This is a genomic window from Luteibacter sp. P1_D3, from assembly GCF_056406135.1.
In genome coordinates, this window is record NZ_JBFUAT010000022.1 from 1 (window position 1) to 54680 (window position 54680).

The 54680-nt window shown below is 65.4% G+C and carries 62 protein-coding genes, 2 tRNA genes and 1 other RNA gene (1 of these 65 running past the window's edge); 46 read left to right on the forward strand and 19 right to left on the reverse strand.

Features of this window, described 5'->3' with window-relative positions:
• Nucleotides 1-181 precede the first annotated feature (181 nt).
• On the reverse strand, nucleotides 182-703 hold the full coding sequence (locus AC1DYM_RS14365) for a lipocalin-like domain-containing protein (RefSeq protein WP_477339416.1): 522 nt from the start codon (nucleotides 701-703) through the stop codon (nucleotides 182-184).
• A gap of 143 nt (nucleotides 704-846) precedes the next feature.
• On the opposite strand from AC1DYM_RS14365, the gene AC1DYM_RS14370 reads away from it, so the two are divergent.
• Nucleotides 847-1734 (forward strand): LysR family transcriptional regulator, encoded by an 888-nt coding sequence (locus AC1DYM_RS14370; RefSeq protein WP_477339418.1) that lies wholly within the window; start codon nucleotides 847-849, stop codon nucleotides 1732-1734.
• Here AC1DYM_RS14370 and AC1DYM_RS14375 read toward each other — a convergent pair.
• Genes AC1DYM_RS14375 through AC1DYM_RS14385 form a run of 3 tightly spaced genes read right to left on the reverse strand, consistent with a single transcriptional unit; the run spans nucleotide 1724 to nucleotide 3082 of the window.
• The gene (locus AC1DYM_RS14375) at nucleotides 1724-2176 is read right to left on the reverse strand and encodes a tautomerase family protein (RefSeq protein ID WP_477339420.1); all 453 of its coding nucleotides are present in this window, start codon (nucleotides 2174-2176) and stop codon (nucleotides 1724-1726) included. The genes AC1DYM_RS14370 and AC1DYM_RS14375 overlap by 11 nt on opposite strands.
• Before the next feature lie 38 nt (nucleotides 2177-2214).
• Entirely contained in the window at nucleotides 2215-2595 is a 381-nt protein-coding gene (locus tag AC1DYM_RS14380; RefSeq protein ID WP_477339422.1) for a tautomerase family protein, read from the reverse strand.
• 34 nt (nucleotides 2596-2629) lie between these two features.
• Complete coding sequence (locus AC1DYM_RS14385) at nucleotides 2630-3082, reverse strand: MarR family winged helix-turn-helix transcriptional regulator (RefSeq protein ID WP_477339424.1); 453 nt, start codon at nucleotides 3080-3082, stop codon at nucleotides 2630-2632.
• Nucleotides 3083-3135: 53 nt separating this feature from the next.
• On the opposite strand from AC1DYM_RS14385, the gene AC1DYM_RS14390 reads away from it, so the two are divergent.
• Entirely contained in the window at nucleotides 3136-3996 is an 861-nt protein-coding gene (locus tag AC1DYM_RS14390) for a fumarylacetoacetate hydrolase family protein (protein ID WP_477339426.1), read from the forward strand.
• A 22-nt stretch (nucleotides 3997-4018) separates the two neighbouring features.
• Here AC1DYM_RS14390 and AC1DYM_RS14395 read toward each other — a convergent pair whose 3' ends face one another.
• The 5 genes from AC1DYM_RS14395 to AC1DYM_RS14415 form a co-directional block, all read right to left on the reverse strand.
• Nucleotides 4019-4759 (reverse strand): VirK/YbjX family protein, encoded by a 741-nt coding sequence (locus AC1DYM_RS14395; protein ID WP_477339638.1) that lies wholly within the window; start codon nucleotides 4757-4759, stop codon nucleotides 4019-4021.
• Between the two features lie 12 nt (nucleotides 4760-4771).
• Nucleotides 4772-4948 (reverse strand): hypothetical protein, encoded by a 177-nt coding sequence (locus tag AC1DYM_RS14400; protein WP_477339428.1) that lies wholly within the window; start codon nucleotides 4946-4948, stop codon nucleotides 4772-4774.
• Nucleotides 4949-5047: 99 nt separating this feature from the next.
• Nucleotides 5048-5290, reverse strand: a complete 243-nt coding sequence (locus AC1DYM_RS14405; protein ID WP_046968759.1) for a hypothetical protein — start codon at nucleotides 5288-5290, stop codon at nucleotides 5048-5050.
• Nucleotides 5291-5368: 78 nt separating this feature from the next.
• On the reverse strand, nucleotides 5369-6295 hold the full coding sequence (locus AC1DYM_RS14410; RefSeq protein ID WP_477339431.1) for an alpha/beta hydrolase: 927 nt from the start codon (nucleotides 6293-6295) through the stop codon (nucleotides 5369-5371).
• 35 nt (nucleotides 6296-6330) lie between these two features.
• Nucleotides 6331-6759, reverse strand: coding sequence for a hypothetical protein (locus tag AC1DYM_RS14415; RefSeq protein ID WP_477339433.1), 429 nt, complete (start codon nucleotides 6757-6759; stop codon nucleotides 6331-6333).
• 149 nt (nucleotides 6760-6908) lie between these two features.
• On the opposite strand from AC1DYM_RS14415, the gene AC1DYM_RS14420 reads away from it, so the two are divergent.
• Nucleotides 6909-8192, forward strand: coding sequence for an Nramp family divalent metal transporter (locus AC1DYM_RS14420; RefSeq protein WP_477339435.1), 1284 nt, complete (start codon nucleotides 6909-6911; stop codon nucleotides 8190-8192).
• Between the two features lie 2 nt (nucleotides 8193-8194).
• On the opposite strand, the gene AC1DYM_RS14425 is transcribed toward AC1DYM_RS14420, so the two are convergent.
• Both AC1DYM_RS14425 and AC1DYM_RS14430 read right to left on the reverse strand, forming a co-directional pair.
• Nucleotides 8195-9304 (reverse strand): FAD-dependent oxidoreductase, encoded by a 1110-nt coding sequence (locus AC1DYM_RS14425; protein ID WP_477339436.1) that lies wholly within the window; start codon nucleotides 9302-9304, stop codon nucleotides 8195-8197.
• Between the two features lie 64 nt (nucleotides 9305-9368).
• The gene (locus AC1DYM_RS14430; protein ID WP_477339438.1) at nucleotides 9369-10331 is read right to left on the reverse strand and encodes an NAD-dependent epimerase/dehydratase family protein; all 963 of its coding nucleotides are present in this window, start codon (nucleotides 10329-10331) and stop codon (nucleotides 9369-9371) included.
• A 90-nt stretch (nucleotides 10332-10421) separates the two neighbouring features.
• On the opposite strand from AC1DYM_RS14430, the gene AC1DYM_RS14435 reads away from it, so the two are divergent.
• Nucleotides 10422-11345: a LysR family transcriptional regulator gene (locus AC1DYM_RS14435; protein WP_477339440.1), complete on the forward strand. Its 924-nt coding sequence runs from the start codon at nucleotides 10422-10424 to the stop codon at nucleotides 11343-11345.
• Between the two features lie 17 nt (nucleotides 11346-11362).
• Nucleotides 11363-11767 carry a DUF6165 family protein gene (locus AC1DYM_RS14440; RefSeq protein WP_477339442.1) on the forward strand — a complete coding sequence of 135 codons (405 nt, stop codon included), beginning with the start codon at nucleotides 11363-11365 and terminating at the stop codon, nucleotides 11765-11767.
• Nucleotides 11768-11879: 112 nt separating this feature from the next.
• On the opposite strand, the gene AC1DYM_RS14445 is transcribed toward AC1DYM_RS14440, so the two are convergent.
• A complete protein-coding gene (locus AC1DYM_RS14445; RefSeq protein ID WP_477339444.1) occupies nucleotides 11880-12905 on the reverse strand; it encodes a glycosyltransferase family 9 protein in 1026 nt (341 codons plus the stop codon).
• 96 nt (nucleotides 12906-13001) lie between these two features.
• Here AC1DYM_RS14445 and AC1DYM_RS14450 point away from each other — a divergent pair, with 96 nt between their 5' ends.
• The 8 genes from AC1DYM_RS14450 to AC1DYM_RS14485 all read left to right on the forward strand — a co-directional run bounded on the left by AC1DYM_RS14450 (nucleotide 13002) and on the right by AC1DYM_RS14485 (nucleotide 17900).
• Entirely contained in the window at nucleotides 13002-13730 is a 729-nt protein-coding gene (locus AC1DYM_RS14450) for a 3-deoxy-D-manno-octulosonic acid kinase (protein ID WP_477339446.1), read from the forward strand.
• On the forward strand, nucleotides 13727-14485 hold the full coding sequence (locus AC1DYM_RS14455) for an MBL fold metallo-hydrolase (protein WP_477339448.1): 759 nt from the start codon (nucleotides 13727-13729) through the stop codon (nucleotides 14483-14485). Before AC1DYM_RS14450 ends, AC1DYM_RS14455 begins: the two co-directional genes overlap by 4 nt.
• A 94-nt stretch (nucleotides 14486-14579) precedes the next feature.
• Nucleotides 14580-14670, forward strand: a tRNA-Ser gene (locus tag AC1DYM_RS14460).
• A gap of 25 nt (nucleotides 14671-14695) precedes the next feature.
• Nucleotides 14696-14792: signal recognition particle sRNA small type (gene ffs / locus AC1DYM_RS14465), an RNA gene on the forward strand.
• Nucleotides 14793-14883: 91 nt separating this feature from the next.
• Nucleotides 14884-16596, forward strand: a complete 1713-nt coding sequence (gene dnaX, locus AC1DYM_RS14470) for a DNA polymerase III subunit gamma/tau (protein WP_477339450.1) — start codon at nucleotides 14884-14886, stop codon at nucleotides 16594-16596.
• Entirely contained in the window at nucleotides 16593-16916 is a 324-nt protein-coding gene (locus AC1DYM_RS14475) for a YbaB/EbfC family nucleoid-associated protein (protein ID WP_046968747.1), read from the forward strand. Before dnaX ends, AC1DYM_RS14475 begins: the two co-directional genes overlap by 4 nt.
• Nucleotides 16917-16935: 19 nt before the next feature.
• The gene (recR, locus tag AC1DYM_RS14480; protein WP_477339453.1) at nucleotides 16936-17538 is read left to right on the forward strand and encodes a recombination mediator RecR; all 603 of its coding nucleotides are present in this window, start codon (nucleotides 16936-16938) and stop codon (nucleotides 17536-17538) included.
• Nucleotides 17539-17555: 17 nt separating this feature from the next.
• The gene (locus tag AC1DYM_RS14485) at nucleotides 17556-17900 is read left to right on the forward strand and encodes a histidine triad nucleotide-binding protein (protein WP_477339455.1); all 345 of its coding nucleotides are present in this window, start codon (nucleotides 17556-17558) and stop codon (nucleotides 17898-17900) included.
• Between the two features lie 41 nt (nucleotides 17901-17941).
• Here the strand turns inward: AC1DYM_RS14485 and AC1DYM_RS14490 are convergent, their stop codons facing one another.
• From AC1DYM_RS14490 to AC1DYM_RS14505, 4 genes are read right to left on the reverse strand one after another with little or no spacing between them, the layout of a single operon-like run.
• Nucleotides 17942-18544 carry a Slp family lipoprotein gene (locus AC1DYM_RS14490; RefSeq protein ID WP_477339457.1) on the reverse strand — a complete coding sequence of 201 codons (603 nt, stop codon included), beginning with the start codon at nucleotides 18542-18544 and terminating at the stop codon, nucleotides 17942-17944.
• A gap of 43 nt (nucleotides 18545-18587) precedes the next feature.
• Entirely contained in the window at nucleotides 18588-20588 is a 2001-nt protein-coding gene (locus tag AC1DYM_RS14495) for a transglutaminase TgpA family protein (protein WP_477339459.1), read from the reverse strand.
• Nucleotides 20585-21517, reverse strand: a complete 933-nt coding sequence (locus AC1DYM_RS14500; protein WP_477339461.1) for a DUF58 domain-containing protein — start codon at nucleotides 21515-21517, stop codon at nucleotides 20585-20587. The genes AC1DYM_RS14495 and AC1DYM_RS14500 overlap by 4 nt, the downstream gene beginning before the upstream one ends.
• A 23-nt stretch (nucleotides 21518-21540) precedes the next feature.
• Nucleotides 21541-22482 carry an AAA family ATPase gene (locus tag AC1DYM_RS14505; RefSeq protein ID WP_477339463.1) on the reverse strand — a complete coding sequence of 314 codons (942 nt, stop codon included), beginning with the start codon at nucleotides 22480-22482 and terminating at the stop codon, nucleotides 21541-21543.
• Nucleotides 22483-22565: 83 nt separating this feature from the next.
• Here AC1DYM_RS14505 and AC1DYM_RS14510 point away from each other — a divergent pair, with 83 nt between their 5' ends.
• Nucleotides 22566-24149, forward strand: coding sequence for an ArnT family glycosyltransferase (locus AC1DYM_RS14510; protein WP_477339465.1), 1584 nt, complete (start codon nucleotides 22566-22568; stop codon nucleotides 24147-24149).
• Here the strand turns inward: AC1DYM_RS14510 and AC1DYM_RS14515 are convergent.
• Both AC1DYM_RS14515 and AC1DYM_RS14520 read right to left on the reverse strand, forming a co-directional pair.
• Nucleotides 24117-24701 (reverse strand): Maf family protein, encoded by a 585-nt coding sequence (locus AC1DYM_RS14515; RefSeq protein WP_477339467.1) that lies wholly within the window; start codon nucleotides 24699-24701, stop codon nucleotides 24117-24119. The two genes, AC1DYM_RS14510 and AC1DYM_RS14515, sit on opposite strands and share 33 nt — an antisense overlap.
• Nucleotides 24702-25148, reverse strand: a complete 447-nt coding sequence (locus tag AC1DYM_RS14520; protein WP_477339469.1) for a hypothetical protein — start codon at nucleotides 25146-25148, stop codon at nucleotides 24702-24704.
• A gap of 157 nt (nucleotides 25149-25305) precedes the next feature.
• On the opposite strand from AC1DYM_RS14520, the gene AC1DYM_RS14525 reads away from it, so the two are divergent.
• The 32 genes from AC1DYM_RS14525 (at nucleotide 25306) to AC1DYM_RS14680 (ending at nucleotide 53453) form a co-directional block, all read left to right on the forward strand.
• Entirely contained in the window at nucleotides 25306-25821 is a 516-nt protein-coding gene (locus AC1DYM_RS14525) for a YceD family protein (RefSeq protein WP_477339471.1), read from the forward strand.
• Between the two features lie 17 nt (nucleotides 25822-25838).
• Nucleotides 25839-26033: a 50S ribosomal protein L32 gene (rpmF, locus tag AC1DYM_RS14530; protein ID WP_046968738.1), complete on the forward strand. Its 195-nt coding sequence runs from the start codon at nucleotides 25839-25841 to the stop codon at nucleotides 26031-26033.
• Between the two features lie 137 nt (nucleotides 26034-26170).
• Nucleotides 26171-27139 (forward strand): beta-ketoacyl-ACP synthase III, encoded by a 969-nt coding sequence (locus AC1DYM_RS14535; protein ID WP_477339640.1) that lies wholly within the window; start codon nucleotides 26171-26173, stop codon nucleotides 27137-27139.
• Nucleotides 27140-27330: 191 nt separating this feature from the next.
• On the forward strand, nucleotides 27331-28281 hold the full coding sequence (fabD, locus tag AC1DYM_RS14540; RefSeq protein ID WP_477339473.1) for an ACP S-malonyltransferase: 951 nt from the start codon (nucleotides 27331-27333) through the stop codon (nucleotides 28279-28281).
• Between the two features lie 26 nt (nucleotides 28282-28307).
• Nucleotides 28308-29051 (forward strand): 3-oxoacyl-ACP reductase FabG, encoded by a 744-nt coding sequence (gene fabG, locus AC1DYM_RS14545; protein WP_477339475.1) that lies wholly within the window; start codon nucleotides 28308-28310, stop codon nucleotides 29049-29051.
• 186 nt (nucleotides 29052-29237) lie between these two features.
• Complete coding sequence (gene acpP, locus AC1DYM_RS14550; protein ID WP_046968734.1) at nucleotides 29238-29477, forward strand: acyl carrier protein; 240 nt, start codon at nucleotides 29238-29240, stop codon at nucleotides 29475-29477.
• A gap of 149 nt (nucleotides 29478-29626) precedes the next feature.
• Nucleotides 29627-30943, forward strand: a complete 1317-nt coding sequence (gene fabF / locus AC1DYM_RS14555) for a beta-ketoacyl-ACP synthase II (protein ID WP_477339478.1) — start codon at nucleotides 29627-29629, stop codon at nucleotides 30941-30943.
• Nucleotides 30944-30948: 5 nt separating this feature from the next.
• Complete coding sequence (locus tag AC1DYM_RS14560) at nucleotides 30949-32295, forward strand: aminodeoxychorismate synthase component I (RefSeq protein WP_477339480.1); 1347 nt, start codon at nucleotides 30949-30951, stop codon at nucleotides 32293-32295.
• Nucleotides 32292-33125, forward strand: a complete 834-nt coding sequence (gene pabC / locus AC1DYM_RS14565; protein ID WP_477339482.1) for an aminodeoxychorismate lyase — start codon at nucleotides 32292-32294, stop codon at nucleotides 33123-33125. Before AC1DYM_RS14560 ends, pabC begins: the two co-directional genes overlap by 4 nt.
• Nucleotides 33125-34153 (forward strand): endolytic transglycosylase MltG, encoded by a 1029-nt coding sequence (gene mltG, locus AC1DYM_RS14570; protein WP_477339484.1) that lies wholly within the window; start codon nucleotides 33125-33127, stop codon nucleotides 34151-34153. The genes pabC and mltG overlap by 1 nt, the downstream gene beginning before the upstream one ends.
• Complete coding sequence (tmk, locus tag AC1DYM_RS14575) at nucleotides 34144-34794, forward strand: dTMP kinase (protein ID WP_477339486.1); 651 nt, start codon at nucleotides 34144-34146, stop codon at nucleotides 34792-34794. The genes mltG and tmk overlap by 10 nt, the downstream gene beginning before the upstream one ends.
• Nucleotides 34791-35726, forward strand: coding sequence for a DNA polymerase III subunit delta' (gene holB / locus AC1DYM_RS14580; RefSeq protein ID WP_477339488.1), 936 nt, complete (start codon nucleotides 34791-34793; stop codon nucleotides 35724-35726). Before tmk ends, holB begins: the two co-directional genes overlap by 4 nt.
• 63 nt (nucleotides 35727-35789) lie before the next feature.
• Complete coding sequence (locus AC1DYM_RS14585; protein ID WP_477339490.1) at nucleotides 35790-36752, forward strand: PIG-L deacetylase family protein; 963 nt, start codon at nucleotides 35790-35792, stop codon at nucleotides 36750-36752.
• A gap of 37 nt (nucleotides 36753-36789) precedes the next feature.
• Entirely contained in the window at nucleotides 36790-37149 is a 360-nt protein-coding gene (locus AC1DYM_RS14590) for a PilZ domain-containing protein (protein WP_046968726.1), read from the forward strand.
• A gap of 268 nt (nucleotides 37150-37417) precedes the next feature.
• A complete protein-coding gene (locus AC1DYM_RS14595; RefSeq protein ID WP_046968725.1) occupies nucleotides 37418-37774 on the forward strand; it encodes an NADH-quinone oxidoreductase subunit A in 357 nt (118 codons plus the stop codon).
• Nucleotides 37765-38319 carry a NuoB/complex I 20 kDa subunit family protein gene (locus AC1DYM_RS14600; RefSeq protein WP_046968724.1) on the forward strand — a complete coding sequence of 185 codons (555 nt, stop codon included), beginning with the start codon at nucleotides 37765-37767 and terminating at the stop codon, nucleotides 38317-38319. Before AC1DYM_RS14595 ends, AC1DYM_RS14600 begins: the two co-directional genes overlap by 10 nt.
• A 13-nt stretch (nucleotides 38320-38332) precedes the next feature.
• Nucleotides 38333-39061, forward strand: coding sequence for an NADH-quinone oxidoreductase subunit C (locus tag AC1DYM_RS14605; protein ID WP_477339493.1), 729 nt, complete (start codon nucleotides 38333-38335; stop codon nucleotides 39059-39061).
• A 27-nt stretch (nucleotides 39062-39088) separates the two neighbouring features.
• Nucleotides 39089-40318, forward strand: coding sequence for an NADH-quinone oxidoreductase subunit D (locus AC1DYM_RS14610; protein ID WP_477339642.1), 1230 nt, complete (start codon nucleotides 39089-39091; stop codon nucleotides 40316-40318).
• 21 nt (nucleotides 40319-40339) lie between these two features.
• Entirely contained in the window at nucleotides 40340-40867 is a 528-nt protein-coding gene (gene nuoE / locus AC1DYM_RS14615) for an NADH-quinone oxidoreductase subunit NuoE (RefSeq protein ID WP_046968721.1), read from the forward strand.
• A gap of 10 nt (nucleotides 40868-40877) precedes the next feature.
• Nucleotides 40878-42221, forward strand: coding sequence for an NADH-quinone oxidoreductase subunit NuoF (nuoF, locus tag AC1DYM_RS14620; RefSeq protein ID WP_477339495.1), 1344 nt, complete (start codon nucleotides 40878-40880; stop codon nucleotides 42219-42221).
• Complete coding sequence (nuoG, locus tag AC1DYM_RS14625) at nucleotides 42218-44530, forward strand: NADH-quinone oxidoreductase subunit NuoG (protein WP_477339497.1); 2313 nt, start codon at nucleotides 42218-42220, stop codon at nucleotides 44528-44530. The genes nuoF and nuoG overlap by 4 nt, the downstream gene beginning before the upstream one ends.
• A gap of 2 nt (nucleotides 44531-44532) precedes the next feature.
• A complete protein-coding gene (gene nuoH / locus AC1DYM_RS14630) occupies nucleotides 44533-45555 on the forward strand; it encodes an NADH-quinone oxidoreductase subunit NuoH (RefSeq protein ID WP_477339499.1) in 1023 nt (340 codons plus the stop codon).
• A 5-nt stretch (nucleotides 45556-45560) separates the two neighbouring features.
• Nucleotides 45561-46052 carry an NADH-quinone oxidoreductase subunit NuoI gene (gene nuoI, locus AC1DYM_RS14635; protein WP_046968717.1) on the forward strand — a complete coding sequence of 164 codons (492 nt, stop codon included), beginning with the start codon at nucleotides 45561-45563 and terminating at the stop codon, nucleotides 46050-46052.
• A 19-nt stretch (nucleotides 46053-46071) separates the two neighbouring features.
• Entirely contained in the window at nucleotides 46072-46731 is a 660-nt protein-coding gene (locus AC1DYM_RS14640; protein ID WP_477339501.1) for an NADH-quinone oxidoreductase subunit J, read from the forward strand.
• Nucleotides 46728-47033 (forward strand): NADH-quinone oxidoreductase subunit NuoK, encoded by a 306-nt coding sequence (gene nuoK, locus AC1DYM_RS14645; protein ID WP_036112219.1) that lies wholly within the window; start codon nucleotides 46728-46730, stop codon nucleotides 47031-47033. The genes AC1DYM_RS14640 and nuoK overlap by 4 nt, the downstream gene beginning before the upstream one ends.
• Before the next feature lie 4 nt (nucleotides 47034-47037).
• On the forward strand, nucleotides 47038-49128 hold the full coding sequence (nuoL, locus tag AC1DYM_RS14650) for an NADH-quinone oxidoreductase subunit L (RefSeq protein WP_477339503.1): 2091 nt from the start codon (nucleotides 47038-47040) through the stop codon (nucleotides 49126-49128).
• A 14-nt stretch (nucleotides 49129-49142) separates the two neighbouring features.
• Nucleotides 49143-50654, forward strand: a complete 1512-nt coding sequence (locus tag AC1DYM_RS14655; protein WP_046968714.1) for an NADH-quinone oxidoreductase subunit M — start codon at nucleotides 49143-49145, stop codon at nucleotides 50652-50654.
• Between the two features lie 13 nt (nucleotides 50655-50667).
• The gene (gene nuoN, locus AC1DYM_RS14660; protein ID WP_477339505.1) at nucleotides 50668-52128 is read left to right on the forward strand and encodes an NADH-quinone oxidoreductase subunit NuoN; all 1461 of its coding nucleotides are present in this window, start codon (nucleotides 50668-50670) and stop codon (nucleotides 52126-52128) included.
• A 138-nt stretch (nucleotides 52129-52266) separates the two neighbouring features.
• Nucleotides 52267-52343 (forward strand) — tRNA-Met (locus AC1DYM_RS14665).
• A 107-nt stretch (nucleotides 52344-52450) separates the two neighbouring features.
• Nucleotides 52451-52678, forward strand: coding sequence for a hypothetical protein (locus AC1DYM_RS14670; RefSeq protein ID WP_477339507.1), 228 nt, complete (start codon nucleotides 52451-52453; stop codon nucleotides 52676-52678).
• A gap of 19 nt (nucleotides 52679-52697) precedes the next feature.
• On the forward strand, nucleotides 52698-52946 hold the full coding sequence (locus AC1DYM_RS14675) for a hypothetical protein (protein ID WP_477339509.1): 249 nt from the start codon (nucleotides 52698-52700) through the stop codon (nucleotides 52944-52946).
• A gap of 78 nt (nucleotides 52947-53024) precedes the next feature.
• Nucleotides 53025-53453, forward strand: coding sequence for a hypothetical protein (locus AC1DYM_RS14680; protein WP_477339511.1), 429 nt, complete (start codon nucleotides 53025-53027; stop codon nucleotides 53451-53453).
• 34 nt (nucleotides 53454-53487) lie between these two features.
• Here the strand turns inward: AC1DYM_RS14680 and AC1DYM_RS14685 are convergent, their stop codons facing one another.
• Nucleotides 53488-54680: the 3' portion of a GGDEF domain-containing protein gene (locus AC1DYM_RS14685; RefSeq protein ID WP_477339513.1), read on the reverse strand. 286 nt of this gene lie beyond the right edge of the window; only the last 1193 of its 1479 coding nucleotides appear in the window; its start codon lies beyond the right edge, outside the window; it ends in the stop codon at nucleotides 53488-53490.

Sequence of the window (54680 nt, forward strand, 5' to 3'; positions counted from 1 at the left end):
GGGGCTGATCGTCGGCGCGTCGCTCATGGCGGGGACCTTCTTTGGCAAGTCCATCGTGGGCCGCATTCCTGCCCACCGCTATGCTCACGTGGTCGACGCCCTGATTCTTTGCTCGGGCATCTCGCTGGTGTGGGCGGCCTTTGTCGGTAACGCCTGATCGAAGGCGCGCCGACCTTGGTCGTCACTGACGCACACGGCGCCAGACGACCTCGCCATGCGCGCCTTCCGCTGCGCCACTCGACGGCTTCGCCACGGTGTACGTCAACTCGTCGCCCTTGATGACAAACGTACTGTCGCCGCCTTTTCCGTCCCAGTTGGGAAACGACGCCTGCTTCATATGGCTGTGCATGACCATGCCCTCGACGCTCACCGTGCCGTAGTGCGCGTTGAAGTCGAGCGAGGCGGCGCGGTATTCCTCCGGCGTGCCCTTGGACTTGTCGTTGACGGCGAAGGGCATGCGGTTGGCCCGCACGATATCCATCATGTAATTGCCCTGCGCATCGATCAGCCACAGGCCTTCGGGGTTCGGCCCGTAGAGTTCGACGCGGTGGCCATCCGGATAGACGTTGTCGCAACGGACCAGGGTCCAGGCGCCGGCCAGCACACCTGGGCCGGTCGAGGGAGCCTCCGCGGCAGAGGCGGTGAACGACGAGGCCGCCATGGCGAGGGCAGTGGTCAGGACGAAGAGTGGGGAGAGCTTCATGACGGGAGCACCTTGGGTGAGGGTGGGTGGGGTCATCCTCGCCGCCGGCCTGGGTTTTGATAATTGGCCTGGTTCTTCATTGACCTTCAAATGGTATTTGAAGATGATCCGACCAGGCAGCCCGCCTGACCGGACGCGACGCCATGAACCGTCTGAGCGACATGCAGCTGCTCGTCGACGCCGCCGACCTGGGTAGCCTGTCCGCCGCGGGCCGTCGTGCCGGGCTCTCGCCGGCGGCAGCCAGCGCCTGCGTACAACGCATCGAAGCCGCGGTGGGGGCGAGGTTGTTCGAGCGGACCACGCGCCAGCTTCGCCTCACCGACGAAGGTCGCACCTATCTCGGTTATTGCCGCATCGCCATCGATGCGATGAAGGAAGGCGAGCGAGCCGTGCGTAGTGGCACCGATATGGTGAGCGGCACCTTGCGCGTTTCTGCGCCGTCGGATCTCGGACGCAACCTGCTGCTCGACATCCTTGATGGGTTCATGGCCATCCATCCCGATGTGCGGATCGTTCTTTCGCTTGCTGATTCGATTTCTCGATTCGTTCCCGATGACGTGGATGTCGCCATCCGTGTCGGTCCGCTCGAGGACAGTGCGTTGGTGGCGCGTCATCTGATCGACAGTCGCCGTGTGGTCTGCGCGTCGCCCTCGTGCATCCAGACGCACGGCACGCCGTCGCGACCGGAGGATCTTGTCGAGCTACCCACCTTGGTGCTTACAACGAACGCGGGCCCACGCGATGAATGGCGCCTTGGCGACACAACGGTGCGCGTGCGCCGCTATCACGAGTGCACCGACAGCGAGGTCATTCGTAAGTGGGCGATACGCGGTCATGGATTTGCGTATCGCCAGCAATGGGCTGTGGCGGACGACGTGCGGGAGGGGCGCCTCGCACTGGTCAACGCTCCCGCGTGGTCGGCCCCGTCGCCGATTCACGCGATGTATCACGCGAATACCTACCAGCCGCCGCGCGTGAGGCGTTTCATCGACTTTCTGCAGGCGGCGATGGTCGAGAGGCTTACGGCTTAGCGCGCTCCGCAATCGCTGCGAGCCTGCGGCGATCGTCTTCAGGCAAGGCATCGAACCACGCCGGTTCTTCACCCGGCTCCGGAAGCACGTGACCAAACTCGGCCATGAGGCTGGGGCGGATTTCGCTGAGGTAGATCCAGATCGCTCGCGTTGGCAGGCCTGACGCTTCGGCGACATCGCGGACCAGACGTTCGACCAGCGTTCGCTTCTGGTCGTCGGTACGGCCGCTGCGAACATGGCCGTGAACGAAGAGGGTGTCGCCTTCAGCGGGCACGCCGCCGATAAACCAGTCGTCGCCCGGGGCGTGGTCGAAGACGACCTGGGCGAAGAAGGTGTTGGCGCCGGTGATGTCGGCGTGGGCGGTTGTGATCGCCTGGGCGATGCGTTGTTTGGTGGGGGCGGCGAGTGAGGCCAGGGTGCTGCGGACGATGTAGGTTGGCATGGCTGGTTCCATGAGAGTCGGCGCCGGGCCATCTTTGCTCAGGGAGCGTATTGCGCTTCGCCGTTGCCGAAGGACCAGTTTTCTTTCTTGATTTCGACCAGGCTGATGAAGACGTCCTGCGGACGCATGCCGACCGAATCGCCCATGTTTTTGACGATGGCCTTGTAGAGGGCCTTCTTCTGCTCGAGCGTGCGGCCTTCGTTGAAGGTGATCTGTATCGCGACGAAGTTGTCGCCGCGATCGATGCCCAGGTAGGTGCGATCGAAGATGAGGCCATCGGGATCGTGTTCGGCGATGACCTGGAAGCGGTCGTTCTCGGGTGCGCCGATACTGCTCAGCGCGTCGTAAACGGCTTGGCCAAGCTTGCTGCGATAGGACGTGTCTTTGCCACGAAGCAGGTCGATGCGGACGAAGGGCATGGGAGTCTCCGGATGGAATGGCGTCGGGGATGGATCAGGCGTTGAGCCCGACACTGAGTCGGGTCAGTTCGGCAATCGCGCTTTCGAGCACTTGCCAGCGCTCGGCGCCGTAGGTGCCGACCACGCGGTTCTGCGCGTCGTCCCAGAGCTGGCGCGCTTGCACAAGCAGGGATTCTCCCTCCGCGGTGAGGGTGGCCGTCTTGGCCCGGCCCTTCGTCGGCGAAGCGATGGCAATCCAGCCGGCCGACGTCATCGGGGTGAGCATCCGGTAGAGCGAGGTGCGGTCCATCACCATCTCATCCGCCAGGCGACTTAACGCCAGCCCCGGCTCTCGCCAGATGGCCTTGAGGATGCCGAACTGGGCGACGGTCACGCCGAGGGGCGCCAGCGTGTCGTCGTAGAGGCGGCTGAGGGCGCGGGTGGCCTTGCGCATCGTGGTGCAGGCGCAGGGCAGGTCGGTGGCGGGTATGGACTGATGCATATACATAGTGTAAATACATCATCGACGAAGTCAATGCCCCGCGGGAGGCTCGAAAACCCATGAAGTACGCCACGTATCGCCATGAGGGCGAAGTCCGTGTGGGGCAGGTCTCGCCCGATGGCCTGTCGGTCACGCCAGTGCGGGTCGCAGGCCGACCGGTGTCCGACCTGCACGACGTCTTCGCGGGAACCGCCGAAGCGAGCGGCGCCTCCGTGGCCGTCGCGAGCGTCGAACTCCTCGCCCCGATCCCCCGTCCGCGACGCAACCTCTTCTGTGTCGGCAAGAACTACGCGGCCCACGCGAAGGAGTTCGCCGGCAGCGGATTCGATGCAGGGCACACGGGGGCGCCGGAAGACCTGCCGACGGCTCCCATCGTGTTTACCAAGGCGCCCGAGTGCGTCATCGGCCACGGCTCGGCCATCTGGGCGGCCGAGGGCGTGACCGACTTCCTCGACTACGAGGCCGAGCTGGCCGTCATTATTGGCATCGGCGGTCGGGGCATCACGCGCGCCGAGGCCATGCGTCACGTCTGGGGCTACACCATCATCAACGACGTGACCGCCCGCGACTGGCAGAAGCGACACAAGCAGTGGTTCATGGGCAAATCGTTCGACACGTTTGCGCCGATGGGACCGTTCGCCGTGACCGCCGACGCTATCGACGGCGCGTCGCTCGACCTGTCGTGTTGGGTGAATGGCGGGCTTCGCCAGCGCGCGAACACGCGCGACCTCATCTTCGACATCCCGACGCTGGTCGAAACGATCTCCGCCGGTATCACCCTGCTGCCGGGCGACATCATCGCAACGGGCACGCCGGAAGGCGTGGGGATCGGACGCAAGCCACCGACCGCCTTGCGTCGCGGCGACGTCATCGAGATCGAGATCACGGGCATCGGTCGACTCATCAACCGCGTGGGCTGAACCACTCACGCTGTCGCCAGGATCAGGCGGCGCGCAGGTTCTCTTGGTGCATGGCGTCCAGCGCTTCAATCGTCGGCAGGCTCAGGGCGAACAGCGTGCCGGCGACGAGTTCGCGGCGCAGCGCCTCGCGCTGGCGGAACGCCGAACGATGCTTGCTGGCGACCTCCAGCTCACTGCGTTCCGGCTCGGTCGGCGGCAGGTCGAAGAAGCCGTCACCGGCGAGGACGCGAGCGGACTCGATCCAGAACGTGTCGTAGCTGGCCTTGATCCGCCCCGAGCGCGCATGGCCGTCGTTGCTGATCCCGCGCAGGCGCGGCAGCCCGTGCTGCGCGGCGAAGCCATATAGCAGGGAAAGGAGCAGGTTCTTCGGGCGCAGGCCGTGGCACTGGCGGGTGACCAGGCGCACGCGCTCCTGGCCATCCTCGGTGTTGGGGCCTTGCAGGCAACCGACCAGCAGCTCGCCCGTGGATGGCAGGACGGTGAGGGTGACGGAGAAGAGCAGGGTGTCGTCGACCGTCGCCAGCGCGAGGTTCAGTTCGCCTTCGCAGCCTTTGCGTGTCGGCGGCATGAGCAGCACGCGCAGCGGTTCGCCGTTTTTCATCGCGGCCTCGGCGAGCACCACCTGGCCGTCGGCGTACATCTTCTCGAGCAAGCCCTCGGGCAAGGACGAGACGACGAAGCCGTAGTGGTCCGTGAGGGCATCGAGACGCTTACGCGCGCCGAAGCGCCGGCTGATGAAGCGGTGCTGCCAACGCTCGACCAGACGGCCATCACGTTACGCAGCTTCGCGCAGGGCGGGGTGGCTCTGGAGCAGGCCGAGCCAGCGCAGGTGACGGAGCGGTGCAACGAGGCATCGCGCCGCGTAGGCGGCCGCGTAGACACGCGACGAGCGACGCGACTGCCAGTCGTTACGCTGGCGGAAGCTCTTAGCAATCCGTTGCAGGGCGATCATGTGGGGGGGGAGCTTCGCGGGGACGAGCGCGGAGTCTCTTCGTAAAATCTTTCGGCTACCTTTCAGTTTTCGAAAGGATGTGCGACAGGCCTCCTGGCCTCACACCTCCAGCGGATCGTCCTCGTGCAGTTCGTCCATCCAGCCCTTTCTTCGGTGCAGGGCCCACTCCACATGCTGGGAGAACAACACGTCGATGGGGCCGCCCTGGGCCATGGCAGCGAGGCGACCTTCCGTGACATTGCCCAGATGCTCGGCCTGATCGGCGTAGCCGACGATGCCCTCGGCTTCGAGCTGGGACAGGACCAATTGCAGGTTGACGTGGCGGGCGTGCTGGACAGGCATGGCGTCTCGGCTCCAGGGTCTTCCTTAAGAAAGATCGGCGAGGGTCGCCCGGCCTTTAGCGCGGGTGTGTGAAGAACGTCACAGGAAACCGTTGCGTCGTGCCCAGGTAGCGAACAGCCCTGGCCACGCGGCCACCTCCGAGCCGGGCGTGCCCATGCCCCAGCCGTGGCCGCCGGTGTCGAACACATGCAGCTCGGCGGGGACACCGTTCTGCTTCAGGGCCTCGTACATGATCTGGCTGTTGCCGATGTTCGCGATGGGATCGTCCTTGGTCTGGGCGAGGAAGGTCGGCGGCGCGTTGTGGGTCACGTGCAACTGCACGGAGTACGCCTGCGCCGCATCGGCCTGGGTCGATAATTCGCGGCCGGAGCGGGTGGTGTCGTAGGGCTGCTCAAGCGATATGACCGGATAGAGCAGCGCCGCGAAATCGGGTCGCGCCGATAACTGGTCGGCCGCGTCGACGGGACGGTAGAAGTTGGCGGCGGAGCGTGTCTCGGCGATGCCAGCGAGGTTGCCACCGGCGGAAAAACCGAGGACGCCGACACGCGCCGGATTGATCCCCAGTTGCTGGGCGTGCGCGCGTAGGACGCGTATGGCACGTTGCGCATCCTGGAAGGGCGCGACCGCCGGCCAGTGGTCGGCGGGTAGTCGGTAGTAGAGCACCACGGCGGTGACGCCCTGGGTTTCGAGCCACGCCGCCGTCGGCATCACTTCGTGCCCCATGCCGATGCGTGCGTAACCGCCACCGCCGATGACGATGATCGCCGTGCCGTTGGGATGGGCCGGAGTGTAGATCTCGATGCGCGGCACGCTCACGTTGGAGACGGCGCCGCTGGTAGAAATGCGTTCGGGTCCGCGCGGGCCAGGGCCCTCGCCGGGCGGCATCGATGGCCACAGATCGATGCTCACGTGGCCCGCGGGTTCGGCCGCGCCTCGCGTGGAAGCGTGGCCGGTGCAGGCCACAAAGAAGGACGCGGCCAACAGCGCGATCCGGACACGATGCATGGATAAGCCTTGAAGTCAGTGCGGACCCGACCGTATCAGCCCGTCGCTTTCCCCTGGCTTGCGGGCGCTCCCTGTTCGGCCCACTCGGGCAATGCGGCGTTCACCTGGTTGAGCAGGTCGTCGAGATCGTGCGACTTACGCGCGAGGGCGTCGGCGCGCTCGACTTCAAGGCGTTGTTGTTCGTCAAAGTCGGCGCTGGCACCCGTGGCGGCTTCAACAATCAGGCGGGCGTACTCGCCGACCAGATCGGGGGAGGGAACACGAAACCAGATCTTGTTTTCCACCCAGCGAATGTCCGGCGAGGTGTGCCGGGAAAACACGGCCTCGCAGCGGGTGGCGAACAGGCGTAGCCAGGGATCGGTCGGCGGGCTGCTCAGGTCGGCGAGCACGCAGTAGCCGACGTCGTCTTGCCTCGCGGCGGAAAACCCGCTGACGCGGGGACCGGGTTGGATGATCGTGGTCATGGCGCCTCCGGGAATCCCCACGAGATATAGGCTGCGCCTTGTGGAGGAGCCGCGAAGTGCCCGCGCACGGGTTTCACACATTAACGTCCTGTGTACGCGATGCTGGTCTTAATCCGGCTACGGGCGCCTTCCGCCCATCGGACGCTGTGGTGAGAGACGAAGTCAGGCGTGCACGCGACACCCAAGTCATGCAGGACGTCCTGCAAGGCCGACGGACGGGGCTTGCCGGGCTGGCACCGTTCGCCGGGCCGGCGATCGTCGTGTCGGTGGCCTATATCGACCCGGGCAACTTCGCGACCAATATCCAGGCGGGTGCGCGGTACGGCTACGGGCTGCTCTGGGTGGTGGTCCTGGCCAACCTCGTCGCCATGCTGTTTCAGAGTCTGTCGGCACGCCTGGGCATCGTAACCGGTCGCGACCTGGCCCAGCTGTGTCGCGAGCGTCTGCCCAAGCCGCTCGTCTACGTGATGTGGGTGGTCAGCGAACTGGCGGCGATGGCGACAGACCTCGCCGAGTTCCTGGGTGGCGCGATCGGTCTGAGCCTGCTGTTCCACCTTCCGCTTCTGGTCGGCATGGCCATCACCGGCGTCGTCACGTACGCCTTGCTGCTGCTCGAAGGCATGGGTTATCGCCGGCTCGAACTGGCCATCGGTGCGCTGGTCGGCGTGGTCGGTCTTTCCTATCTCGTCGAGCTGTTCGTGGCGCCGGTGGGCTGGGCGTCGCTGGGACAGCAGATTTTCGTGCCGAACCTGCCCGACAGTGCCGCCGTGGCGATCGCCGTCGGCATCATCGGTGCGACGGTGATGCCGCATGCCTTGTTCCTGCACTCGGGGCTGACCGAGCGGCGCGCGCGGCCGAAGACCGACATGGAGCGACGACGGATCATCCGGCTCTCCAACCTCGAAGTGGTACTGGCGCTGACCGTGGCCGGCCTGATCAATCTGGCGATGGTGGTCATGGCGGCTGGTGCGTTCCACGGCAGCCATCCGGACGTGGCGAAGATCGAGACGGCCTACCAGACATTGGTGCCGCTGCTCGGTGGCGCGGCGGCGACGATCTTCCTGATCTCCCTGGTCGCCTCCGGCTTCTCGAGTTCCGTGGTGGGCACGATGGCGGGGCAGATGATCATGCAGGGCTTCGTCGCCTTCCGTATTCCGCTGTGGTTGCGGCGATCCATCACCATGGTGCCCAGCTTCATCGTCGTGATCGCCGGTGTGGATGCGACCCGCGCGCTGGTGTTGAGCCAGGTGGCGCTGAGTATCGCCTTGCCGTTTCCGATGATCGCGCTGGTGTGGTTCACCAGCCGCCGCGACACCATGGGTGTGTTCCAAAACCGCTGGCCGGTCGTGGTGCTTGCCAGTCTGGGTGCCTTGGTTGTGCTCAGTCTCAACGTGGTGTTGTTGCTGGACGCGGCGGGCGCGATTTCGCTCTGAGCTCAGGGTGTCGGCGCCGGATGGTCGAGCCCCGCGACGGTGCGCAACACGCGCTCGCTGAGGGCCGGCATGCGCGACATCCACGGCAGGGCGGTGTGGCGAAAGCTCGCGACGAGGCGATTGCTGCTACGTGCCATCGCCGTCACGGCGTGCACGCGTCGTACCACGCCCTTGTGTACAGCGTGACGTTCCCGGTGGTAACGCTCGAGCGCATCCATCGGCGTCGCTCCCGGTGCGGTGAAGTACATGGCGAAGGCGGCGGCATCTTCGATGCCCAGGTTCATGCCGCGCGCGCCGACGGGTGAATGCACGTGGGCGGCATCGCCCCCAAGTGCGATGCGATCGATGGCGCAGCGATCGGCGACGCGGTGTGCCACATGGAACGACGATTCCCAGATCGGTTCACTGGAAACCGTTCCCGTCGGTAGCCGGGCGAGGGGATTGGGTAGATTGGAAATGACACGCCATATCTCATCGTTCAGCGCGAGAAGGAAGATCATTCCCTCGGGATGAAACAGGATATGCGCGTGATCGAGGTCGAGCGTCGTCTCAAGCGGTACGTCGTAGAGTGGCCAGGATTCCGGATGGGACGAGCCAGAGAAGCCGATCTCGAGTGTCTCGCGGAAGTCGCTGCGCGAGCCGTCTGCAGCGAATACAGCAGCGTACCCGCGCTCTCCATCGCTGGCGCCGTTCAATGCCACCCGTACTTCGTTGTCGTCCTGACCCACGCATCCGGCGCGCAGGCCGCGTTCGATGGAAATGTTTCGCGCGAGCAACGCCTCGGTGAGGAGCGCTTCGCTTCGTTCCTGCGACAGGACAGTGAGGCCGTAACGCGGATGCATCGATTCGGCTTCGACCGTCGCCAGTACCTTGCCGTTCTCATGAAAACGCACGCCGCGAACGCGTCGGCCCTCGGCAAGCATGCGTTCGGTCACGCCCGTCCCGGCGAGAAGATCCAGCGTCCGCGGATTGACCACCAGGGCACGCGAATGGGCGGCTGGCTGCAGCGCGGCATCCACGATCCGCGCCTTTACGCCGTGGACGTCGAGAAACAGGGCGGCGGCCAGTCCGGTGGGGCCGGCTCCGACGATCAGGACAGGCGGCTGGCTCATGCATGCACTCCGCGATGGCGTTGCGCCGATCATAGCGGTGCGACGTCGACCTGGCGTCAGTGCGTCAGACGCCGGTGTCGAGCACCCCCAGCGATGACAGGGTCGCGTGCAACCCGGTGTCGATAGGCGTGGAGGGGACGGCACCGAGGAACGCGTGCAGTCGCGTACCGTCCAGTTGCAGCGGCGCGCGCCAGAGATAGCGCATCTTGCGTACCTCGCGCATCGTCGTGGAGAAAGGCGACGCCAGGGTGACCACGATCCAGGGGAAGGTGCGGAGTGGCAGGGCAGGCTTGCCTGACGCGCGACGCGCAGCGGCGTGGAGGGCGTTGCCGGTGACGTAGTGACCGCCGAAATGAAAGCGCGCGAACGTGTCGAGGTGATCCTCCCGAGCGAGAAGCGCGGCGGTCGTCGCAGCGACGTCAGGCAGATACGCCCATGCGTGGCCCAGATCACGCGGCCCAGGATAGTGCATGACGCGCAGGGGCTTGCCCGGCTTGACCAGGCCCTGCGCGAACCAGCTGCTTCCCGCGTTCGGTCCGTAGAAGTCACCGCAACGAAGGTTCAGCGAACGCACGCCATCGCGAGCGGCCGCTTCCAGGCGCCGCTCGAGCTCGACGCGGATCTCGCCCTTTCGCGTCGGCGCGTGCTGCGGACTGTCTTCACGCAGCAGGGGAAACGTATCCGGGCCGTAGTTGTAGACACTGCCGAAGATGACGATGCGTGCGTCGACGGCACGTGCGGCGGCGATCGTGTTGTCGATCATCGGTAGGACCTCCGTCTCCCAGTTCCGGTAACCGGGAGGATTGACGGCATGCACGATGGCTTGGACGCCTGCCGCTGCTGCGAGGACGTCGGCGGCGTTCATGGCGTCGCCCTTGACCCACTGGATGGGGCCGTCGGCGGGCATGCTGCGGCGCGTGAGGGCTTTGACTTTCCAGCCCTTGTCGAGGAGGGCCTGGGCGGTCGCACCACCGACGCCGCCGGTAGCGCCCAGGACTAGTGCGGTTCGGTGCTTGGTCGTCTGCATGGCGTTGGCTCCGTTGGGATGAGCGAAGTCTGGCCGCACCGCGGTCATACGGGAATTGCCTAAAAGCGTTGATGTGATATACGTTTTTGTATGGCTATGACCGACCCGACGTGGGATCTCTTCCGCTCTTTCCTCGCCGTACTTCGCGAGGGCAGCCTTTCCGGTGCCGCACGCAGGCTTGGCATGACCCAGCCGAGCCTGGGCCGGCACATTCGCGAACTCGAGGCATCGCTCGGTGTGCCGTTGTTCTCTCGCGCGTCGCACGGGCTGATTCCGACGGATGCCGCTCTGGAACTCCGGCCGCACGCGGAGGCGATGGCGTCGGCCGCCGCTTCGGCGCTGCGCGCCGCCTCGGGCGCGAAGGACGAGCTGCGCGGCGTCGTGCGTATCACGGCGAGTGAGGTCAATGGCGTGGAAGTCTTGCCGCCGATACTGGCGGCCATGCGGCATCGTTCCCCGGGGCTGGTCTTCGAGCTGTCGACGACCAACCGCACCGAAAACCTGCTGCGTCGCGATGCCGATATCGCCGTGCGCAGTTCGCCGCCGGATCAGGATGCGCTGGTCGCCCGCAAGGTCTGCGTCATTCCCATCGGCCTTTTCGCGCACGCGGACTATCTTGCCGCCGCCGGCCGACCGAAGACGCTCGCAGACCTGACCAGCCACGCCTTGATCGGTTACGACGAAGAGACACCCTATATCCGCGCCACCCGTCCGGCGGACATGCCGTACCGACGCGAGTTCTTCGGTTTGCGTACGGACAACGACCTCGCGGGGCTGGCTGCGATCCGGGCAGGCTTCGGCATCGGTGCCTGCCAGGTGCCGCTGGGAAGGCGCGCCGGGCTGGTGCGACTGTTTCCGAAGAGCGTGGATATCCCGTTGCCGATATGGGTGGTCATGCACGAGGACCAGCGCAGCAGCCTTCGCGTTCGCGCAGTATTCGACCATCTGGTGGAGGGCCTGGCGGCCTATGGCGGCAGTCGGGCCGGCGCAAAACTGCTAACCTCCGGCGCCTGACCGACCGGAGATTTGCCATGAGCCTGATCCAGACCCCCGTTTCTTACGGCGAGCTGATCGACAAGATGACGATCCTTCAGATCAAGCTGCAGGAAATCAAGGACGACGCCAAACTCACCAACGTGCGCAACGAGCTCGAACTGCTCGATGCGACGTGGAAGAACGACAAGGCCTCGGAGACCGATATCGCGGACGAGACCGCGCGTTTGCTCGCGGTCAACCAGCGTCTGTGGAAGATCGAAGACGACATCCGCATGAAGGAGCGTGCCCAGGCCTTCGATCAGGCGTTCATCCAGCTGGCGCGCTCGGTGTACATCGAGAACGACGAGCGCGCGGCGATCAAGCGCGAGATCAACATGAAGCTGGGCTCGACCCTCGTCGAAGAAAAGTCCTATCAGGATTACCGCGCCCCGCAAGCCTGATAACGCACTCTCGCCGCTCAGGTAGGAGCCGATTCATCGGCGATAGGGTGCTTGCCCTAACCTGGCCCGCTGCCGCGGGATCGCCGATGAATCGGCTCCTACCGGGGTGCGGTTATCTTGCGAGGGCGATTCCCAGATGGTCGGCGCAGGCTTCGAAGCGCGCGACCATGTCGTCGACGTCGACCAAATCCATGACGCCCGGCTTTTCGATCTTCGTGCCCCACGGAATTTCTGAGGCCGGCTTGCCGAAGAACTTGCGCGAGGCGGCATCGTATTTATCGACGCACCAGCGGCGATCCGAATACGGTCCGGAGCGCTCCGGGTTGCTCGCCGCATGCAGGCCGAGCACTTTCACGCCGGCCGCGTTGGCCATGTGCATCGGGCCCGAATCCGGGGTGAGGATCATCGCGCTGCGCGAGAGCAGGGCCATGAAACGCTTCAAGGTGTCCTTGCCCGTGAGGTCCATCGGCGCCTGCTTCACCGCGGCGAGGATGCTGTCCGCCAGTGCACGCTCCGGCTCGGACGGACCACCGACGAGCGCCACACGCAGGCCACGAGCCATCGCGTGATCGATCAGCGCCGCATAGCGTTCCACCCGCCAGTTGCGCACCGTATGGCTCGACATCGGGCTGACCAGCAGCGTCGGTGCATCGCCGGGCAGCTGTTCGGCCGCCCAGGCATGGGCTTCGTCAGGCACCGGGATATCCCAGCGCACCGCGGTCTGCTTCAGGCCGAGCGGCTCGATGAAGCTGGCCATGGCATCCAGGACATGCTCGCCGGTACGAGCGGGGATGCGTTCGTTGACGAACAGGCCGTGCAGGTCCTTGGACCGGGCGTGGTCGTAGCCGATGCGGCGATCCGCTTTTACGGAAAGACTCAAGAGGTTCGAGCGCAGGGCCACCTGCATGTGGAGCAGGGCATCGAAGCGGCGTCCGGCGAGGGCCTCGCGCACCGCGCGTACGCCAGCGCGGCCCTGGCCCTTGTCGAACGTGATGAACTCCACCCCCGGCAGGTCGCCTACCAGGCGGCGCTCGAGCTTGCCGATGATCCAGGTGAGCCGCGTCTGCGGCGCCTTTTCCTGCAGCGTGCGTATCAGTGGCGTTACGTGCGTCACGTCACCGATGGCGGAGGTCCGCATGACGCAGAGGCTGGAGTCTCCCGGCGGGAGGGGACGGCTTGTTAGACTGGGCAAGATCGATCACCGGATAGGAGGCCGCTCCACGGCGGCCCGAAAATGACAGAAGAACGCGTAGCGGAGGCGGCGGGCGGCACGATTCTGTTCGACGCCACCCGTACATCTCAAGTCGACAGTCTCTGGTTCTCGCCCACCCACTGGGGTGAGCGCGACGCCCTGCGCTCGCAGGCCGGCGGTCGCGGCGGCGTATCGGTGATCGAAACGCCGGCCGGTGAGGCCGTGCTTCGCCATTATCGGCGCGGTGGCATGGTGGCCCGAATCTTCGGCGACCGCTACCTGTTCACGGGCCGGGGTCGCACCCGCAGCGTACGCGAATTCCGGCTGCTGGCCGAACTGGAGCGCCGGGGCCTGCCGGTGTCGCCGCCGTTGGCCACACGCTACGTGCGCTACTGGCTGCGTTATTCGGCGGACCTGATCACCCTGCGGATTCCCGACGCGGCCACCCTGGCCGAGCGTCTGAACGACGGCGCCTTCAACGTCGCGCTGGCGGGAAAGGTGGGGGAGTTGATCGCCCGCTTTCATCGTGAGGGTGCCTGGCATGCGGATCTCAATGCGCACAACATCCTGGTCAATCCGCAAGGCCTGTACCTCATCGACTTCGATCGCGGCCGCCTTCGCCGGCCGTCGCTGCACTGGCGGCTGGCGAACCTGGCCCGCCTGAAGCGATCACTGATCAAGGTCGGCGCCCGCGATGCCGGCGGCGACACCTTCGACGCCGAGCTTTGGCCGGCCCTGATCGAGCACTACGAGCGGAGCCTGAAAGAGTGAGCTGGAACCTGCACTTCCTTGGCACGGGCGCGGCGCACGCCGTGGAACTCGGATCGTCCGCCGTCGTCGTCGAGCGCGACGGCCAGCCCCTGCTCCTGGTTGACTGTGGCCCGGACACGCTGGACCGCTACGTGGCCGCCTACGGCGCCCCGCCGCCGGCGCTTTACGTGACGCACGTCCACATGGATCACGTCGCCGGCATGGAGCGGTTGTTCTTTCGTCTCTGGTTCGACGAAGCCCTGCGCGGTCGCACGCGGGTCTACCTGCATGCTGGGCTCCTCCCGTGGCTGCAGGGCAGGGTCGCCGACTATCCCGGCGCTCTGGCCGAGGGCGGGGTGAACTACTGGGAAGCCTTCCACCTCATCCCCTGCACGCGCGGTTTCTGGCACGAGGGCGAGTGGTTCGACGTCTTCCCGACCCGCCACCACGTGCAAGGCACCTCGTACGGCCTCGCCCTGCGTGGCAGCTTCGTCTACACCGGCGATACGCGGCCGGTGCCCGAGGCGCTGGCCCTGCATGGCGCCCACGGCGAACTCATCGCCCACGACTGCGGCGTCGTCGGCAACCCGTCCCACACCGGGGTGGACGATCTGGAACGCGAGTATCCGGATGAGGTCCGCGCGCGCATGGCGCTGTACCACTACGGCAGCGTCGACGACGGCGAAACGCTGGTCTCACGCGGCTACCGGATCGCCCGTCCGGGCGAACGATTGCCGCTTCCGGCGCCCGAATCACCCCGACCGACCGCGGGTTGAGACGGTTTCGTCGTTCCGCCCTTGTCTCGCCGCACCGCTGAAGTTATCCTTCCGCTTCTTTGCCGGACAGGAAGCCGGGGAAGAGGATGTAAGTGGAGAGGTGTCCGAGTGGTTGAAGGAGCACGCCTGGAAAGTGTGTATACGCTAATAACGTATCGAGGGTTCGAATCCCTCTCTCTCCGCCAGTTTCAAACGTCTTTATGGTGACCCTGTCGGTCCCCCCGCGACGATAGTCCGTAAACTCCGCCAGGTCCGGAAGGAAGCAACGGTAGCGGACGACTCGGGTGCCGGGGTGTGGCTGGCAGGGTCATCGCCTTTTGAGGGCCGCGCTTTTCGGGCCGCGCTTTCACCCGTCCCGGGTCCTTGGCACAATCCACCGTCGTCCCAAGGTAATACGCATGTCCTATCAGGTCCTCGCACGCAAGTGGCGCCCGCGCAAGTTCGCCGAACTGGTGGGCCAGGAGCACGTGGTCCGCGCGCTCACGAACGCGCTCGACTCCGGGCGCATGCATCACGCCTATCTCTTCACCGGCACCCGCGGCGTCGGCAAGACCACGATCGCGCGCATCTTCGCCAAGTCGCTCAATTGCGAGCGCGGTGAATCGGCCGATCCCTGTGGCGAGTGCTCGGTCTGCACGGCCGTGGACGCCGGTCGCTTCGTCGATCTCCTCGAGATCGATGCGGCCAGCAACACCGGCGTTGACGATGTCCGCGAGGTGATCGAAAACGCCCAGTACGCGCCGTCGCGCGGGCGCTTCAAGGTCTACCTGGTCGATGAGGTACACATGCTCTCCAAGCCGGCGTTCAACGCGCTGCTGAAGACCCTGGAAGAGCCGCCGCCGCACGTGAAGTTCCTGCTCGCCACGACCGACCCGCAGAAATTGCCGGTGACGGTGCTGTCGCGCTGCCTGAAGTTCAACCTCAAGCGCCTGCTGCCGGAGCAGATCTCCGGCCAGATGCGCCATATCCTTGCCGCCGAAGGCATCGAGTACGAAGACGAGGCCATCGGCGAGCTCGCGCATGGCGCGGACGGTTCGTTGCGCGACGGCCTGTCGCTTCTGGACCAGGCCATCGCCTACGGCGGCGGTGCCCTGCGTGCGGCCGACGTGCGCGCCATGCTCGGTAGTGTCGAACGYGGACAGGTGCTGGGCGTGATCGAGGCGCTTGCTGCCGGCGACGGCGCGGCGCTGATGGGCGAGGCCGACCGCATCGCCTCGTACTCGCCCGACTTCGCCGGCGTGCTCGACGATCTTGCCACCGTGCTCCATCGCATCCAGCTGATCCAGCTGGTGCCGGGGTATCGCGAGGAAGAGGGTGACGCTGGCCTGACCGAGATCGCCAATCGCCTCGCACCTGAAGACGTCCAGCTCTACTACCAGATCGCTACCACCAGCCGCCGGGAACTCCCGTTGGCGCCGGATGCGCGGATCGGCTTCGAGATGGCGCTGTTGCGCATGTTCGCCTTCCGTCCGGCGGAAGCCGGGCAGGGTGCCGCGCCGTCCGCGCCTCGGGCTGCCGTGCCCGCGCCGGCCCGTGCCGCGATGCCCGCGCCGTCGCCTGTCGCCCCGTCGCGCTTTCCTACCCCGGCAGTGCCTGTCGCGAGCGCCCCGGCGCCTGCACCGGCTCCGTCGCGCCCGGCGCCCGCCGCACCGCCGGTCGCCGCGCCTGTCGCTGCGCCGGCACCGGTGGCAGCGCAGGGCCCACTGGTCCTCGATGCCAACGGCCTGCCCGACTGGCACGAAGTGATCGAGCGCGCGAATCTGCGCGGTCCGATCGGCCAGCTGGCGCAGAATTCCTCGCTGCGTGAACTCGACGGCGAAGGCATGGTGCTGGCCTTGCAGCCCTCGCACATGCATCTGGCCGTCGAACCACTGACCAGCCAGATGGAAGAAAAGGTGTCCCAGGCGCTCGGTCGTCGCATTCGCATCCGCTTCATTGCCGATCACGGCAATCTGGGCACGCCGGCGGAGCGCCGGGCCCAGGCGCAGGTCGACGCGCAAGCCAATGCGGTCGCCTCGATGGAAACCGACCCCTTTGTACAGACGCTCAAGCGCGAATTCGACGCGCGCGTCATTCCGCAATCGATCAAACCCGTGGAGCCAGGAACGTGAAAGGTCAAATTGGTCAGCTGATGCAGCAAGCCCAGCGCATGCAGGAAGACATGAAGCGTGCGCAGGATGAACTCGCCAAGACGGAAGTCACCGGGTCCGCCGGTGGCGGTCTGGTCTCCGTGACGATGTCGGGCGGCCACGAAGTGCGCGCGGTGCACATCGATCGCCAGGCCTTCGCCGACGATCCGGAAATGGCCGAGGATCTGGTCGCCGCCGCGGTGAACGACGCGGTGAACAAGATCGCCGAAATCAGCCGTTCGCGGCTGGGTGGCGTCACCGCCGGGCTGAACCTGCCCGCCGGCTTCAAGATGCCGTTCTGACAGGGCGTTACGTCACACGATGACTAACGGCTCCCGCCTTCTCGGCGAACTAATCGATGCCCTGCGTTGCCTGCCGGGCGTCGGCGCGAAGAGTGCCCAGCGCATGGCCTTCCAGCTGCTCGAACGCGAGCGGCAGGGTGGCCTTCGCCTGGCGGCGGCGCTCGAGTCGGCGATGCGCGACGTGGGTAACTGCACGCGCTGTCGCAACTTCAGCGAAACGCCGGTGTGTTCGCTGTGTTCGAGTCCGAGTCGTGATGCCCAGGTGCTCTGTATCGTGGAATCGCCTTCGGACCTCGCGGCCATCGAAGGCGCGACCGGTTACCGCGGCCAGTACTTCGTGCTGCTCGGTCGTCTCTCGCCGCTGGACGGCCTGGGGCCGGATGAGCTCGGCTTGCCCCTGCTGGTCGAACGGTTGGGCGAGGGCGATGTCGCCGAGATGATCATCGCGACCAATCCCACGGTGGAAGGTGAAGCGACGGCGCATTACATCGGCCAGCTGGCGAAGGCCGCCGGCATTCGCGCCACCCGTCTCGCCCACGGCGTGCCCCTGGGCGGCGAACTCGAGTTCGTCGACCGCGGCACGCTCGCCCATGCTTTCGGCAGCCGGCAGTCGGTCGGCTGACCTTCCCAGGAGTCTTCATGACCGACACGATCTTCGCGAAGATCGTTCGCCGCGAGATCCCCGCCGACATCGTCTACGAGGACGATGACGTGCTCGCCTTCCGTGACCTGAATCCGCAGGCGCCGGTGCACGTACTGTTCATTCCCAAGCGCGCGATCGCCACGCTGGACGACGCCGTCCCCGGCGATGCCGAGGTGCTAGGCAAGCTGCTCCTCGCCGCCGCGGCGTTCGCGCGGGCCCAGGGGCTGGCGAAGGACGGCTACCGCACGGTGATCAACACCAACGGGCACGGCGGCCAGACGGTCTTCCACATCCACGTGCACCTGCTCGCCGGCCGCCAGATGACCTGGCCCCCGGGCTGAGCGAAAAAAAAGCCGGCTTGCGCCGGCTTTTTCTTTGTCCATCAATGACCGCGTGGCGCCGGAGGCGGACGCACGATGATCGTGCGCGGGCGGTACCAGTAGGGATCGCCCCAGGGACCGTAGCCACCGTAACCGTAGCCACCCCAACCCGGACCAAAGCCCGGACCCCAGAACGGGTCGTAGAAGCCCGGCCCATAACGCTGGATCGGTACGCGCTTGGGCCACAGGTAGACGACATCGGCCTCGACGCGCGGGTAGGCGTAATCGAAGTCGCCGACCTTCTGCGAGACGGCGCCGTGCAGCGTACCCGTCACCGTGATCTCGCGACCGCGGGTGAAGACTTCCGGATCGTAGAAGCCGTCGCGGCAGGCCACGAAACGGCCCTGGCTGTCGGACTTGCTCGCCGTCGGTCGGGCTTCGTCGTCGAGCGGTTCGGACAGGACGAAGAAGCAGGTCTGCTGAGGACCCGGCTCCGTCTTGATGATCTCGCCGCCCCAGCGAACCTTCGCGCCCGGGGCACCGCCCTGTTGCGCGCCGGACGTCGAGACGTCGTTGAACTGGCCCTGCAGCGGCTGCGGCACCGTGGCGCATGCGCCAAGGGCCAGCGTCGCGGCGGCAATCACCAGCGATTTGTACATGGACATGTCACATCTCCCAGAGGCACCGGACACGGCCGATGCCATGTCCTTATTTGACCACGCGGCGCACCTTTAATTCCTTCACCCGCTGCCGGAATTCACTGAGTGATTCAGGCGGCGGTTCGTCAAAGGCATAACGCGACCACAAGTAGAGCTGGCTCAACCTTTCCAAGCCATTTCGTTCGGCAGGCAACGAGCGGGCAGCGCGTGCGAAGAAGTGTCGCGGACCTTCACCGGTCCGTCGAGTCACCCCGGCGCGCGCGAGCTTTCGTTCCAGACGTCTCATGCACGCGTCCAAGGCATCGCCTTCACGTCGTTGGAACATCGCCCAGCCAAGGGCAATACCGACGAGTAGCGCACAGCCCACCGCCAGGATGATCGCAAGATCACCGACCTCCGTCCGGCGGATGCCGAACGGTTGCAGCATGCCTTCCTGACGAAGCGCATCGAAGCCGTTAACGGCCTGGTTCCACCATTGGTTGACCACATCCCAGCGATCGCGTGCATTGTGCAGCCAGGCGATGTCGAAGAGGCCGCCGTCGCTGCTGTTGCCGGCGGCCGCGGCGGCTGCGGCGCCCAGGCTGACGCGTTCCGGACGCACGGCGCCGGTGGGATCGAAGCGTACCCATCCACGGCCTTCCAGCCAGACTTCCGACCAGGCATGTGCGTCGGCGCGACGGACGAGAAGGTACGAGCCGAGTTTGTTCCAGTAGCCGCCCTGGTAGCCGGTGACCACTCGCGCCGGAAGGCCAGCGGCGCGCATCAGGAAGGTGAAGGTGGAGGAAAAGTGTTCGCAGTAGCCTTCGCGTGTCTGGAACAGGAAGTCGTCGATGCGATCGCGGCCGAGCGGTGCCGGCGCGAGGGTGTACCGGAAGCCGCCATCATGGAACATGGCAAGTGCGGCCCGCGCGATGGCGAGGTGATCGTTGCCGTAATGGCTGGCCCAGCTCGTGGCCAGCTCATGAGCTCGCGGGCCGATGCCGTTAGGAAGCTGGAGCGCCTGCCGGCGCTGTCGGGGGTCCAGGGTCGTATCGAGCCGGTAGTCGACGGTCGCCGAGGCCTGATAGCGATAGACCTCGTCGACCCGGCGATCCGCCACGGCAGTACGGTCACTGCGCAGCCTCGCATCGGCCGGCGCGGCCATGGGCATGTCCATCAACGGCAGCACGCGCTGGCGCGTCGGTTCGAGCGTGATCTCGTAGGTAAAGCGCGGCTTGCCTTCGATCAGGCTTGGCTGGCGTGTGTTGATGTCGTAGTCCGGACTCCAGCTCTGCCCGTCGAAGTTCGTCATGGTGTATGCGCGGAAGTAGCGGCTTGCGTTCATCGGCGGGGTGCCGTCGAACGTCACGCGCATGGCGGGCGTGTCGTCGGTCAATACATCGGCCATCTCGCCGGGCGCCATGCGATCGGACAGGCCGGTAACCGACTTGTCGGCGGTGGGTGCGCCCCAAAGGGGCGAATTCAGGCGCGGCACGAAGACAAAGGCGAAAGCCGCCAGCGGGACGGCGGCGAGCAAGGTCACTAACACCGGCAGCAGTTCGCGTCGCAGGGGCAGTGCCGCCGGATCGACCGTCTCGAGCGAGCGCAGCGTCGCGACGGCCGGCACCAGGCCCAGGGCGACGATGACGGTGGCAGCAAGGCCCTGGTTGAAGAGCAGGGCACTCATCAGGCCGAAACAGGCAAAAGCCATCGCCACCCGCGCGTCGCGACGGTGCTCGCTCTCGAGCATCTTCAGTACAAGCAGGCCGACGGCAAACGCACTGCCGGGTTCGCGGCCGAACAGCGTGCCGTAATACGCGATGACGACGGCGAGCAGGAGAACGATCAGGGGCAGCTTGATCCAGAACGGCGCCTGGCGTCCGCCGGTGCTGCGTTGGCGCCAGCGCGCCGCGAGCACGACCGCGAGCGTGAGGGTTAGCCACCACGGCAGGTGCAATGCGTGGACGACGAGCACGCTGGCCATGGTCAGGCAGAGCAGGTCGAACGGGCGCGGCGCGAGCAGGGGCTCGTCGACCGGCGCGCGGGTGAGCGACAGGCGAAAGCGCGTCATGGCCGCAGCGCCAGCGCGGTCATGCAGCGGTGGTAGTGCTCGTCGCCCTGGGCGATATCGAAATAGCCGTCCGGCAGGCGCAGGCTCCAGCGTCGTCCAGAGTCCTTGGCTTCGTCGACCCAGCGGGCGAGGCGGGAGATGCGCGACTCGTCATCCAGGCCGTGCATGCTGTCCCAGTCCAGGCGCCAGTCTTCCTTCGGCGCAGGCTGTTCCAGGTCCTTCACCAGCAGGCCGTGGTGACGTGCGCTGAGCTTCCAGGCGATCTGCCGGCGCGGGTCGCCGGGGCGATAGTCGCGCAGGGCGGCCAGTTCGTCGCCAGCGCGGGGACGGCCACGGTCGGCGTCGCCCTCCGGTTCGAAGGGCGTCGGGCCGAGCGGTTCCGGGCGGGGATAGACGAGCACCGGGTTGTCCGGGTTGAGCCAGCTCCACGCGCGGAACATGCCGAGCGGCCAACGCGTATGTATCCGCATGCGTGGAAGAGACAGCCAGCCACGGAAATCGGTGGGCAGCGCAAACTCGATGGCGGTCGGTGCGCCAGGGGCCACCACGACGACGTGTTCGCCGTCGGCGACATCGAGCCGGATCGCCATGCGCTCGCGCTGGCTCGCGGCGATATCGAGGGAGACGCGAATCGCTTCGCCTGCGCGAGCCGTGCCCGCACGCAAGCCGCCGACGGAGACGCCGTTGAGAGTGCGGAAAGCGACCAGCATGCTTCCCGCCGTGGCCGCGCCGAGCAGGCAGGTGAGCATGAGCGCGGCGTTGTTCGCGTAGTTCAGCGCGCCAATCAGCATCACGGCCAGCAGCACGGCAAAGCCGAGGCCGAAGGCCGTCGGCACGATGTAGATGCGCCGTCGATGCAGCAGGATCGGCAAGGGCTCGCGTTTGCGCATCCGCGTCAGCGACGGCAGCTTGCGCTCTGCCCACGCCACGATCCGTTCCCCCGCTGGCGGCATCAGGGCACCGCGGTCTCGGCAAGAATCGCCCTCGCGATCGCCTCCCGGTGACTGCCCCGACCCGGCACCAGGCGATGCGCCGCCGTTGGCACGAAAACCGTCTGGACATCTTCGGGTATGACGTAGTCGCGCCCGCTGATCATCGCCCAGGCACGCGAGGCGGCCAGCAGGGCGAGCCCGGCGCGAGGGGAAAGGCCGACGCGAACTTCGTTGTGCTTGCGGCTAGCCGTGAGCAGGGCCTGGAGATAGTCGAGCAGGGTGCTGCTGACCTTCACCGCCTGCGCGGCGGTATGCAGCTGGCCGATCGCCGCGACGTCGAGACGCGGTTTCAGGGAGGCCATCAGCTCGCGGCGGTCTTCGCCTATCAGCAACGCACGCTCGGCGGCGGGATCGGGATAGTCCAGGCTCAGACGCAACATGAAACGATCCAGCTGCGAATCCGGCAGCGGAAAGGTGCCAGCCAGATCGAGCGGGTTCTGCGTGGCGACGACGAAGAACGGCCGGGGCAATGCGTGGGTCACGCCATCGACGGTCGTCTGCCCCTCGGCCATGGCCTCGAGCAAGGCGCTCTGCGATTTCGGTGTCGCGCGGTTGATCTCGTCGGCGAGCAACAGGCTGGTGAAAATGGGGCCCGGGTGGAAGCGGAACTGACCCGTCTCGCGCTCGTAGACGCTGACCCCGATAATGTCGGATGGCAGGAGGTCGCTGGTGAACTGGATACGCTGGAATTCGAGATCGAACGTGGCGGCGAGCGCGTGCGCCAGGGTGGTCTTGCCTACGCCGGGCACGTCTTCGAGAAGGAGATGGCCGCCGGCGATGAGGCAGGTGAAGGCCAGCTTGACCTGGCGCGGCTTGCCGAGCAGCACGCCATTCACCTGGGCCAGTGCGCCGTCCAGGCGGTGCCGGAGCATTTCATCGTTGAGCGGAGTGGTCGCTGACATGATCGATGCGTGTGCCCCCAGGCCTGGCAATGTCGATGTTTGAGCGTTCCAGTGTAGCGGCGGCGACGCGATCGTGGCGAGGCATGTTCCTCATCATCTTCGTCGTGGCTTTGCTGCTGAAAGTCGTCATAGCGGCCACCTTGTCGCCCTTCGGTGACGAGGCCTTCTACTGGCAGGAGAGCCTCGCTCCCGCCTGGGGTTACAGCGACCTGCCGCCGCTGACAGCCTGGTTGATCGGTGTGTCCGAGGGCATCTTCGGCCACGCGCTTCTGTCCATGCGCTTGCCGTTCCTGCTTATCGGCAGCGTGTTGCCCTGGCAGGTCGGCGCGATCGCGCGGCGCTTCGGTGGCGAGGCGGCGCGATGGCAGGCGGCGACGTTCGCCTTGCTCCTGCCGCTGGTCGGCAGCATGGGCGTGCTGGCCCTGCCCGATGTGCCGCTGACCTTCGCCATCGTCCTCGCCACACAGGGATTGTTGGCGGCATTGGCGACGAACCGCCGCCGCGACTGGGCCCTGCTCGGCACGGGACTGGCCCTCGCCTGGATGACGCACTATCGCGCCGCGATGCCGATGCTGGCGGGTTTGCTGTTCCTGCTGGCGACCCCGCGAGGCCGCCTGCAGTGGAAGCGGCCCGGCCTGTGGCTGGCCATGGCGGTGGCGGCGCTCGGGTTGGTCCCCCTGGTGATCTACAACCTTGCCGCGCGGGGCGCGGGTCTGGCGTTCCAGTTGGTCGAGCGCAATCCCTGGCGCTTCCATGCGGATGCACTGGTCCAGCCGCTGGAGCAGGCCGGTGCGTGCACGCCGCTGGCCTGGGTCGTGCTCATGTGGGCCTTGTGGCAGGCCTGGCGCCGTCGTGACCAGGCGCCGTTCGACGTGATAGCGACCGTCGCCGGCAGTTTCGTCGTGCTGTACTTCGTGCTCGGTCTGTTCGCCGACGACGTCCGTTTTCGTGTGCACTGGCCGCTGCCGGGATGGGTGCTCCTCTGCGCGGTCGTGCCTTCCTTGCTGGCGAGCGCCGGGCGTGGCTGGCGCCGGTTTGTGCTCGCGGGGTTCGTGGTCGCCGGCGTGGGCCTGCTCGCGGGCCTGGGGTATCTCGGCCTGGCCGCATCGCCGAACGGTGCCCGGGTGCTCGCGGGCGCGAAGGCCTTTCCTTCCAATTTCACCGGCTGGCGTGAAAGCAGTGAGGCCGTGCGCGCGGCGCTGGCAAGGGAGCCCTCGGCCCTCGTCGTCGCCGACAATTTCATGTTGGCGGCGGAGCTGCGTTTTGCCCTCGGTGCTGACCGCGTGGTGTATTCGCTCGATAGCCCACTGAATACCAAGCATGGCCGCGCACCGCAGCTGGCTGCGTGGGGCATCGACGAATCGGGTCTGGCGAGGCGCGCGGGCCAGCGTGTGTTGCTGGTGATCGACGAAACCTCGTTGCGCGAACGCGAAAAGCGCGACTGGCTTGCCTCGGTGTGCTCGCGGATCGACGTCGGCGAGTCGCGGTTGCGTCTCGATCTGTTCGATGGGCGCCGTCGCTTCGCGCTGTACGACGCCACGGCACGAGCTGTCCCGAGCCCGCGTGTCGCCCCCGATGATTGCGTCGTCTGGCGTGAGGCTTACCAGGCCTCGATCACGCCTGTATCCGGTTCGTCAGGGCAGGGGGATGCCGGCGTCGCGAAGTAAGCGGCAGGTGGCGATGAGCGGCAAGCCGATCAGGGCGGTCGGGTCTTCATTGACGATCCGTTCGAACAAGGCGATGCCCAGTCCTTCGCACTTGAAGCTTCCGGCGCAGTCCAGCGGGCGCTCGCGTTCGACGTAACGCTCGATGTCCTGCGTCGACAGCGGTCGGAAATGTACCCGCGTTTCGTCGACATGGAGGGCGGCCGTGCCCTGTGTATCGATGACGCAGACGGCGGTATGGAAGACGACCTCGCGTCCGGCACTGGCGGCGAGCTGCTTGTGCGCCGCGTGCACGGTGCCCGGCTTGTCGAGCACGGTGCCGTCGAGATCAGCGACCTGGTCCGAGCCGATCACCACGCAGCCTGCATGCGTCGCGGCAACCGCGCGAGCCTTGGCTTCGGCCAGTCGGGCCGCGCGTGCGGCAGGCGCTTCACCGGGCAGCGGATCTTCATCGGTCCCCGGCGACGCCTGTTCGAACCGGTCCAGCAGACGGCGGAGGAGGCTGGCGCGGTAGGCGGACGTGGAAGCGAGGATGACGACGGGCTGTGCGGCCACTCAGAATTCCTTGTGGATGTGCTCACGCACTGCCGTATCGAGCGCGGTCTGCGCATCGTCGAGGGCGCGCAGGCGCGGCTCGAGCTGATGCCGTGCCCTCACGAGGCCGTCGACCGCCTCGTCGAGCTCGCGCTGACTGGCTTCGGGCGCCCGGTCGCGGATCCACAGGCGTTGCTGGAGCAGGGCACGCAGGCCCGAGTCCACGGCCTGCTGAGCCTCGACTTCACCTGCGGCGGGCACGTCGGGACTGACCGACATTACTGAGTGAGCGCGCTGAAGACGGTCTCGGCAATCCTTGAGATCGGCTTCTAGGCGGTCGGCATTATCGAGCAGGTCCTTCATCGCGCCATGGCGTCGCCGCGTCCGCTGCTGGGCCACGGCCCAGGCACAAAGGCCGATAGCGGCCACAATGATGGCCGCAAGTGCATAATAAGCAAAAGAAAACACGCTAGCTCTTCCCCCTGTTGGGTGTGCTGCGGCAAACTACATCCTGGCCTGCGAGTCTGCACGAAAGCGCCCGGGCTGCGCAAAACCGCGCGCCGCTACGCTTTGCACTCGCTAACCGGTTGACTTCAGGTGGGTTGATGCCTACCATTTCCCGATTATGTCCGTGACCTTGCCATCGTCCGTGGACGCTTGGCGCGAAGTTCGTGCGCGGCGTTCGTTCCAGGGCTCGCTTCCCGTGTCGGCTTTTGCCCGCCTCGGTGAAGTCATTGCGTCGCCCGAAGGCGACGTAACCTACGAGCTGGACTTCGGTCGCGACGAGTTCAATATCGCCTATGTGGCCGTCCGTGCGAAAGCGCCGTTGACCGTGATCTGTCAGCGTTCGCTCGAACCGTTCGTGCTCCTGGTCGAGATCGATACACGTCTCGGACTGATCGTCGAAGAAACGGAGGAAGCCGCGTTGCCCCCGGGCTACGAGGCATTGCTCATCGAACAGGATGGAAAGCTCAGCCTGGTCGCGACGATCGAAGATGAATTGCTGTTGGCGCTGCCCCTGGTCCCGGTCAATCCGGACTACGAGTTGCCTGACGACATCGTTGGTGCCGACGAGGAAGAAGAACCCTCGCCGGATCCGTCTGAAAACCCGTTCGCGGCGCTCCGCGGACTCATAAAGTAAATCGCTGGAGATTTGTCATGGCAGTTGCCAAGAGCCGCAAGACCCCGTCCACCCGTGGCATGCGTCGTTCGCACGATGCGCTGACGACCGTTCAGCTGTCGACCGATCCGACCAGCGGCGAAGTGCACCTGCGTCACCACGTGACCAAGGATGGCTTCTACCGTGGTAAGAAGGTCATCGAAACCCGCGGTGCGGTTGAAATCGAAGACTGATCTCCCTTCGTAAGGGATGATCACGACGCAGGCGGCGCGGTAACGCGCCGTTTTGCGTTTGTGGCTTAGGGCCACGCGCACCTCCGGCCCCGGGCCATCGCCGCCCGGGCGAGTCCGCCCTGACGAGGGGAACGGTTCTGAAATACGCCCGCATCATCGGTACCGGCAGCGCACTTCCCGACAAGGTCGTGACCAATGCCGACCTCGAAAAAATCGTCGAGACCACCGACGAATGGATCCGCACGCGCACCGGCATCTCCGAGCGCCATTACGCGGCCGACGGCGAGACCACCGGCGACCTTGCCTTCCTTGCTGCCCAGCGCGCCCTCGAGGCCGCCGGCGTCAAGGCATCCGAGATCGACCTGATCATCATCGGCACGACGACGCCCGATCTCATCTTCCCCTCCACGGCCTGCCTCGTGCAGCACCGCCTGGGTGCGAATGGCTGTGCCGCCTTCGACGTCAACGCCGCCTGCTCGGGCTTCGTCTATGCCCTGGGCATCGCCAACGCGTTCGTGCGCAGCGGCCAGTCGAAAAAAGCCCTGGTGATCGGCGCTGAAACCCTCACGCGCATGGTCGACTGGACGGAGCGCGAAACCTGCGTGCTGTTCGGTGACGGCGCGGGTGCGGTCGTGCTGGAAGCCTCCGACGAGCCGGGCATCTTCACCACGCGCATGCGCGCCGACGGTGGTTTCAAGCATCTGCTGTTCAATCCGGTCGGTGTGTCCGCCGGTTTCACCGATGCGCCGAACCACGGTGTGAAGATCAACATGCTGGGTCGCGAAGTGTTCAAGGTCGCGGTCAAGACGCTCGATTCGCTGGTCGGCGAGACCCTGGCGGATGCCGGCATGAAGGAAGACGAGATCGACTGGCTGATTCCGCACCAGGCGAACCTGCGCATCATCGAAGCGACGGCCAAGCGCCTGAACATGTCGATGGACCGGGTCATCGTCACGGTGGACAAGCACGCCAACACCTCGTCGGGCTCGGTGCCGCTGGCGCTCGACTACGCCGTGCGTTCGGGCAAGGTCAAGCGGGGCCAGAACCTGCTGCTCGAGGCCTTCGGCGGCGGGTTTACCTGGGCCTCGGCGTTGCTTCGATATTGACCCCTGCTGGGGTAGGAGCCGATTTATCGGCGATCCCGCGAAGCGGGCCCGGGTGCCCGCAAGCACCCATCGCCGATGAATCGGCTCCTACCCAGAGCGAGGTTGGCCAGCAGACCACACGCCTGCGAATGGTGCATTCGCCCCCAAGTTGCTGGCACCATTCGCGGTTTGACGTTCCGGAAACCTCTCGCATGACCGCATCCAGCGCCTCGCTCGCCGTTGTTTTCCCGGGTCAGGGCTCACAGTCCGTCGGCATGCTCGCCGAACTCGCGGCAGCCCATCCCGAGGTCCGTGCGGCCTTTGACGAAGCCTCCGAAGGTGCCGGCATCGATCTCTGGGAGCTGAGCCAGAACGGTCCCGAGGAGCGCCTCAACAGCACCGAGAACACCCAGCCAGCGCTGCTGGCCGCCAGCGTCGCCGTATGGCGCGTTTGGGTGAAGCAGGGTGGTGCGCGTCCGGCCTACCTGTCCGGGCATAGCCTCGGCGAGTACAGCGCCCTGGTCGCCGCTGGCGCGATTTCCCTGAAAGACGCCGCTGGCCTCGTCGCCGAGCGTGGTCGCCTGATGCAGGCGGCTGTCCCGGCCGGTGTGGGTGCCATGGCCGCCATCCTCGGTGGTGACGATGCCCAGATTGCCCAGGTCTGCGAGGAAGTCGCCCAGGGCCAGGTCGTCGCGCCCGCCAATTTCAATTCCCCCGGTCAGCTGGTCATCGCCGGCCATGCCGAGGCCGTCGACCGCGCCCTGGCCCGTCTGGCCGAGCTCGGCGTGAAGAAGGCCGTGAAGCTGGCTGTGTCGGTACCCTCGCATTGCATGCTGATGCGCGATGCCGCGGACAAGCTCGGTGAGCGGATGGCAGCCATTGCCTGGTCGATGCCGTCGATCCCGGTCATCCAGAACGCCGATGCCCAGATCCATGCCTCCGTCGAGGACATCCGCGGCGCGCTGATGCGCCAGCTCTACCTGCCGGTCCGCTGGACCGAGTGCGTGCAGGCACTGGCGGCGAACGGCATCACGCAGGCGCTGGAGTGCGGTCCGGGCAAGGTCCTCTCCGGCCTGATCAAGCGCATCGACAAGTCGGTCGAGGCCAAGCCGATCGGCACGCCCGCCGAGCTCGACGCCGCGCTCGCGCTCGCCAGCGCCTGACTTTCCCCGTTATGACAGGAATCCCCATGACCCAGACCCTCAAGGGCGAGATCGCGCTCGTCACCGGTGCCAGCCGCGGCATTGGCGCGGCGATCGCCGACCGGCTCGCCGCACTCGGTGCGACGGTGTTCGGCACCGCGACCACCGAGTCCGGCGCACAGGCCATTGGTGAGCGCCTTGCCGCCCATGGTGGCCACGGACGCGTGCTCAACGTGACCGACCCGGCAGCCATTGAAGCCCTGATCGACGGCATCGCCAAGGAGACCGGTGCGGTTTCCCTCCTGGTCAACAATGCCGGTATCACCCGCGACCAGCTCCTGATGCGCATGAAGGAAGAGGACTGGAGCGCCATCATAGAGACGAACCTGACCTCGGTGTTCCGCACGTCCAAGGCGGTGATGCGGGGCATGATGAAGGCGCGCAAGGGCCGCATCATCAGCATCGCCTCCGTGGTCGGCGTCACCGGCAATCCCGGCCAGGCCAACTACGCGGCGGCCAAGGCCGGCATCATCGCGTTCTCCAAATCGCTGGCCCGTGAGATTGGCTCGCGCGGCATCACGGTGAACGTGGTCGCGCCGGGCTTCATCGATACCGACATGACCCGTTCGCTGCCGGAAGAGCAGCGTACGGCGCTCCTGTCCGGCATTGCCCTGGGTCATCTGGGCGAAGCCAACGACATCGCCGAAGCGGTGGCCTTCCTGGCCTCGCCCGCGGCGAAGTACATCACCGGCGAGACGCTCCATGTCAACGGCGGTATGTACATGCCCTGACGGGCAAGGCCTTCATCGGCCAGGGTCGACGGCAGTCGCCAGCGGCCCGTTTTTGAGAGACAATCATCGTTTCGCGCCCGGCCTAAGAAAAACCGGGCGTCATCCACGTGACGGCAGTGTGTTGGCGGGCCAAGTCCTTAGCCACTACAATGCCGCCGGAATTTTCCCTCGGGAGGTAAAGGCAACATGAGCACCATCGAAGAACGCGTTAAGAAGATCGTCGTCGAGCAGCTGGGCGTCAAGGAAGATGAAGTCACCACCAACGCGTCGTTCGTGGACGATCTGGGCGCCGATTCGCTGGATACCGTTGAGCTCGTGATGGCTCTCGAAGAAGAGTTCGAGTGCGAGATCCCGGACGAAGAAGCTGAGAAGATCACGACGGTTCAGCAGGCGGTCGATTACATCAAGGCCCACGTCAAGGCCTGATCGAGCGACTGGTTGTCGATCGGAGGCTTGCCTCCCGTCGATCTCCGAGCGACACGGAAGCTGCGCCTATAGGCGCAGTTTTCGTTTCCGCTTTTCGTAACCTGCGCTCGCGTATGGTTGCGTGCATAAAGTGCTAAGGAAACAAACGCATGAGTAAACGACGTGTGGTAATTACCGGCATGGGGATTCTCTCGCCGGTCGGTAACGATGTCGCCACCGCCTGGAAGAATGTCGTCGAAGGTAACAGCGGCATCGGCCCTGTCACCGATTTCGATACCAGCGCCTACAACACCCGCATCGCGGGCGAAGTCCGCAATTTCGTTGCGGCCGACGCCTTCTTCGACGGCGTTCCGACGCCGACCGACGAGGCGGGCATCAAGGCGCTGGAAGACGAACGTCGCTCCATTGCGAAAGACTTCAAGCGGATGGACCCGTTCATCCACTACGGCATCGTTGCTGGCGCCCATGCGTTCCGCCAGTCGGGTCTGGTCGTGACCGAAGAAAACGCCGGTCGTATCGGCGTCGCTGCGGGCGCCGGCATCGGTGGCCTGCACACGATCGAAGCCACCGCGATCGAGCTGAACGAGAAGGGGCCGCGCAAGGTCTCGCCGTTCTACGTGCCCAGCTCCATCATCAACATGGTGGCCGGCAACCTGTCGATCTATTTCGGCCTGAAGGGCCCGAATATCGCGTTGGTCTCGGCATGCACGACGGCCGCGCACAACATCGGCATGGCCATGCGCCTGATCCAGTACGGCGACGCCGACGCGATGCTCGCCGGTGGTTCCGAGCATGCGACGACGACGACGGCGATGGCGGGCTTCTGCTCGGCCAAGGCGATGTCCACGCGCAACGACGATCCGACGCACGCCAGCCGTCCGTGGGACATCGGTCGCGACGGCTTCCTGCTGTCGAATGGCGCCGGCATGCTCATGCTCGAAGAGTACGAATTTGCCAAGGCGCGTGGCGCCAACATCCTGGCTGAGCTGGTCGGCTTCGGCATGAGCGGCGATGCGTATCACATCACCTCGCCCAGCGGTGATGGCGCGGAGCTTGCCATGCGCAATGCCCTGCACGATGCACACATCATGCCGGAAGAGGTGCAGTACGTGAACGCGCACGGCACCTCCACGCCGGTGGGTGATCTTGGCGAAGCCAAGGCCATCCGCAACGTGTTCGGCGACCATGCCACGGCGAAGGGCAAGTTCGCGGTCAGCTCGACCAAGTCGGTCACCGGTCACCTCCTCGGCGCTGCCGGCGGTGTCGAGGCGATCTTCTCGGTCATGGCTATCCGCGACGGCATCATGCCGCCGACGATGAACCTCGTCGACGTGGATCCGGAAGTCGCGGCGCTCGGCATGGACCTCGTCCCGAACAAGGCGGAGAAGGCGGACCTCAACATCGTCGTGTCGAACTCGTTCGGCTTTGGCGGTACCAACGGTACGCTCGTCTTCCGTCGCGTCTGATCGGCGTGGCTTTCGTCACGCGAACCCTGGCCGGCCGGCGCGATCTCCTCGCGCCGGCCGCGTCGTATCCGGCGCGCTATCCCGCGCTGCTGGCCAGCGCGGTCACCGGCACACCACAGTCGCGCTTCGACATGCTCTTCGTTGCCGGCGATGCGTCGCTGACGCTCGGCGCGGACATGCTCGTTCGCGATGCGGCGGGCGAGATCGTTCCCGGCACGTTTCTCGATGCACTCGATGCCGCCTGGGCAACGCGACACCATCCACGTGTCGAGGACGGCCTGCCGTTCCACGGTGGCTGGATCGTTTACCTCGCCTACGAACTGGTCGGCCAGATCGAGCCAAGCCTGAAGCTGCCGTCGTCGAACGGCGCGGCGCCCGTCGCCTTCGCCCTGCGTACGCCAGCGGCGGTCGTCGTCGATCATGTCGAGCAGCGCACGATCCTCATCGCGGAGGAGGGTGCGGATCACTGGCTGGATGTCATGGCCGCCGATCTCGATGTGCCTCTTCCCGAGTTCGCCTTGCCACTGCCCGAAGTCGTCGACGAGGACGAGCCCTCGCGATTCCTCGACGGTGTGCTGCGTATCCACGAGCACCTGCGCGCGGGCGATGTGTTCCAGGTCAATCTTTCGCGGCGCTGGACGGCGCGGTTCGCCGAGCCGCCGTCGCCATCGACGCTGATGGCCGCGTTGCGTAAGGCCAACCCGGCGCCGTTCGCCGGTATGTTGCAGCAACCGGCCTGGGCGATCGTGAGCTCGTCGCCGGAGCGTCTTGTCGAGTCACGCGATGGCGTGCTGCAGACGCGTCCGATCGCCGGTACGCGTCCGCGCGTGCCCGGTGACGACGACGCGGCGCGCATCCGTGAACTCACGACGCACCCGAAAGAGCGTGCGGAGCACGTCATGCTGATCGACCTGGAGCGCAACGACCTCGGTCGGGTGTGCGTGCCGGGCAGCGTGAAAGTCGACGAACTGATGGTCGTGGAGAGTTACGCCCACGTGCATCACATCGTGTCCAATGTGCGCGGCCGGGCGCGCGAAGGCGTGACGCCCGGGCAGGTGATCGCGGCGACGTTTCCGGGCGGCACCATCACCGGCTGCCCGAAGGTCCGCTGCATGGAAATCATTGGCGACATCGAGCAGGAGCCGCGCGGTGCCTATACCGGCGCGATCGGCTATCTCGACGACAATGGCGACATGGACCTCAACATTCTCATCCGCACGCTGATGGTCGAGGGCTCGCAGGTCAGTTTGCGCGCGGGGGCGGGGATCGTGACCGACTCGGTGCCTGACAAGGAACTCGACGAGACGCGTGCGAAGGCGCGCGGCCTGTTGCGTATCTTCGGCGTGGCATGAGCGTGCGCACGTCGGTCGACTTCATTGGTACCGACCGGCTGGAGGCGGCAGATCGTGGTCTCTCCTACGGCGATGGTCTGTTTGAAACGCTGCGTGTCGTCGGCGACGTCGTGCCGCTCTGGTCGCGTCACGCCGAGCGTCTGAGCGCATCGGCCGCGCGCCTGCGCCTTCCCGTGCCGGATACCGATGCCATGCTGGCCGAAGTGCGGCGCCTGGCCGATGGCCTGGATGACGCGGTGGCGCGCATCACCTTCACCGCGGGCCTCGGTCCGCGCGGGTACGCCCGCCCCGGCCTCGTCAGCCCGACGACGGTGATCGGGGTGGGTCCCTTGTCCCTTGCCGCCGACGGGTACCGCGACGGCATCGCGCTGCGCCTGTGCGACACCCGTCTGGGCGACCAGCCCCTGCTGGCGGGGATGAAGCACCTCAACCGCCTCGAGCAGGTGCTCGCCCGTTCCGAGTGGGACGATGCGCGCTGGCAGGAGGGCCTGATGGCCGATCTGCAGGGTGGCCTTGTCTGTGCGACGGCCGCCAATCTGTTCGCCGTGCGGGACGGGCGCCTTGTCACGCCGCCGGTGGATCGCTGCGGCGTCGCGGGCGTGGCGCGCGCGGAAATCCTCGCCACGGGCGATGTGGGGATCGCGCCAGTGTCGATGCAAATGCTGCTCGAGGCCGACGAGGTCTTCCTCACGTCGGCGGTTCGGGGCATCCTTCCCGTTCGGGCTTTCGCAGGCCGAACCTGGCAGCCCGGCCCGGTCACCCGCCATTGGCAGGCGCACTGGTGCGGGATCGGCCTGCCGCTACCGTTCCGTTCGAAGGATTCCGATTGATGAAAGTGCGCGGCATCGCCCTCTGGCGGGTCATCTTGCTGGTGGTGCTGGTCGCGGCGATCGCCGTGGGTAGCTGGCTTGTTTTCGACTGGTCGCGCTTTGCGCGCACGCCGCTGAGCGTGCCCGTGGCCGGGCAGTGTATCGACGTGGCGCGCGGTGCTTCGTTCAAGGACATCGTGCGCGACCTGCGCGCTCGCGGTGCCAGCCGGGCCTCGCCGCTCTATTGGCGCGTGCTGGCCATCGAGATGCGCGCGTCGGGCCGCCTGCACGCGGGCGAATACCTGCTGCGCGCCGGCATGACGCCGCGCGACCTGATTGGCGACATGGCCAACGGCAAGGTGATGCAGCGCAATTTCACCATCGTCGATGGCTGGAACGTCGGCGACCTGCGCCGCGCGCTGGCCGCGACGGACACGCTGTCTCACGACACGGCGGATATCGATAACGAGGTCTTGATGAAACGCCTCGGCAACGAAGGCGAACATCCCGAGGGACGCTTCCTTCCGGAGACCTACGCCTACGTCAAGGGCGATACCGACTCCAGCATCCTCAAGCGTGCGCATGCGGCGATGGTCAAGACCCTCGACGCCGCCTGGGCGTCGCGTGCGCCTGACCTGCCGCTGGCCACGTCGTACGAGGCGCTGATCCTCGCCTCGATCGTCGAAAAAGAGACGGGCAGGGCGGACGAGCGCCCGCGCATCGCTGGCGTCTTCATCCGGCGGCTGCAACTGCACATGCTGCTGCAGACCGACCCCTCGGTGATCTACGGCATGGGTGAGAGCTACGCGGGCAACATCCACAAGAGCGACCTCACGACCGACACCCCCTACAATACGTACACGAGGGTCGGCTTGCCGCCGACGCCCATCGCCCTGCCGGGGCGCGCAGCCATCCAGGCGGCGCTGCATCCGGTCGAAGGCAAGGACCTGTACTTCGTCGCCAAGGGCGACGGCAGCCATGTCTTCTCGGCGAATCTCGACGATCACAACCGGGCCGTTGCCTGCTACCAATTGAAACGATGCCAGTGACGACACTCCAGCGCGGCCGACTGATCACCCTCGAAGGCGGCGAAGGCGCCGGCAAGAGCACGCTGCTGCGTGGGCTCGAGGCGCACCTGCGTGCGCAGGGTGTGGATCTGGTCGTCACCCGCGAACCCGGCGGTACGACCGTGGGCGAGGCGGTGCGCGGCGTGGTGCTGGATGCAGCCAACAACGAGCTTTGCGCGGAAGCCGAACTGCTGCTCATGTTCGCCTCGCGAGCCCAGTTGGTGCGCCAGGTGATCGAGCCGGCGCTGGCCGCCGGCCGTTGGGTGCTCTGCGACCGTTTTACCGACGCCAGCTTTGCCTATCAGGGTGGTGGGCGGGGGCAGCCCGTCGAACGCATCGAGGCCCTCGAGGCCTGGGCGGCGCTGGCGCTCAAGCCGGATATCACGCTGCTGCTCGACTTGCCCGTGAGCACCGGTCGTGCGCGTGCCGCCGGTCGCGGGGAAGCCGATCGCATCGAGGTCGAGGGTGATTCCTTCTTCGAACGTGTTCGTGGCGCCTATCGTGACCGGGCCGCCGCGGAGCCCGCGCGCTTCCGTCTTCTCGATGCAGCGGCGACGCCGGAGGCAGTCCTCGGACAAGCCATCCAGGGCGTGTCCGGCCTGCTCGCCGGAGCGGGATCGTGAGCCTGCGCCCCTGGCATGCCGAGGCCTGGGCACGTCTGCAGGCCCGTCGCGAACGCGATGCGTTGCCCCATGCCTTGTTGCTCGCGGGGCCTGCCGGCCTGGGCAAGCGCGATTTCCTGGCCACCTTCGTCAAGGGGCTGCTCTGCCAGCAGACCCACGACGGCACGCCTTGCGGGGCCTGCCGCAGTTGCCACCTGGTCGCCGCCGGCACGCACCCCGATGTCGCAGCGCTATCGTTCGGCCTGCGCAAGGACGGCGTGACGCGTAGCGAGATCGTCGTCGACCAGATTCGCGACCTTTCCGCACGGCTGGCCATGTCCAGTCAGTTCGGTGGCTGGCAGGTCGCTACCGTGGATCCGGCGGATGCCATGAACGCGGCGGCGGCCAATGCCCTGCTCAAGACGCTCGAAGAGCCGACCCAGGCGACCCTGCTGGTGCTTGTCGCCGATGAGCCGGCACGCTTGCCGGCGACCATTCGCAGTCGCTGTCAGCGCGTCGATTTCCTCGTGCCCACGCGTGATATTTCGATGGCATGGCTTGCCGGCGAAGGCGTGAAGGATGCCGAGGCGGCCCTCGATGCCGCGGGCGGCAATCCCGGCATGGCGCGGACCTGGGCGGCGGACGGCGCGCTGAAACAGCGCGGCGAGGTGCGTCACGATCTCAAGGCCTTGGCCGCTGGCCGTGGCGATGCCATGGAAGTGGTGAAGCGCTGGCAGGCCGCCGAGCCGGCGCGCTACCTCTGGTTCGCTGCACAGGCCGCGACGGACGAACTCCGCGCCCGGGCCGCTGGCAAGGCCACGCCGCTAGAGAGTCAGATGGACGACGAGTCGCTCGACGCCTGGTACGGCAAGGCCAATCGCGCCAGGGACGCCCTCCGTGGGCCGCTGCGGGTCGATCTGCTGTTGCTCGAGCTGCTTGCCGCTTGGCGTTGACGCCGTCTTATCGGGCGTTCGGACCTAATTGGCGTACCGTCCGCGATCCCTAGGAACCTGCCTTTGTCCCGCGACCCCGTCATCGACGGCAGTACCCGCGTTCTTGTCGTTGCGCCCCATCCCGACGACGAGTCGCTGGCCGCCGGCATGCTGATCCAGCGCACGCTCGCCGCCGGCGGCCGTGCCGATGTGCTGCTTCTCACCGACGGCGACAACAATCCCTGGCCGCAGCGCTGGATGGAGCGTCGCCTTGTGATCGATGCCGCTGGCCGGGCTCGCTGGGGTGCGCGACGCCGACTCGAGGTGGCGGCGGCCCTGGGCCGGCTCGGCGTTGGTCCGGAGCATCTGCATGCGCTCGGGTGGCACGACATGCAGGTGACGGATGAGCTGCGGCTGCGGACCTCGGCGGCGGTGGGCGCGGTCCGTCGCATCGTCGAGCGGGTACGGCCCAATCTCGTTGTCATCCCCGACCTGGGCGACAGCCATCCCGACCACGGCTCGGCGCACGTGCTTGCCCGGCTGGCGCTGTCGGCCGCGGGGTCGATGGCCAAGGTACTCACCTATATGGTCCACGGCACGGAACGTTCCGCGCCGGAAGACCTGATCGTCCCTGACGCCGATCCCGAGCGGCTGGCGACCAAGATCGATGCCGTGCTCGAGCATGCGACGCAGATGGCCCTGAGTCGCAAACGCATGCTCGGCGTGGCGTCGCGCCCCGAACGCTTCGACCGGGCGCCTGCTGCGCCAGGCACCGGTGCGCTGCGCCTGCCATGGCGTCCGGGCCCTTTGGCGCGCACCCGGCTGCGCCTGGTTCTTGCCGATGGGTTCGGGGTGCAGGTCTGGCCTTGGCGTCATGCGCCGATCGAGCGGGCAGGGGGGCAATGGGTGCTACCCCTGCGCGGCGCCCCGGGTCCCGCCTTCGCCAAGCTCACCGCCGACCTCTCCACACCCTGGATCTACGACCGTTACGGCTGGGCCGGAGAGGATCCCGAACCGGTCGGGCTTGTGGCCCGGGCCGCCGGGTAGCTAGGATGACGTCCAAACCAGGGGATTCCACGTGTCCATGAACGCCACCAGCTCCTCGCCGCGACAGGGCATCCTCTCGCTGAAGATCAAGGACGTGAACTCCCTGTACATCTCGTACATGCCGTTCCTGAAGACCGGTGGCCTGTTCGCGCCCACGGCCCAGCGCTACAGCCTGGGCGACGAAGTGGCCTTGCTGGTCACCCTCATCGACGAAAACGAGCGCCTGTCCGTGGCCGGCCGCGTGGTCTGGATCACGCCGGTGGGCGCACAGGGCAACCGGACGGCCGGTGTCGGCATCCAGTTCAACGAATCCCCCGAGAGCGAAGGTGCCCGTCAGCGCATCGAAGCCCTGCTCGTCGGTACCCTCGCCTCCGAGCGTCCGACCCAGACCATGTGACATATCGGCGCGTTTCGGCGCCGAATGTCGGTGTCAGACAAGTTTTCCCCTTATTAATACTTGTCGTGATACCTGCACGCACTGGTACAATAGATCGGTTCCCCAACGTGAGATTGTGGATATCCGGAGTTGTTGGTACGCAACGCGTCCCGACACGGATCGATCCATTTGGATCGATTCGATAAAAGCTCTGGCGACCCTAGCCGGACCGCTCGTCCCCGCCGACGGTCACTGATGCGCCCAGTGAGGCGCGGAGGTACGCAGCATCGTGCTTGCCCAATACTGGCCCGTCCTGTTGTTCATTGCCGTGGCCGTAGGCCTAGGTGTGGTCCTGATGGCGATCGGCATGCTTGCCGGTCCCAGCCGTCCCGACTCTGAAAAGCTCTCGCCTTATGAGTGCGGCTTCGAGGCCTTCGAGGACGCGCGCATGAAGTTCGACGTGCGCTACTACCTCATCGCCATCCTCTTCATCATCTTCGATCTCGAAATCGCCTTCCTGTTTCCCTGGGCGGTGGTGTTCGACAAGATCGGCGCGATCGCGCTGATCGAGATGGCGCTGTTCCTCGCGCTGCTCGTGGTCGGTTTCGCTTACGTCTGGAAGAAGGGAGCGCTCGAATGGGAGTGATGACCACCATCGATCGGGTGATGCACAACCCGACGCCGCTCAACCTCGTCGACGACATCCTTCGTCCCAACGGCGACGCCCCGGTCGTGAACCGCGGCTTCGGCGTGACCAGCATCGACGCCCTGATGAACTGGGCGCGTACCGGTTCGATGTGGCCGATGACCTTCGGCCTGGCCTGCTGTGCGGTCGAAATGATGCACGCCGGTGCCGCGCGCCTGGATCTCGATCGCTTCGGCGTCGTCTTCCGTCCCAGCCCGCGCCAGTCCGACGTGATGATCGTCGCCGGCACCCTGGTCAACAAGATGGCCCCGGCGCTGCGCAAGGTCTATGACCAGATGCCCGAGCCGAAGTGGGTCATCTCCATGGGTTCCTGCGCCAACGGCGGCGGTTACTACCACTATTCCTACTCGGTCGTTCGCGGCTGCGATCGCATCGTTCCGGTCGATATCTATGTGCCGGGTTGCCCGCCGACGGCCGAAGCGCTGATCCACGGCATCCTGCAGTTGCAGAAGAAGATCCGTCGCACCCACACGATCGCGCGTTAACAGGGCATCGCACATGAGCGTTATTAACGAGACCTCGCTGGTCGAACGGCTCGCCGCGCGCTTCGGCGACATGCTGACGGTGAAGGTCGACCGCAATGAAGTCACCGCCGAGGTGGCTCCGCGTGACCTGATCGCCGTCGCCACCGCATTGCGTGACGAAGCCGGCTTCCGCTTCACCATTCCCATCGATGTCTGCGGCGTCGACTACCTCAGCTACGGCCAGACCGAGTGGGACACCGACACCGCGCAGGGCGACAGCTTCTCGCGTGGCGTGGAAGGTGAGGCCATGGGTCGCTTCACGTGGGCCGACCGCCCGCGCAAGGTCGAGCAGCCGCGTCGTTATGCGGCGGTGTTCCACCTGCTGTCGATCGAACTCAACCAGCGCATCCGCGTTCGTGTCTTCTGCGAAGACGACGCCTTCCCGATCGTCCCGTCGGTGACTCCGGTGTGGCCGGGTACGGACTGGTTCGAGCGCGAGACCTTCGACCTGTACGGCATCATCTTCGACGGGCACCCGGATCTTCGTCGCATCCTTACCGACTACGGTTTCGTGGGCCATCCCTTCCGCAAGGATTTCCCGCTGATCGGCAACGTCGAAGTGCGCTACGACCCCGAACAGAAGCGTGTGATTTACGAACCCGTCTCGATCGAACCGCGCGTGCTCGTGCCGCGCACGATCCGTAACGACGCCGATCTCGATCAGGCCAGGGCGGAATCCGCCGATCATTGGCGGGAGAATTAAGCCGTGGAAGAAATTCGCAATTACACGATGAACTTCGGCCCGCAGCATCCTGCTGCGCATGGCGTGTTGCGCCTGGTGCTGGAGATGGACGGCGAGACGATCGTTCGCGCTGATCCGCATATCGGCCTGCTGCACCGTGGCACCGAGAAGCTCGCCGAGTCCAAGCCGTTCAACCAGTCCATCGGTTACATGGATCGCCTCGACTACGTCTCGATGATGTGCAACGAGCACGCGTACGTGCTGGCCATCGAGAACCTGCTCGGCATCCAGGCACCGATCCGTGCGCAGTACATCCGCACGATGTTCGACGAGATCACCCGCATCCTGAACCACCTGATGTGGGTGGGTTCGAACGCGCTCGATCTTGGCGCCATGGCCGTCTTCCTCTACGCGTTCCGTGAGCGCGAAGAACTGATGGACGTCTACGAGGCGGTCTCCGGCGCGCGCATGCACGCGACGTACTACCGTCCGGGCGGCGTCTACCGCGACCTGCCGGACCAGATGTCGAAGTACCGCGAGTCGCCGTGGCACAAGGGCGCCGACCTCAAGCGCCGCAATGCGTGGCGCGAAGGTTCGATGCTGGACTACCTCACGGAGTTCACCAACGATTTCCCGGCGCGCGTCGACGAATACGAATCGCTGCTGACCAACAACCGTATCTGGAAGCAGCGTACGGTCGGCATCGGCGTCATTCCGCCCGAGAAGGCCCAGGCCTGGGGCATGACCGGCGCCATGCTGCGCGGCTCGGGTATCGCCTGGGATCTGCGCAAGAAGCAGCCGTATGCCGCCTACGCGAACATGGACTTCGACATTCCGGTCGGCGTCAACGGCGACTGCTACGACCGTTACCTGGTCCGCGTCGAAGAGATGCGCCAGTCGAACAACATCATCAAGCAGTGCGTGGCGTGGCTGAAGGCCAACCCGGGCCCGGTGATGGTGCAGAACTACAAGGTCGCGCCGCCCAGCCGCGAAGAAATGAAGAGCGACATGGAAGCGCTGATCCACCACTTCAAACTCTTCACGGAAGGCTACGGCGTACCCGCCGGTGAAACCTATACCGCCGTCGAAGCGCCCAAGGGCGAGTTCGGCTGCTATCTCGTGTCCGACGGTGCCAACAAGCCTTTCCGCGTGCATCTGCGCGCGCCCGGCTTCGCCCACCTGTCTTCCATGGACGCGATCGTGAGAGGCCACATGCTCGCCGACGTTGTCGCGATGATTGGCACCTACGATCTCGTCTTTGGCGAAGTCGACCGCTAAGTCGACGGAGTGAACTGAATCATGAAAGCCACCGGACATTTTGAGCAGGTCAAGGACGTCGATCCCCTTGTCGTGCTCAACGATCACACCCGCAGCCACATCGATCACTGGGTCTCCAAGTTCCCGCCGGATCGCAAGCGCTCCGCGCTGATCCAGTCGCTCATGGCGGCGCAGGAACAGAACGTCGGTTACCTCACCGACGAACTGATCACCGCAGTCGCCAAGTACCTCGAACTGCCGGCGATCTGGGCTTACGAGGTCGCGAGCTTCTACTCGATGTTCGAGACCACGCCTGTCGGTCGCAACAACGTCGCCATCTGCACCAACATTTCCTGCTGGTTGAACGGGGCCGAAGGCCTGGTTCGCCATTGTGAGAAGAAACTCGGCATCAAGACGGGCGAGAGCACCGCCGATGGCCGCATCTATCTCAAGCAGGAAGAGGAATGCCTCGCCGCTTGCGCGGGCGCGCCGATGATGGTCGTCAACGGTCACTACCACGAGAAGCTGACGACCGATTCGGTCGACGCGATCCTCGACGGTCTTAAGTGAGGTAAGGGCAATGGCTAGCACCACTGGTCCGGTCGGACCCGCACCACAGGAACACCAGGTCGTCTACACGACCCTGCATTTCGAGAAGCCCTGGGCGCTCGAGAGCTATGAAAAGGTGGACGGTTACAAGGCATGGCGCAAGATCCTGGCGGAAAAGCCGGATCCGGCCGCCCTGATCGAAGAGATCAAGAAGAGCTCGCTGCGCGGTCGCGGCGGCGCCGGCTTCCCCACGGGCCTGAAGTGGAGCTTCATGCCCCGCACGGCACCGGGCCAGAAGTACATCCTGTGCAACTCCGACGAGTCCGAGCCGGGTACCTGCAAGGACCGTGACATCCTGCGCTTCAACCCGCATTCGGTCATCGAAGGCCTGGCGATCGCGTGCTACTGCACGGGCTCGACCGTCGCCTACAACTACCTGCGTGGCGAGTTCCACCACGAGCCGTTCGAGCACATCGAAGAAGCCCTGAAGGAAGCCTACGCGGCTGGCCTGCTCGGCAAGGACATCGATGGCTCCGGTATCGACGTGGACATCTACAACGCCCTCGGCGCCGGCGCGTACATCTGCGGCGAAGAAACCGCGTTGATGGAATCGCTGGAAGGCAAGAAGGGCCAGCCGCGCTTCAAGCCGCCGTTCCCGGCCGGTTTCGGCCTGTACGGCCGTCCGACCACGATCAACAACACCGAGACCTATGCCTCGGTGCCGGCGATCCTGCGCAACGGCGCGGAGTGGTTCCTCAACCTCGGCAAGCCGAACAACGGCGGCCCGAAGATCTTCTCGGTCTCCGGCCACGTGGCCAACCCGGGCAATTTCGAAATCCGTCTGGGTACGCCGTTCTCCGAGCTGCTGCAGATGGCCGGCGGTATCCGCGGCGGCAAGAAGCTCAAGGCCTGCATCCCTGGCGGTTCGTCGATGAAGGTGCTCACGGCCGAGAAGATCATGGAATGCACGATGGACTACGACTCGCTGCAGAAGGCGGGTTCGGGTCTGGGTTCGGGTGCCGTGATCGTGATGGACGAGACCACCTGCATGGTCCGCGCCTGCCACCGCATCTCGCGTTTCTACATGGCGGAGTCGTGCGGCCAGTGCACCCCGTGCCGCGAAGGCACCGGCTGGATGCACCGCGTGCTCTCGCGCATCGTGGAAGGCAAGGGCACGCAGGAAGACCTGCATCGCCTGAAGGCCGTCGCCGGCCAGATCGAAGGCCACACCATCTGCGCGTTCGGCGAAGCCGCCGCGTGGCCGGTGCAGGGCTTCCTGGCCAACTTCTGGCACGAATTCGAATACTACGTGGAGCACGGCCGTTCGATCGTTGACGGTCCGGCGGACACGGTCACCACTGGAGTCGCTGCATGAGTGCGCAGCCCGTAGCCAATGCCGCGCCGGACCTCGTCAATATCGAAATCGACGGCGTCCCGGTGCAGATCGCCAAGGGTCGGATGATCATCGAGGCGGCAGACGCCGTCGGGATTCCCATCCCGCGCTTCTGCTACCACCGCAAGCTTCCGATCGCCGCCAACTGCCGCATGTGCCTGGTGGAAATCGAGAAGATGCCGAAGCCGGCACCGGCATGCGCCACGCCGGTGGGCGAGGGCATGAAGGTGTTCACGCGTTCGGACAAGGCGCTGAAGTCACAGCGCAACGTGATGGAATTCCTGCTGATCAACCATCCGCTGGATTGCCCCATCTGCGATCAGGGCGGCGAATGCGAACTGCAGGACGTCTCGCTCGGCTACGGCCGTTCGGTGTCGCGCTATAACGAGCGCAAGCGCACTGTTTCCGACGAGAACCTCGGGCCGCTGATCGCGACCGAGATGACCCGCTGCATCCAGTGCACGCGCTGCGTCCGCTTCACCAGCGAGATCGCCGGTACGTACGAACTCGGCGGCATGAGCCGTGGCGAGAACCTGGAGATCGGCACCTACATCGGCAAGACGATCGAGAGCGAACTGTCGGGCAACATCATCGACGTCTGCCCGGTCGGCGCGCTGACCAACAAGCCGTTCCAGTTCCAGGCCCGCGCCTGGGAGCTGGTCGCGCGCCCGTCCGTCGGTTACCATGACGCGCTGGGTTCCAACCTTTGGATGCATACGCGCCGCGGTGAAGTGCTGCGCAACGTGCCGCGTGACAACGAGACGATCAACGAATGCTGGTTGTCCGACCGTGACCGCTACAGCCACCAGGGCCTGTACGCCGCGGATCGCGTGAAGTCGCCGATGGTCAAGCGTAACGGCCAGTGGTCGGCAACGACCTGGGACGACGCGCTCGCGGTCGCCGCCGAAGCGTTGAAGAGCGTTCCGGGTTCGGACCTCGGCCTGCTGGTGAATCCGGCGACGTCGAACGAGGAGGGCGAACTGCTCATCCGTCTCGCTCGCGGCCTGGGCAGCGCCCACATCGACCACCGCCTGCGTCAGCTCGACTTCGCCGACAACGCCTTCGCGAAGGCGTTCGCCTCGCCGATCGCGTCGTTCGACAAGGTCAAGGCCGCGCTGCTGGTCGGCTCGGACCTGCGTAACGAAGTGCCGCTGCTCAACCATCGCGTCCGTCAGGCGGTGAAGAAGGGCGCCAAGGTTTACGCGGTCAATCCGGCCCACTTCAATTTCAACTACCCGCTGGCCGGCGAGTCCGTCGCTGCGCCGCATGCGCTGGTCGCCGAACTGCTGGTCCTGGCCAAGGCCGCCAGCGAGAACGGCGCCACGGTGCCGGAGTCGATTGCATCCGCTCTCAACGGGGTGGAAACGACCGACGCTCACCGCGCGGCGTTCAAGGCGCTCGGTGAGAACGCGGTGGTCATCCTCGGCCACGCCGCGGTGACCCACCCGGAAGCTTCGTGGTTGCGCGCCATCGCTCGCTTCATCGCACAGGCTGCCGGTGCCTCGTTCAACGAGATCCCGGTCGGCGCCAATGCGCTCGGCCTCGCGTCGGTCGGCGTCCTGCCGACCGCCGGCGGTCTCGATGCACGCGGCATGCTTGCCCAGGCGCGCAAGGGTTACGTGCTCTACAACGTCGAGCCGCCGCACGATTTCGCCGATGGCACGCTTGCCCTGCAGGCGATGCATTCGGCGCAGACCGTGGTTGCGTTCGCTGGCTTCGCCAGCGATGCGCTGAAGGATTCGGCGGATGTGATCCTGCCGATCGGCCTGACGCCGGAAATCGACGCGACCCTGGTCAACGTCGAAGGTACCGCGCAGACCGTGCTGCCGGGTGCCAAGGCACCGGGTGAGGCACGTCCGGGCTGGAAGGTACTGCGCGCGCTGGGCGGCATGCTCAACGTGGCCGGCTTCGAGTTCGACGATCTCGTCGGCCTGCGTGCGGGTCTGACCGAGCGTGCGTCGGAGGTTCGTCCCTCGCTCGCCACCCGCGCCTCGGGCGTGTCGTTCTCGCGCCTGGCCACCACGCCGATCTACCGCGTCGATGCGGTGGTCCGTCGTGCCGGCGCGCTGGCTTCGCATCCGCTGAACCGCGCCGCCGCCATCCGCGTCAACGCGGACGACGCCGGCAAGCTCGGCCTCATCGATGGCGCCAATGCGCGCATCGGCGATGTCGTCCTTCCGGTGGCCATCGATGCCTCGGTGCCTGACGGTGCCGCCTGGATCGAAGCCGCGCACTCCGAAACCGCCATGCTGCCTCCGTACGGCGCGGCCATCACCGTGAGCAAGGCGTAACCATGGGCGCTCAACTCTTCGATCACGTCTTGATGCCGGTGATCTACATCCTGGCGATCGTGTTGCCGCTGGTCATCGGCGTCGCACTGTACGTCTGGTGGGAACGTAAGGTGCTCGGCTGGATGCACGTCCGCATGGGGCCGAACAAGGTCGGTCCTGCCGGTCTGCTCCAGGCCTTTGCCGACGTCGTCAAACTGCTTCTCAAGGAAGTGGTACTGCCGACCAACGCGAACCGCGCGCTGTACTTCCTCGCACCGATGCTGGCCCTGGTGCCCGCGCTCGCCGCGTGGGCCGTGGTGCCGTTCGGTCCGGAAGTCGTGCTCGCCAACGTCAACGCCGGCGTGCTCTACCTGCTCGCGATGACCTCCATGGGCGTGTACGGCATCATCCTCGCCGGCTGGTCCTCGAACTCGCGCTACGCGATGCTCGGTGCGATGCGCGCCGCGGCGCAGGTGATCTCGTACGAACTGTCGATGGGCATGTCCATCGTCTGCGTGCTGGTGCTGACCGGTAGCCTGAACCTCTCGGYGATCGTCAACGCGCAGTCGGGCAACTTCTTCACCTGGWACTGGCTGCCGCTGCTGCCGGTGTTCGTCATCTACTTCGTCTCGGGCGTGGCGGAAACCAACCGCGCCCCGTTCGACGTGGCCGAAGGCGAATCCGAAATCGTCGCGGGCTTCCACGTCGAATACTCCGGCTCGCCGTTCGCGCTGTTCTTCCTGGCCGAATACGCCAACATGATCCTGGTCAGCTTCCTGACCTCGATCTTCTTCATGGGCGGCTGGCTGTCACCGTTCCCGGAAAGCTGGGGCCTGATCGGCCACGGTGGTTTCCATTGGCTCTTCATCAAGGCCTTCTTCTTCGCCTTCCTGTTCCTGTGGTTCCGCGCGAGCTTCCCGCGCTACCGCTATGACCAGATCATGCGTCTCGGCTGGAAGGTCTTCATCCCCATCACGATCGTCTGGGTCCTCGTCGCCGGCTGCATGAAGTATTTCGGCCTGGTCCACGTTGGCACGGGAGCCTGAACGCCATGACCCGCGTAACCCACTATTTCAAGAGTCTGTTGCTCATCGAGCTGTTCAAGGGCATGGGCCTGACCATGCGCTACATGTTCAGCCCGAAGTACACGATCCGTTATCCGTTCGAGCACATCCCGAAGTCGAACCGCTTCCGCGGCCTGCACGCCTTGCGCCGTTACGCCAACGGTGAAGAGCGTTGCATCGCCTGCAAGCTGTGCGAGGCGGTGTGCCCGGCGCTGGCGATCACGATCGACTCCGCCCCGCGTCCGGAAGATGGCCAGCGCCGTACCACGCGCTACGACATCGACCTGTTCAAGTGCATTTTCTGCGGCTTCTGCGAGGAGAGCTGCCCGGTGGATTCCATCGTCGAGACGCACGTGCACGAGTACCACTTCGAACATCGCGGCGAGAACGTAGTGACCAAGGCCCAGCTGCTGGCCATCGGTGACCGCTTCGAGCAGGACATCGCTGCCGCCCGCGCGCAAGACGCGGCTTACCGCTGAGCGCCCGGAGAATCACGCGATGAATACCGATCTGCTTCAACTCATCTGTTTCTACCTCTTCGCCGCGGTGGCCGTCATCGGTGCGCTGATGGTGATCACCGTGAAGAACTCGGTCCACGCCGTGCTCTCGCTGGTGTTGACCTTCTTCAGCATGGCCTGCGTCTGGCTGCTGGCCGAGGCGGAGTTCCTGGCCGTCGCCCTGGTCGTCGTCTACGTCGGCGCGGTGATGGTGCTGTTCCTGTTCGTGGTCATGATGCTCGACATCAAGCAGGAGGTCGTCCGCGAGGGCTTCATCCGCTACCTGCCGGTCGGCATCGTCGTCGCGGTGGTCATGCTGGTCGAAATGCTGGCGATGATCGGCGTGAAGGCCATGCACGCCCACACGCTCGGTCCCAACCCGGCCGGTAACTCGAACGTCGCGTGGCTGGGCCAGGCCCTGTACACCGACTTCCTGCTGCCGTTCGAAATCGCCGCCCTGATCCTTACCGTGGGTATCGTCGCCGCCGTGGCCCTGACCCTGCGTCAGCGTACCGGCGTCCGTCACCAGTCCGCGGCGCAGCAGGTCGAGGTCCAGGCTACCGACCGCGTTCGCGTGATCAAGGTCGCCAGCGAACAGATGGCTTCCGTCAGCCCGGCTCCGGCCCCGGTTGTCGACCCGACGCAGGAGAACGCCAAGTGATCACGCTTTCCCATTACATCGTCCTCGGCGCGATCCTCTTCTGTATCGCGGTCGCCGGACTCTTCATCAACCGCAAGAACGTGATCGTGCTGCTCATGGCGATCGAGCTGATGCTCCTGGCGGTGAACACCAACTTCGTGGCCTTCTCGCGCTTCTTCGGCGATGTCGGCGGCCAGGTCTTCGTGTTCTTCATCCTTACCGTGGCCGCAGCGGAATCCGCTATCGGCCTGGCGATCCTGGTCCTGCTGTTCCGTAATCGCAGCACGATCAATGTCGCCGAAATCGACAGCATGAAGGGTTGATCCGATGAGTCTCTCGCTTTCAATCCTGCTGACGATCGCACTGGCCCCCCTGGTCGGCGCGATCCTGGCCGGCCTCTTCGGCAAGCTGATCGGCCGGGCAGGGGCGCACACCGCGACCATCCTGGGCGTGGCGATCGCCTGTGGCCTGTCCTTCTACGTCCTCTACCAGCTGGTCTGGGGTGGCGCGCAGAACTTCAACCAGGACGTCTACACCTGGTTCGAGATCGGCCGCTTCCACGCCTCGGTCGGCTTCATGATCGACCGCCTCACCGCCATGATGATGGTGGTGGTGACCTTCGTGTCGCTGCTGGTGCATCTGTACACCATCGGCTACATGGCGGAAGACCCGAGCTACCAGCGCTTCTTCAGCTACATCTCCCTGTTCACCTTCTCGATGTTGATGCTCGTCATGAGCAACAACTTCATGCAGCTGTTCTTCGGCTGGGAAGCGGTGGGTCTGGTGTCGTACCTGCTGATCGGCTTCTGGTACAAGCGCCCGACGGCGATCTTCGCCAACCTCAAGGCCTTCCTGGTCAACCGCGTGGGCGACTTCGGTTTCCTCCTCGGCATCTCGGCGATCCTGTATTTCCTGGGTACGCTGGATTACCAGACGGCCTTCGACCACGCTCCCGAGCTGGTCGGCAAGACGCTGCAGATCACCCAGAACCATGCCTGGGACGCCGCGACCGTGATCGGCATCCTGCTGTTCATCGGTGCGATGGGCAAGTCCGCCCAGGTCCCGCTGCACGTGTGGCTGCCGGACTCGATGGAAGGCCCGACCCCCATCTCCGCGCTGATCCATGCGGCGACGATGGTCACCGCCGGTATCTTCATGGTCGCGCGCATGTCGCCGATCTTCGAGCTGACCGAGGGTGCGCTGTCCTTCATCCTGGTGATCGGTTCGACCACGGCGCTGTTCACCGGCCTGATCGGCATCGTCCAGAACGACATCAAGCGCGTCATCGCGTACTCGACGCTCTCGCAGCTCGGCTACATGACGGTCGCGCTCGGCGTGTCCGCTTACAGCGGCGCCGTGTTCCACCTGATGACCCATGCCTTCTTCAAGGCGCTGCTGTTCCTCGGCGCCGGCTCGGTCATCATGGGCATGCACCACGAGCAGGACATGCGCTACATGGGCGGCCTCGGCAAGCACATGAAGATCACCTGCATCACCATGTGGATCGGTTCGCTGGCACTGGCCGGTACGCCGTTCTTTGCAGGCTTCTACTCGAAGGACGCGATCATCGAAGCCGTCGGCGAGTCGCATCGCTGGGGTGCGGGTTACGCCTACTTCTGCGTCATGGCGGGCGTGTTCGTCACCTCGTTGTACAGCTTCCGCCTGCTCTACATGACCTTCCACGGCAAGGAGCGTTTCCGGGTCGAGGCAAAGGCGCATGGCCACGGGCATGATGCCCACGCCGTTCACAACGATGCTCATCACGACGATGCGCACGGCGCGCACGATGTGGCGCACGACGACGATGACCACCACGGCACGCCGGGCGTGCTCGAGCATGCCCCGCACGAGTCGCCGTGGGTCGTCACCGTTCCGCTCGTCCTGCTCGCGATCCCGTCGATCATCATCGGTGGTCTCACGGTCGGTCCGATGCTGTTCGGCGACTGGTTCGGCAAGGCCATCCACGTCAATGAAGCGAACGACGTGCTCGCCGAACTCGGCCACGAGTTCCACGGTGCGATCGCCGCAGGTCTGCATGGCTTCATGCAGGCGCCGTTCTGGCTCGCCTTCGCCGGCTTCGCCGTTGCCACCTACATCTACCTCTTCAATGTCGCGCTTGCCGGAAAGATCAAGAACGCGCTGAAGCCGGTATACAACCTGCTCGACCACAAGTACTGGATCGATGAACTCTACTTCGCGGTGTTTGCGAAGGGTGGCGTGAAGCTGGGCGAAGGCCTGTCGAAGGTGGGCGATACCGCCATCATCGACGGTGCGATCGTCAACGGCTCGGCCAACCTTGTGCAGCGCATCGCCGGTGGCGTCCGCCGCCTGCAATCCGGATTCCTCTTCCACTACGTGTTCGCCATGATCCTCGGCCTTATCCTGCTCTTGGGCGGATACTGGCTGATCGGGCAATAAGGGAAACGAGCTCTATGTCGAATCACTTGCTCAGCCTGCTGATCTGGCTCCCGGTCGTCGGCGCCATCCCGGTGCTGCTCGCCGGGACCGGTCGCCCCGGCCTTGCCCGCTGGATCTCGCTGCTGGTCGCGGTTGCTACCTTCGCCGCCAGCCTGGCCCTCATCCCTGCCTATGACGCCACCACGGGTACGATGCAGCTCAACGAATCGTTGAGCTGGATTCCGTCCCTGGGCATCAACTACTCGCTGGCCGTCGACGGTATCTCGGTCGCGCTGATCATCCTCACGACCTTCACCCAGATCCTCGTGATCGTGGGTGCGTGGGAGATCATCCAGAACAAGCCGCATCAGTACATGGCGGCGATGCTGCTGCTCGAAGGCGCCATGATCGGCGTCTTCTGCGCGACGGACGCGATGCTGTTCTACGTGTTCTTCGAAGCCATGCTGATCCCGATGTTCATCATCATCGGTATCTGGGGTGGTCCGCGCCGTGTCTACGCGACGCTGAAGTTCTTCATCTACACGTTCTTCGGCTCGATCTTCATGCTGGTCGGCCTGCTTTACCTCTGGCACAAGACCGGCGGCAGCTTTGCCATCGCCGACATGGCCGCCGTGCACCTGACGCTGACCGAACAGAGCTGGCTGTTCTTCGCCTTCCTGCTGGGCTTCGCCATCAAGGTCCCGATGGTGCCGGTGCATACCTGGCTGCCGGATGCCCACGTGGAAGCGCCTACCGGCGGTTCGGTGGTGCTGGCGGCGGTGATGCTGAAGATCGGTGGCTACGGTTTCATCCGTTTCAGCCTGCCGATCGCGCCGGATGCCTCGCAGCACTACGAGTGGCTCATCGTCGTCCTCAGCCTGATCGCGGTCTGCTACATCGGCTACATCGCACTCGTCCAGCAGGACATGAAGAAGCTGGTGGCCTATTCGTCCATCGCGCACATGGGTTTCGTCACCCTGGGCATCTTCATTGCCTTCATCCTGGTTCGTGAGACGAACAACCCGGATGCCGCCCGCCTGGGCATGCAGGGTGCGATGGTCCAGATGATCTCGCACGGCTTCATCTCCGGCGCGATGTTCAGCTGCATCGGCGTCCTGTACGACCGCATGCACACGCGTCAGATCAAGGACTACGGCGGCGTCATCAACGTGATGCCGATCTTCGCCCCGTTCTACGTGCTGTTCGCCATGGCCAACAGTGGTCTGCCCGGCACGAGTGGTTTCGTCGGCGAGTTCATGGTCATCCTGGCCGCGTTCAGTGCCAACCCGTGGATCGCGCTATTTGCCGCGTTCACCCTGATCATCGGCGCGGCCTACACGCTGTGGATGGTGAAGCGCGTGCTCTGGGGCAAGGTCACGAACCACCACGTCGCGGAACTGAAAGACGTCAACGGTCGCGAAATCTTCATGCTGAGCGCGTTCGCCGCCGGTGTGCTGCTCTTCGGCATCTGGCCGGAGCCGCTGGTCCACCTGATGGATGCGTCGGTTGCTCGGATTGTCGAGCAGCTGGCCATTACCAAAGTCTGAGCGGGAACTATCCATGCCGAGTATCAACGACATCCTGATCCTGCTCCCCGAGATTTATCTCGTGTTGGCAGCCTGCGTGCTGCTTCTTCTGGATGCTTACCTCAAGCCGGGCCAGAAGGGCGCGGTGCATTGGCTCTCCATCCTCGTCCTGCTGGTTGGCGCGTACCTCGTCGTCAGCGGCCAGCCGGCCTCGCCGGTCAGCGCCTTCGGTGGCATGTTCATCCGCGATGGCGTGGCCGAAGTGCTGAAGGTGTTCTCGCTGCTGATCACGGCGATGATCTTCGTCTACGCGCGTCCGTATCTTAAGGAACGCGCGATTCCGTTCGGCGAGTTCTACACGCTGACGATCTTCGCCACCGTCGGCATCATGTTCCTGGTTTCGGCCGGCAGCCTGGTCACCGTGTATCTCGGCCTCGAACTGCTGACGCTGTCGTCCTACGCCCTGGTCGCGCTCAACCGCGATTCGAGCCTCTCGTCGGAAGCGGCGATCAAGTACTTCGTGCTGGGCGCACTGGCCTCGGGCATGCTGCTGTACGGCATGTCGATGGTCTACGGTGCCACCCACAGCCTCGACCTGCACACGATCCACGCCGCGATCGTCGGTACCGAGTGGAAGACCCTGCTGCTGTTCGGCCTGGTCTTCATGATCACCGGCATCGGCTTCAAACTGGGTGCGGCGCCGTTCCACATGTGGATCCCGGACGTCTACCAAGGCTCGCCGACCGCCGTGACTGTGTTCATCGGTTCGGCGCAGAAGCTGGCCGCCTTCGGCATGGCCTACCGTCTGCTCTCAACCGGCATGGGCGACGCCGCCGGTGGTGCCACGGGCCTCGCCCCGCAGTGGCAGCTGATGCTTGCCGTGCTGGCCGTGCTCTCGCTGGCGATCGGTAACCTCGTCGCCCTCGTGCAGACCAACCTGAAGCGCCTGCTGGCCTATTCGACCATCTCGCACATGGGCTACCTGCTGGTCGGCTTCGTCAACGGCGGCCCGGAAGGCTACTCGGCATCGATGTTCTATGCCGTGAGCTATGCGCTGACCAGCGCCGCGGCCTTCGGCATGATCATCGTGCTGTCGCGCTCGGGCTTCGAGTGCGAAGAGATCGATGACCTGAAGGGTCTCAACCAGCGTTCGCCGTGGTTCGCTTTCCTGATGCTGCTGGTGATGTTTTCGCTGGCCGGCGTGCCGCCGCTGTTCGGTTTCTACGGCAAGCTGCTGGTGCTGAAGGCGGCTGTGAACGCGGGTATGTTGTGGCTGGCCCTGGTGGGCGCGGTCGCCGCGATCATCGGTCTGTACTACTACCTGCGCGTGGTGAAGGTCATGTACTTCGACGCGCCGGTCGAAGGCACCGATGTTCGTGCCACCGCCGATGCACCGGCTCGCTGGGTGCTCTCGCTCAATGCACTCGCGCTGCTGGTACTGGGCTTTACCTGGTCGCCGCTGCTGGCCTGGTGCCAGAAGGCCTTCGCGGGCTGAGCGTCGGACACGTCGTTACGAGAAGGGCGCGGACGTTGGTTCGCGCCCTTTTTTTTCGGGGGTACGTGCTGATTGTTGATTTATCGTTGCAGAATGCTTGCAAGAATCTAGCCACCTCCGTATACTTGSCGRCTCTGATGCGGGGTGGAGCAGTCTGGCAGCTCGTCGGGCTCATAACCCGAAGGTCGTAGGTTCGAATCCTACCCCCGCTACCAGTTATTTCTGAAAARCGCGRACCTCACGGTYCGCGTTTTTTTTTGCTCTGTCTCAGCTCTTGCCGACGCAAGGGTCCATGATGGCGACTTACTCTGAAGGCGACACCATGGAAACGATCTACGTAGTGCAGGGTTTCAAGACCGGGAAACGCGGCAGGACCGAAGCCATGACGCCCCTGTCGTTCAAAACGGAATCCGAGGCGCGCCGCAGGGCCGTGAAAATGGGTGAGACCTGTCTTGGCGTGATCGCGTTTGCGCAGGCAGCGAACCCTGAGACGGGCGACTACGCGGATCCCATCATGCTCGAGAGCATCGGCGCCGTACCCGAGATGTAATGGCATACGAGGCGAGAGCATGAGCCTGGTGACAATCGTTGCTGCCAACCTGACGACCACCGGCGTGGGCTTGCTTATCGTCGTGGTCTCGTTGAACCGGCTGCTCGGCATGCTGTGGCCGTTCGCACTCGTCGTTCCCCTTATACCGGTGTTCCTGCTCGCTTACTCCGGCTACCCCGATGCGGTGTACCTGTTGAGCTATCTGCCGATCGGCGTGGCGATCTACGTCCGGAAGAAGGTCGGCACGTTTCCCCGGGATTTGTCCTGAGGTCAGGCGTTGCCTTGGGGCTGTCACGAAAACATCGTCCAATAGGCCTTCTGTAAGCTGTTTCTAAGGTCAGGCAATGTGAGCGCGACCGCCATGGACCCCGTGATCCCATCTTCCCGGGCCCTCAGTCCTGCCGCCTTCGCTGTCGCCCCGTTGGTTGCCATCCTCTTCGCGATCGCCACGCCGTTCGTCGTGCCGGATAGCCCGGTGGCGCCAGACGAGGCGGTGATGCATTTGCCGCTCACTGCGATGTTCGGGGCTGCCTACGGCTACGGCGCCATGCTCCTGGTCGGCGTCCCCGCAGCGATCGTTTTGCGTCGTGTAGCGAGACCCTTTGGCGCCGCGTATGTCCTGGCTGGTTTGCTGACAGGAGCGGCCGCGGGGCTACTGTCCGGATGGAGCGGCCTGGTGGTGGCCTGGGGCAGTGTCGCCGGTGCCGCCACCGGACTGGCCTTTCTCGGCTTGAACGTCGGCATGGCACCCGATGCGGATCCGTCCGGCCGCTGACACCCCGTCGGAGCAGCCGCAGCAGGATGCGGGCCTAGTCCGCCGTCTCCGCCACGAAACGGTTCCTGCCTGCGTGCTTGGCGCGGTAGAGCGCACGGTCCGCGTGGGTGACCACGCCATGCATCTTCTCGGGCGCACGCGTCGCCACGCCGATGCTGACGGTAACGCGGCTATCGATGCCGTTGATGTGCTCGAGCTGGGCGTCATAGACCACGCGGTTCATGCGCCGGGCAACGACCTGGGCGCCCTCCTGATCGGTTCCCGGCAGCAGAACCACGAATTCCTCGCCACCATACCGGGCGATGAAATCCGTCGGGCGCCGCAGCGCACCGGCGAGCAGGCGGGCGACCGAGCGTAGCGCGACATCGCCTTCGGGATGGCCGAGCGTGTCGTTGAATGTCTTGAAGTGATCGATATCGATCATCAGCACGCTGAGCGGGCGTTGCTCGCGCACGGAAGCTTTCGTTCGTTCGTCCAGGGCCTGGTCGAAAGCGCGGCGGTTCGGGATGCCGGTGAGCTCGTCCAGCAGGGACACGCGTTCGACGGTGGACAAGGCCTCGGCCAGGCGATCGCGGGTACGGGCAAACCAGAACTGGGTCTGGGTGACGCGCACCACGTAGGCGAGCATGGCCAGAGCGAGCACGCTGCGGCCAAACATGCCTTGCCGCTCGGTGATGCCCAGGCTGAGGGCGAAGATCGCAGCTAACAACAAGCCAGGGGCCAGGCTCATCGATAGCTGGCGAGCCCAGGCATGCCGGATCGGTACAAATGGCCTGGGTGTGGCATTCGCGTGAAGCAGGCAGATAAGGGCGATGAAGGGCACCGTTGGCAGGACATCGGCGATGCGCTGCAGGGCGATCGCAGCCGGGTAGAGCTCGTCGTGATTGTGTATGCCGACACAGATCGCATACAGCGCCAGGAAGGCGGTACCGATCCCGAAAAAGCGACGGTCGCCTTCGTTGGGCGCCGTGAGGTAGCGCACCAGGAACGTGCCAAGCAGAAAGAGGTTCTCGACGTCGAAAGCCACGACGACCCAGTCCATGTCTTCCGTCTTGAGGAAGCCGTTGCTGTCAGTCAGGTCGCGTACGCCCAGGTAACAGAGCACCACCAGCAGGATCAGCAGAATCCCGTCGACGACCCGGCGCGGATGCGAGGAGGGCTCATCGGATGTGGTGACTGCGGCGTAGAGCAGGGGGGCGCCGTAACTGACGAAGAGGACATACGTCG

Coding starts and splice junctions, on each gene's coding strand:
- mltG (WP_477339484.1), top strand. CDS start 33,125: ATGAAAGTGCGCGGCATCGCCCTCTGGCGGGTCATCTTGCTGGTGGTG.
- AC1DYM_RS14495 (WP_477339459.1), bottom strand. CDS start 20,588: ATGACGCGCTTTCGCCTGTCGCTCACCCGCGCGCCGGTCGACGAGCCC.
- AC1DYM_RS14605 (WP_477339493.1), top strand. CDS start 38,333: ATGAGCGTTATTAACGAGACCTCGCTGGTCGAACGGCTCGCCGCGCGC.
- acpP (WP_046968734.1), top strand. CDS start 29,238: ATGAGCACCATCGAAGAACGCGTTAAGAAGATCGTCGTCGAGCAGCTG.
- rpmF (WP_046968738.1), top strand. CDS start 25,839: ATGGCAGTTGCCAAGAGCCGCAAGACCCCGTCCACCCGTGGCATGCGT.
- nuoI (WP_046968717.1), top strand. CDS start 45,561: ATGACCCGCGTAACCCACTATTTCAAGAGTCTGTTGCTCATCGAGCTG.
- AC1DYM_RS14385 (WP_477339424.1), bottom strand. CDS start 3,082: ATGTATATGCATCAGTCCATACCCGCCACCGACCTGCCCTGCGCCTGC.
- AC1DYM_RS14640 (WP_477339501.1), top strand. CDS start 46,072: ATGAATACCGATCTGCTTCAACTCATCTGTTTCTACCTCTTCGCCGCG.
- AC1DYM_RS14505 (WP_477339463.1), bottom strand. CDS start 22,482: ATGTCAGCGACCACTCCGCTCAACGATGAAATGCTCCGGCACCGCCTG.
- AC1DYM_RS14405 (WP_046968759.1), bottom strand. CDS start 5,290: ATGCCTGTCCAGCACGCCCGCCACGTCAACCTGCAATTGGTCCTGTCC.
- nuoG (WP_477339497.1), top strand. CDS start 42,218: ATGAGTGCGCAGCCCGTAGCCAATGCCGCGCCGGACCTCGTCAATATC.
- nuoL (WP_477339503.1), top strand. CDS start 47,038: ATGAGTCTCTCGCTTTCAATCCTGCTGACGATCGCACTGGCCCCCCTG.
- AC1DYM_RS14440 (WP_477339442.1), top strand. CDS start 11,363: ATGAGCCTGATCCAGACCCCCGTTTCTTACGGCGAGCTGATCGACAAG.
- AC1DYM_RS14445 (WP_477339444.1), bottom strand. CDS start 12,905: ATGCGGACCTCCGCCATCGGTGACGTGACGCACGTAACGCCACTGATA.
- AC1DYM_RS14430 (WP_477339438.1), bottom strand. CDS start 10,331: ATGCAGACGACCAAGCACCGAACCGCACTAGTCCTGGGCGCTACCGGC.
- AC1DYM_RS14510 (WP_477339465.1), top strand. CDS start 22,566: ATGTTCCTCATCATCTTCGTCGTGGCTTTGCTGCTGAAAGTCGTCATA.
- AC1DYM_RS14450 (WP_477339446.1), top strand. CDS start 13,002: ATGACAGAAGAACGCGTAGCGGAGGCGGCGGGCGGCACGATTCTGTTC.
- AC1DYM_RS14370 (WP_477339418.1), top strand. CDS start 847: ATGAACCGTCTGAGCGACATGCAGCTGCTCGTCGACGCCGCCGACCTG.
- AC1DYM_RS14670 (WP_477339507.1), top strand. CDS start 52,451: ATGGAAACGATCTACGTAGTGCAGGGTTTCAAGACCGGGAAACGCGGC.
- AC1DYM_RS14610 (WP_477339642.1), top strand. CDS start 39,089: ATGAACTTCGGCCCGCAGCATCCTGCTGCGCATGGCGTGTTGCGCCTG.
- nuoF (WP_477339495.1), top strand. CDS start 40,878: ATGGCTAGCACCACTGGTCCGGTCGGACCCGCACCACAGGAACACCAG.
- AC1DYM_RS14380 (WP_477339422.1), bottom strand. CDS start 2,595: ATGCCCTTCGTCCGCATCGACCTGCTTCGTGGCAAAGACACGTCCTAT.
- AC1DYM_RS14390 (WP_477339426.1), top strand. CDS start 3,136: ATGAAGTACGCCACGTATCGCCATGAGGGCGAAGTCCGTGTGGGGCAG.
- recR (WP_477339453.1), top strand. CDS start 16,936: ATGACTAACGGCTCCCGCCTTCTCGGCGAACTAATCGATGCCCTGCGT.
- fabG (WP_477339475.1), top strand. CDS start 28,308: ATGACCCAGACCCTCAAGGGCGAGATCGCGCTCGTCACCGGTGCCAGC.
- pabC (WP_477339482.1), top strand. CDS start 32,292: ATGAGCGTGCGCACGTCGGTCGACTTCATTGGTACCGACCGGCTGGAG.
- AC1DYM_RS14655 (WP_046968714.1), top strand. CDS start 49,143: ATGTCGAATCACTTGCTCAGCCTGCTGATCTGGCTCCCGGTCGTCGGC.
- tmk (WP_477339486.1), top strand. CDS start 34,144: ATGCCAGTGACGACACTCCAGCGCGGCCGACTGATCACCCTCGAAGGC.
- nuoE (WP_046968721.1), top strand. CDS start 40,340: ATGAAAGCCACCGGACATTTTGAGCAGGTCAAGGACGTCGATCCCCTT.
- fabF (WP_477339478.1), top strand. CDS start 29,627: ATGAGTAAACGACGTGTGGTAATTACCGGCATGGGGATTCTCTCGCCG.
- AC1DYM_RS14435 (WP_477339440.1), top strand. CDS start 10,422: ATGGCTATGACCGACCCGACGTGGGATCTCTTCCGCTCTTTCCTCGCC.
- AC1DYM_RS14525 (WP_477339471.1), top strand. CDS start 25,306: ATGTCCGTGACCTTGCCATCGTCCGTGGACGCTTGGCGCGAAGTTCGT.
- AC1DYM_RS14400 (WP_477339428.1), bottom strand. CDS start 4,948: ATGATCGCCCTGCAACGGATTGCTAAGAGCTTCCGCCAGCGTAACGAC.
- AC1DYM_RS14410 (WP_477339431.1), bottom strand. CDS start 6,295: ATGCATCGTGTCCGGATCGCGCTGTTGGCCGCGTCCTTCTTTGTGGCC.
- AC1DYM_RS14485 (WP_477339455.1), top strand. CDS start 17,556: ATGACCGACACGATCTTCGCGAAGATCGTTCGCCGCGAGATCCCCGCC.
- AC1DYM_RS14675 (WP_477339509.1), top strand. CDS start 52,698: ATGAGCCTGGTGACAATCGTTGCTGCCAACCTGACGACCACCGGCGTG.
- nuoN (WP_477339505.1), top strand. CDS start 50,668: ATGCCGAGTATCAACGACATCCTGATCCTGCTCCCCGAGATTTATCTC.
- AC1DYM_RS14425 (WP_477339436.1), bottom strand. CDS start 9,304: ATGAGCCAGCCGCCTGTCCTGATCGTCGGAGCCGGCCCCACCGGACTG.
- AC1DYM_RS14490 (WP_477339457.1), bottom strand. CDS start 18,544: ATGTCCATGTACAAATCGCTGGTGATTGCCGCCGCGACGCTGGCCCTT.
- AC1DYM_RS14365 (WP_477339416.1), bottom strand. CDS start 703: ATGAAGCTCTCCCCACTCTTCGTCCTGACCACTGCCCTCGCCATGGCG.
- AC1DYM_RS14375 (WP_477339420.1), bottom strand. CDS start 2,176: ATGCCAACCTACATCGTCCGCAGCACCCTGGCCTCACTCGCCGCCCCC.
- fabD (WP_477339473.1), top strand. CDS start 27,331: ATGACCGCATCCAGCGCCTCGCTCGCCGTTGTTTTCCCGGGTCAGGGC.
- AC1DYM_RS14600 (WP_046968724.1), top strand. CDS start 37,765: ATGGGAGTGATGACCACCATCGATCGGGTGATGCACAACCCGACGCCG.
- AC1DYM_RS14415 (WP_477339433.1), bottom strand. CDS start 6,759: ATGACCACGATCATCCAACCCGGTCCCCGCGTCAGCGGGTTTTCCGCC.
- AC1DYM_RS14590 (WP_046968726.1), top strand. CDS start 36,790: ATGAACGCCACCAGCTCCTCGCCGCGACAGGGCATCCTCTCGCTGAAG.